At 38.7% G+C, this 57,671-nt stretch carries 40 protein-coding genes and 1 pseudogene (2 of these 41 cut by a window edge); 20 read left to right on the top strand and 21 right to left on the bottom strand.

Annotated elements, in window-relative coordinates; all coding sequences use genetic code 11:
• The 6 genes from HRT55_RS18515 to HRT55_RS18490 form a co-directional block, all read right to left on the bottom strand.
• Positions 1 to 669, bottom strand: partial view of an amidohydrolase gene (locus HRT55_RS18515; protein ID WP_291623597.1) — the beginning only. 1,041 nt of this gene lie to the left of the window's left edge; 669 of the gene's 1,710 nt are visible here — the first part of the coding sequence; it begins with the start codon at positions 667 to 669; the stop codon falls past the left edge of the window.
• A gap of 106 nt (positions 670 to 775) precedes the next feature.
• Positions 776 to 1,612, bottom strand: coding sequence for an AraC family transcriptional regulator (locus HRT55_RS18510; protein WP_291623596.1), 837 nt, complete (start codon positions 1,610 to 1,612; stop codon positions 776 to 778).
• 62 nt (positions 1,613 to 1,674) lie between these two features.
• The gene (locus HRT55_RS18505; protein WP_291623595.1) at positions 1,675 to 2,496 is read right to left on the bottom strand and encodes a GNAT family N-acetyltransferase; all 822 of its coding nucleotides are present in this window, start codon (positions 2,494 to 2,496) and stop codon (positions 1,675 to 1,677) included.
• A gap of 401 nt (positions 2,497 to 2,897) precedes the next feature.
• Positions 2,898 to 3,842, bottom strand: coding sequence for a transcription termination factor Rho (gene rho, locus HRT55_RS18500; protein WP_291623594.1), 945 nt, complete (start codon positions 3,840 to 3,842; stop codon positions 2,898 to 2,900).
• 318 nt (positions 3,843 to 4,160) lie between these two features.
• Positions 4,161 to 5,063 (bottom strand): SAM-dependent methyltransferase, encoded by a 903-nt coding sequence (locus HRT55_RS18495; RefSeq protein ID WP_291623593.1) that lies wholly within the window; start codon positions 5,061 to 5,063, stop codon positions 4,161 to 4,163.
• 132 nt (positions 5,064 to 5,195) lie between these two features.
• A complete protein-coding gene (locus tag HRT55_RS18490; RefSeq protein WP_291623592.1) occupies positions 5,196 to 5,729 on the bottom strand; it encodes a DUF1569 domain-containing protein in 534 nt (177 codons plus the stop codon).
• Between the two features lie 305 nt (positions 5,730 to 6,034).
• Here HRT55_RS18490 and HRT55_RS18485 point away from each other — a divergent pair, with 305 nt between their 5' ends.
• The 3 genes from HRT55_RS18485 (at position 6,035) to HRT55_RS18475 (ending at position 8,577) form a co-directional block, all read left to right on the top strand.
• On the top strand, positions 6,035 to 6,310 hold the full coding sequence (locus tag HRT55_RS18485; RefSeq protein ID WP_291623591.1) for an HU family DNA-binding protein: 276 nt from the start codon (positions 6,035 to 6,037) through the stop codon (positions 6,308 to 6,310).
• 344 nt (positions 6,311 to 6,654) lie between these two features.
• Complete coding sequence (locus tag HRT55_RS18480; RefSeq protein WP_291623590.1) at positions 6,655 to 7,701, top strand: PLP-dependent cysteine synthase family protein; 1,047 nt, start codon at positions 6,655 to 6,657, stop codon at positions 7,699 to 7,701.
• Positions 7,702 to 7,935: 234 nt separating this feature from the next.
• Positions 7,936 to 8,577, top strand: coding sequence for a pseudouridine synthase (locus HRT55_RS18475; protein ID WP_291623589.1), 642 nt, complete (start codon positions 7,936 to 7,938; stop codon positions 8,575 to 8,577).
• A gap of 381 nt (positions 8,578 to 8,958) precedes the next feature.
• Here HRT55_RS18475 and prsT read toward each other — a convergent pair whose 3' ends face one another.
• Together prsT and HRT55_RS18465 are read right to left on the bottom strand one after the other, a co-directional pair.
• A complete protein-coding gene (prsT, locus tag HRT55_RS18470) occupies positions 8,959 to 11,787 on the bottom strand; it encodes an XrtA/PEP-CTERM system TPR-repeat protein PrsT (RefSeq protein ID WP_291623588.1) in 2,829 nt (942 codons plus the stop codon).
• Between the two features lie 122 nt (positions 11,788 to 11,909).
• Positions 11,910 to 13,343: a PEP-CTERM sorting domain-containing protein gene (locus HRT55_RS18465; protein WP_291623587.1), complete on the bottom strand. Its 1,434-nt coding sequence runs from the start codon at positions 13,341 to 13,343 to the stop codon at positions 11,910 to 11,912.
• A 1,032-nt stretch (positions 13,344 to 14,375) separates the two neighbouring features.
• Here HRT55_RS18465 and HRT55_RS18460 point away from each other — a divergent pair.
• The gene (locus HRT55_RS18460) at positions 14,376 to 16,502 is read left to right on the top strand and encodes a TonB-dependent siderophore receptor (RefSeq protein ID WP_291623586.1); all 2,127 of its coding nucleotides are present in this window, start codon (positions 14,376 to 14,378) and stop codon (positions 16,500 to 16,502) included.
• Positions 16,503 to 16,911: 409 nt separating this feature from the next.
• Here HRT55_RS18460 and HRT55_RS18455 read toward each other — a convergent pair whose 3' ends face one another.
• The 5 genes from HRT55_RS18455 to HRT55_RS18435 all read right to left on the bottom strand — a co-directional run bounded on the left by HRT55_RS18455 (position 16,912) and on the right by HRT55_RS18435 (position 28,457).
• Positions 16,912 to 24,312 (bottom strand): non-ribosomal peptide synthetase, encoded by a 7,401-nt coding sequence (locus HRT55_RS18455; RefSeq protein ID WP_291623585.1) that lies wholly within the window; start codon positions 24,310 to 24,312, stop codon positions 16,912 to 16,914.
• Between the two features lie 85 nt (positions 24,313 to 24,397).
• On the bottom strand, positions 24,398 to 24,574 hold the full coding sequence (locus tag HRT55_RS18450) for an MbtH family protein (protein ID WP_291623584.1): 177 nt from the start codon (positions 24,572 to 24,574) through the stop codon (positions 24,398 to 24,400).
• A 39-nt stretch (positions 24,575 to 24,613) separates the two neighbouring features.
• Positions 24,614 to 25,981 (bottom strand): enterochelin esterase, encoded by a 1,368-nt coding sequence (fes, locus tag HRT55_RS18445; protein ID WP_291623583.1) that lies wholly within the window; start codon positions 25,979 to 25,981, stop codon positions 24,614 to 24,616.
• A 572-nt stretch (positions 25,982 to 26,553) separates the two neighbouring features.
• On the bottom strand, positions 26,554 to 28,161 hold the full coding sequence (locus HRT55_RS18440; RefSeq protein ID WP_291623582.1) for a PepSY domain-containing protein: 1,608 nt from the start codon (positions 28,159 to 28,161) through the stop codon (positions 26,554 to 26,556).
• Positions 28,161 to 28,457 (bottom strand): hypothetical protein, encoded by a 297-nt coding sequence (locus HRT55_RS18435; RefSeq protein WP_291623581.1) that lies wholly within the window; start codon positions 28,455 to 28,457, stop codon positions 28,161 to 28,163. The genes HRT55_RS18440 and HRT55_RS18435 overlap by 1 nt, the downstream gene beginning before the upstream one ends.
• Before the next feature lie 496 nt (positions 28,458 to 28,953).
• On the opposite strand from HRT55_RS18435, the gene HRT55_RS18430 reads away from it, so the two are divergent.
• The gene (locus HRT55_RS18430; RefSeq protein WP_291623580.1) at positions 28,954 to 31,023 is read left to right on the top strand and encodes a TonB-dependent receptor; all 2,070 of its coding nucleotides are present in this window, start codon (positions 28,954 to 28,956) and stop codon (positions 31,021 to 31,023) included.
• Between the two features lie 491 nt (positions 31,024 to 31,514).
• Here HRT55_RS18430 and HRT55_RS18425 read toward each other — a convergent pair whose 3' ends face one another.
• Entirely contained in the window at positions 31,515 to 32,588 is a 1,074-nt protein-coding gene (locus tag HRT55_RS18425) for a 3-deoxy-7-phosphoheptulonate synthase (protein ID WP_291623578.1), read from the bottom strand.
• A gap of 230 nt (positions 32,589 to 32,818) precedes the next feature.
• On the bottom strand, positions 32,819 to 34,066 hold the full coding sequence (locus HRT55_RS18420) for an MFS transporter (protein WP_291623576.1): 1,248 nt from the start codon (positions 34,064 to 34,066) through the stop codon (positions 32,819 to 32,821).
• Positions 34,067 to 34,448: 382 nt separating this feature from the next.
• On the opposite strand from HRT55_RS18420, the gene HRT55_RS18415 reads away from it, so the two are divergent.
• The 11 genes from HRT55_RS18415 (at position 34,449) to HRT55_RS18365 (ending at position 48,723) form a co-directional block, all read left to right on the top strand.
• A complete protein-coding gene (locus HRT55_RS18415; RefSeq protein WP_291623575.1) occupies positions 34,449 to 35,687 on the top strand; it encodes an isochorismate synthase MenF in 1,239 nt (412 codons plus the stop codon).
• Positions 35,684 to 37,387 carry an AMP-binding protein gene (locus HRT55_RS18410; protein WP_291623573.1) on the top strand — a complete coding sequence of 568 codons (1,704 nt, stop codon included), beginning with the start codon at positions 35,684 to 35,686 and terminating at the stop codon, positions 37,385 to 37,387. The genes HRT55_RS18415 and HRT55_RS18410 overlap by 4 nt, the downstream gene beginning before the upstream one ends.
• A gap of 10 nt (positions 37,388 to 37,397) precedes the next feature.
• Complete coding sequence (locus HRT55_RS18405) at positions 37,398 to 38,288, top strand: isochorismatase family protein (RefSeq protein WP_291623571.1); 891 nt, start codon at positions 37,398 to 37,400, stop codon at positions 38,286 to 38,288.
• Between the two features lie 5 nt (positions 38,289 to 38,293).
• Positions 38,294 to 39,064 (top strand): 2,3-dihydro-2,3-dihydroxybenzoate dehydrogenase, encoded by a 771-nt coding sequence (gene dhbA, locus HRT55_RS18400; RefSeq protein WP_291623569.1) that lies wholly within the window; start codon positions 38,294 to 38,296, stop codon positions 39,062 to 39,064.
• Positions 39,065 to 39,084: 20 nt separating this feature from the next.
• Positions 39,085 to 39,798, top strand: a complete 714-nt coding sequence (locus HRT55_RS18395; RefSeq protein WP_291623568.1) for a 4'-phosphopantetheinyl transferase — start codon at positions 39,085 to 39,087, stop codon at positions 39,796 to 39,798.
• A 360-nt stretch (positions 39,799 to 40,158) separates the two neighbouring features.
• On the top strand, positions 40,159 to 41,517 hold the full coding sequence (locus HRT55_RS18390; RefSeq protein WP_291623635.1) for a sigma-54 dependent transcriptional regulator: 1,359 nt from the start codon (positions 40,159 to 40,161) through the stop codon (positions 41,515 to 41,517).
• A gap of 57 nt (positions 41,518 to 41,574) precedes the next feature.
• Positions 41,575 to 42,870 carry an ATP-binding protein gene (locus tag HRT55_RS18385; RefSeq protein ID WP_291623566.1) on the top strand — a complete coding sequence of 432 codons (1,296 nt, stop codon included), beginning with the start codon at positions 41,575 to 41,577 and terminating at the stop codon, positions 42,868 to 42,870.
• A 307-nt stretch (positions 42,871 to 43,177) separates the two neighbouring features.
• A complete protein-coding gene (locus tag HRT55_RS18380) occupies positions 43,178 to 44,431 on the top strand; it encodes an HlyD family efflux transporter periplasmic adaptor subunit (protein WP_291623564.1) in 1,254 nt (417 codons plus the stop codon).
• A gap of 97 nt (positions 44,432 to 44,528) precedes the next feature.
• Complete coding sequence (locus tag HRT55_RS18375; RefSeq protein ID WP_291623562.1) at positions 44,529 to 45,233, top strand: ABC transporter ATP-binding protein; 705 nt, start codon at positions 44,529 to 44,531, stop codon at positions 45,231 to 45,233.
• Positions 45,230 to 47,689, top strand: coding sequence for an ABC transporter permease (locus HRT55_RS18370; RefSeq protein WP_291623559.1), 2,460 nt, complete (start codon positions 45,230 to 45,232; stop codon positions 47,687 to 47,689). The genes HRT55_RS18375 and HRT55_RS18370 overlap by 4 nt, the downstream gene beginning before the upstream one ends.
• Before the next feature lie 323 nt (positions 47,690 to 48,012).
• Positions 48,013 to 48,723 carry an ABC transporter ATP-binding protein gene (locus HRT55_RS18365; RefSeq protein WP_291623557.1) on the top strand — a complete coding sequence of 237 codons (711 nt, stop codon included), beginning with the start codon at positions 48,013 to 48,015 and terminating at the stop codon, positions 48,721 to 48,723.
• A gap of 305 nt (positions 48,724 to 49,028) precedes the next feature.
• Here HRT55_RS18365 and HRT55_RS18360 read toward each other — a convergent pair whose 3' ends face one another.
• Both HRT55_RS18360 and HRT55_RS18355 read right to left on the bottom strand, forming a co-directional pair.
• Complete coding sequence (locus HRT55_RS18360; RefSeq protein WP_291623555.1) at positions 49,029 to 49,331, bottom strand: diguanylate cyclase; 303 nt, start codon at positions 49,329 to 49,331, stop codon at positions 49,029 to 49,031.
• A gap of 5 nt (positions 49,332 to 49,336) precedes the next feature.
• Positions 49,337 to 49,723 (bottom strand): hypothetical protein, encoded by a 387-nt coding sequence (locus tag HRT55_RS18355; RefSeq protein WP_291623553.1) that lies wholly within the window; start codon positions 49,721 to 49,723, stop codon positions 49,337 to 49,339.
• Between the two features lie 803 nt (positions 49,724 to 50,526).
• On the opposite strand from HRT55_RS18355, the gene HRT55_RS18350 reads away from it, so the two are divergent.
• Positions 50,527 to 50,889: a response regulator gene (locus HRT55_RS18350; RefSeq protein WP_291623551.1), complete on the top strand. Its 363-nt coding sequence runs from the start codon at positions 50,527 to 50,529 to the stop codon at positions 50,887 to 50,889.
• 175 nt (positions 50,890 to 51,064) lie between these two features.
• On the opposite strand, the gene HRT55_RS18345 is transcribed toward HRT55_RS18350, so the two are convergent.
• Both HRT55_RS18345 and HRT55_RS18340 read right to left on the bottom strand, forming a co-directional pair.
• Entirely contained in the window at positions 51,065 to 51,475 is a 411-nt protein-coding gene (locus HRT55_RS18345; RefSeq protein ID WP_291623549.1) for a CBS domain-containing protein, read from the bottom strand.
• A 345-nt stretch (positions 51,476 to 51,820) separates the two neighbouring features.
• Positions 51,821 to 52,150 carry a VF530 family protein gene (locus HRT55_RS18340; RefSeq protein ID WP_291623547.1) on the bottom strand — a complete coding sequence of 110 codons (330 nt, stop codon included), beginning with the start codon at positions 52,148 to 52,150 and terminating at the stop codon, positions 51,821 to 51,823.
• Positions 52,151 to 52,429: 279 nt separating this feature from the next.
• On the opposite strand from HRT55_RS18340, the pseudogene HRT55_RS18335 reads away from it, so the two are divergent.
• Positions 52,430 to 52,597 (top strand): annotated as a pseudogene (locus HRT55_RS18335) (integrase); the annotation flags it as partial.
• 109 nt (positions 52,598 to 52,706) lie between these two features.
• Here the strand turns inward: HRT55_RS18335 and HRT55_RS18330 are convergent.
• The gene (locus HRT55_RS18330; protein ID WP_291623545.1) at positions 52,707 to 53,879 is read right to left on the bottom strand and encodes an NAD/NADP-dependent octopine/nopaline dehydrogenase family protein; all 1,173 of its coding nucleotides are present in this window, start codon (positions 53,877 to 53,879) and stop codon (positions 52,707 to 52,709) included.
• Between the two features lie 308 nt (positions 53,880 to 54,187).
• Complete coding sequence (locus HRT55_RS18325) at positions 54,188 to 55,261, bottom strand: NAD/NADP-dependent octopine/nopaline dehydrogenase family protein (RefSeq protein WP_291623544.1); 1,074 nt, start codon at positions 55,259 to 55,261, stop codon at positions 54,188 to 54,190.
• 937 nt (positions 55,262 to 56,198) lie between these two features.
• Between HRT55_RS18325 and HRT55_RS18320 the strand changes: the two genes are divergently transcribed.
• A complete protein-coding gene (locus HRT55_RS18320; protein WP_291623542.1) occupies positions 56,199 to 57,176 on the top strand; it encodes a DUF1852 domain-containing protein in 978 nt (325 codons plus the stop codon).
• Between the two features lie 67 nt (positions 57,177 to 57,243).
• Positions 57,244 to 57,671 carry the start of a methionine synthase gene (locus HRT55_RS18315; RefSeq protein ID WP_291623540.1) on the top strand. Its footprint extends 622 nt past the window's final position, so 428 of the gene's 1,050 nt are visible here — the first part of the coding sequence; the start codon lies at positions 57,244 to 57,246; its stop codon lies beyond the right edge, outside the window.

Here is a 57,671-nt window from a genome sequence, read left to right as displayed (position 1 = left end):
CAATGCAGGTTGACCACTTAGGTAGCCGGTCAACCGTCCATTATCATCTTTTTGATAAAAGCCCCCCCGAGGATTTTCCGTTAACTCGTTTACACCTGCTTGTTTTAACGCTTCGCTATTGGCGAAGCCACCATGACCACTTAAATGAAACACCATAACAGGGGTATTTGGAAACAACTTATCGAGCAGATCACGCGTTGGGCCACGTTGTTCCGCATACAGAGTTTGATCCGCACCAAATGCAATGATCCAGCCCTCTTCATTAATTACGGTATTTTTTATCTTGTTTAAAGCTTCAGCAAGAGTCGGCGTAGAAAAGGGAGAGACATCCGTGATGACACTGGTTGAACTCGACATATAAAGATGATCATGGGTTTCGATAAAACCAGGGACGATTGTTTTCCCGTTAAGGTCATGAAGCCTAGTGTATTTATTGATGGCTCTACGAACCTCAGCTTCTGAGCCAATAGCAATGATGTCATCACCAGAAAACGCCATGGCATTCGCTGAAGGCTGTTGAGCATTCATGGTGACAATATCAGCATTAACTATCAGTGTTACATCTGACAGGTTTGTATCTGTGATTTCATTTGACTGTTTACTGCAAGAAACAACAGTGGCTAGGCAAGTTAAAATTAACGGTAGAAGATAATATTTTTTTATTATCATAATTTATCCTTGTTTCTATTTTTACGTCATATTCAGTGGTTATTACTATGATATTTACATTAATATTGCAGAGTTCAAAGTAATATTAAGTACAAAAACGACAACGTTACTTGGATTCCACCCCGCCATAAACATCGATAGTGAAACCACGTTGTTGACTATAGTTTTTTGGCGTTAATTGAATTTGTTGCTTTAAATAACGAATTAAATGCGGTTGATCGCTAAAACCAAACTGATAGGCGATATCTACCCAATCTATATCACACTCTTTACGTTGATAAAGGTATTCTAAAATAGCCTCAAGTTTATTCATCGATTGGCATTGTTTAAGAGTAAAGCCGGTCACTTTTAAAAAACTACGCTCGACACTACGTTGTGAGCAAAACAACAAGTCAGCTAACTCATTAATAGGTTTATTATTACTTAGCAAAGGAATTATTTTTCTGGTGATTTCGCTATGTGTATCTTCATGGCAATGGGCTAACAAAGGTAAAAACAATTCATCTAATAGTTCAATACAGTTATCAGGATCTTCCTTTGCTTTTACCAGTAATTCATCTGCACTGATGAAAGCAGCACCTTTAAATACGTCAAAATTCATCGCTTTAACTGTGTTTAACAATGCTTGGCTAAAGGCGACACTATTTAATGAATACAACGCCCCCACTTTGAACTTAATTCCTATGCATGCGAGAGACTTAGCATGATCTAATTCAATTGTTTTACTGTAAGGATAAAGCCAATGTGGGCCTTTGCCCTTAAATGTATCGTCTTCTATTTCATATTGATACGTTTGCTTTGCTGAAGACAATATTAGATGTGCTGACGGATCAGGATTTAGTTTAGGACGCTCAAAGCCACCAGCAGATTTCTCAAGAAACCAATAACACTCGATATATTTAGCAACCCCTAGCAATTTAGGTGTTTTTAACCAACGTATCATCAACCCCTCCGATAAATTTTATTTAGGCTACTTTATGCTAACTATCTTGAAAGTATAGTTTTTTAAGCAATATTAAATTCAAACTGCACGATACGGTTAGTTGAGATAAACCCTGCACTGACAATCGCTTTTTGCGCAGCAATATTATCACTTTCAGTGGAGCACATTGATTTCAAACCTTTGCTAGATGCATGTGTTTTTAGCCAATTTAATACTTTTTTGGCAATACCTTGACCACGCATTGATTGAGCAACGATCATACCTAAATCAGCATAATCACTCTGGTGCTCGTCAAACAATCGACACTCCCCTACCGCTAATAATTGCCCTTCTTTGCGGTAACCGAATAGCTCTTTTCGTTTAATTAACTTACCGTAGTAGCCCGTTAGCCATTGCTCAGGGGCACCAATATTGTTTGACGCAAATTTAACGTATTCAGCTAATTGTTGTTCAGTGGCCATTGCCATAACAAAAGAGTGCTTTTGAGTATTACTTACCTTGGGGTCTTGCTTATACATCAATGCATTCACTTTGAATATTGAGGAATTGTCTAGACATAAAGACATATAGTCAGGCTCAGCCGTACTAACAAAGGCACCTTTAACTTGACCTATTACCTTGCTATTTTGTTGTGCAATTAAAGTAAATAATGCTTGAGCAGAAGTGTCACTATTCGTTTCTAAATGAAATTGCAGCAAATAGCCATCGTCATTTATGCAACAAAAACCGACAAGCTCGTTGTTAACATAGAAACCAAAATGTTCCGACATTGGTACAAAACCAAAATGCCACATACCATCCAGTGCTGATGTTGTTTTTTCAAAATATTCTTTTTTTAATTCATTTAATTCGCTGAGTACGGCTATTTTTTTAATTTCTAACATAATTTATTACTCAATATTAACCATTGGAATAGTAACTGCTTATTTACTGATAAGAGTTTTCTCTATTTTTATCATGGTAATTTTAAGTGTTAACTCATACTAATAATTGAATAAATACGACAACATGCCTTATTTCTATCTAGGTAGGGATAAATAACGGAGTGGAATTTAACTATATTAAGTCCGCAGTTTAGCTAGCCAATGAATTTAGCAATTGCATAACCAGCGGTTAATTGCTTTTGACTTAAGGTGAACTGCAAGTCGTTTTGAAACGGCTTGCAGTTCTCTTGAAATCTCGGATTTGTGATAATAGTCAGCCTTTAATAGCGCAACTAGAAAATGTCTGCTTTTAGCGTTCAGTTGAACTAGATAAGGTTTTTTTTAGCTACTAATTTTAGCTACTAACGGTTCAGCAGCTCGGCATTTGTTGGATAATTTTCCAGTAACTCAACCAGTTTTATCGTACCTTCTACCGGCTTAAGACCGGTAAGTGCCCTGCGCAATACTCTTACCTTGTCGAGTTCCTTCGCATTTAGCAGTAATTCTTCACGGCGCGTACTACTTTTAGCAATATCTAACGCGGGAAAAACCCGCTGATTTGCCGCATCACGTGATAAAACCACTTCCATATTACCCGTGCCCTTGAACTCCTCAAATATCACCTGGTCCATCCGGCTGCCAGTATCTACCAGTACGGTCGCTAGAATGGTCAGCGAGCCACCATGTTCAATTTTTCTCGCTGCGCCAAACAGTTTTCGTGGTATTGCCATCGCTCTAGCGTCGAGCCCGCCCGACATGGTACGACCGCTGCCTTTTTGATTGGCGTTATGTACACGAGTGAGCCTGGTCAAAGAGTCAATGACAATCATGACATCGTGCCCTTCGCCAGCTTCCCTGCGAGCAATGTTAAGCAGGTCATTGGCTACACGAACGTGTTGGTCATAGCTTTCATCGGTCGATGAAGCGTATACCTTTGCCGGCACGCTGCGCTTAAAGTCAGTCACTTCTTCTGGACGCTCATCAATGAGTAATGCATAAAGCTTTATCTCTGGATAGGCAGTGCCCACCGACTGACAAATATGTTTTAACAGTGTCGTTTTTCCAGAGCCAGGAGGAGCAACAATCAAACCTCGCTGCCCCAAACCAATGGGTGTGAATAAATCCATCGCTCGGGTGGAGAGCTGCTGTGAACCTAACTCTAAGCGAATACACTGATGCGGATTGATAGCTACGCCATTTAAAAAACGCTTTTGTGGGTCTTCGTGAGGGACAACCTTGACCACTTCATCTACTGGTTTAGCGACTTTTTTTCTTTTCACGTTCAAAGTTAATATTTTTCTTGTCATGATATTGCTTTATAGCTCTAGAGAATTAAGTGTTTTTTTATAATTTTTTTAGTCGTCGAAGGCAGTTAACAACTGAGAATGTTGACCATGTAAGCTTACATGTGACTAAAAGAATGATGATAACGTATTAGAAAATGTATTGATGAGTTTTTTTACGCTAAATCGGCACAAAGTGTACTTAAAAAGTTTGGTACAGACATAGATTAGTGCCAAAAACCAAACCGCTTGGGGGGCATCGACATATATCACTTGGAACGTGATAGCCCAGACGCTCATTTTACCATGGAGCTCTCTTACTACCTAAGAGTTCTCTACAGTCTAAGATTTCGCTATCACAAAATGTTCGAGTTTAAAGATTTGATCTTCAGCAAGGGTTCTACCGACAGGGGTAAAGTACACCGAGTTTAGATCTGCCAACGTTTTATTTTCCTTTATCGAAAAACCATTTTGAGAAAGTCGGCTTTCTATTTCTTCCGCCGTGTAGAATGATATCCAAGGTTCCCCCACTTTAGCAGATAACTGTTTTATTGTTTCTGCTCGCTTCGCCGCTTTTGGGTAACCCTTACCAAAGCAGGCCACAGGATCTTTATCTAGCAGTTTATCGACGTAAGATATAAAAAAAGTTGAACTTGTTTTTTGAGTAAGCGCTGCAATTTCTTTGATTGTTGCAGTGACTGCCTCTTTAGTGATGTACTGCGAGACGCCTTCAAGGGTAAAAACGGTGGACTTGCTTTGATCGAAACCCTCAGCCAAAAGTTGTTCTGCTAGCGACTGATGATTGAAATCAACGCTCACATAAGTGACATTTTCTGAATTAGCTAATTCTTTGGGAAGTTTAGAACGCTTTCTCGCCTGAACTTCTGGCTGATCAACTTCAAATATTTTTAATGAAGACGGAAGTTCAAGGCGATGAGCCCGTGTGTCATATCCCGCCCCCAGAATAACGTATTGCTCTGAGCCACTAGCAGCACTTTCTTTGATCAGATCATCGATGAAACGCGTACGGGAAATTAAGTGTTCGTGAAAACCAGGCGCGAATTTTTGAGTTATCCAGACGCTTAGTTTATGCCCCATCAGCTTGATCAACCCAGCACCTAATACAAACCTATCGGCATAAGGATCATTTATGATGCGTTTATCAGGTTTAGCGAGTGTTTCAATCAAACGTTGTTTGGCCACCCCTTGGGCTGTGCCGTCTTTTCTAAAAATTGAATTACTCATAGGTAGCCTTTTATCGAAAACTAAATTGCCCCGTCCCAATTAACCTCTTTAGTGACAATTATATAAATAACTGTCCACCAAAGTGGTACAAGATCACAGCCAACAGTTATGTGTAAGTTCTTAATGCGCTAGTTAGCTCTGTATTTCTTCAAGATGATTATATAAGTGCATCACATGTGCTATTTCATATTCACTCTTTGTTAATTCACCATATGCAAAATGTGGTGCGAGTTCGCCTTTATAATTCTCAAACTCAATGAGTGATTTTTTTAAATGATCTAATGCCGCATTAGTATCTGAACTTGATTTGATCAAAGCAGAGCCAGGGATAGGTTCACTTAACCCATGAATCATTTTTCCTTTATATTCAAAAATTGAAAACGCTAATGTTCCAATTGTATTCTTGAAAAAGTTAGATTTATGCTGTGGAAATTTGGACATTGAATACTCAACACTTTGTGCGCAATGCATAAATATTTTATATATATCCCATTCTCCAGTTTGTACAAGATTCTTGTTAGATAATAATTCCAACCTTTTTAATGCAGTTGCGATTTTAAGATCTAATCTATTAGCGCCTTCAATTAACAAAGCTGCTCCAGCTCCAACACCAACTAAAGAGCCACCGATAACTAGAGAACGTTTAAAAAATTGTCTCCGATTCATATTCCCTCCATGCAGAGCTAAAGCTTATTATGGAGGCTTCTCAGTAATGCCCGTCCCATAGCTTTTATGTAATTAACATTAATATCCCATATTTTCAAAGCTTTAGAAACTACAAATACTGTGTTTTTTGTTATGACTTGAATATTACTAAGACTTCTCAGCAAGATAAATGGCACTAAACATTAGAAAATAATGGCCATTTTTTATATTTTAACGTCAACAATGCCTACGAAGTAAAATTTCCTATTGCTCAATTCACTATTATTTCTTAGTATGTTCATGACAATAATAATTAAGGAAGAATAATGAACAAAAGTGAATTAGTAGCGAAAATCGCTGAAGGTGCAGATATTACTAAAGCTGCGGCTGGTCGTGCGTTAGATAGTTTAATTGAATCTGTAACCACTGAACTAGCTAGTGGTGGTGATGTCGCATTAGTTGGTTTTGGTACCTACAAAGTAAATGACCGTGCCGCTCGTACTGGTCGTAACCCTCAAACAGGTGCAGAGATCCAAATTTCCGCAGCAAAAGTACCTGCATTTAAAGCGGGTAAAGCATTAAAAGAAGCCGTTAACGGTTAGCCATATCTGGTCACAAATGTGCTTTCATATAAAGTGTTCTATTTGTGACCTACTCTCTTTTACTTTATACAATTAAAAACTGATGCAGAGTCACTAAAACACTTTGTGCCCCATTGCCCCATAAAATTAATTTCAGTCGTACACTCTAAGGCTAAAACGCCCAAAGCCATGTGGAAGTAATAGAATATCTCAGCTTTATGATCGAAAAATGGCCCTTCCTATACGCGAGTATTTATCGTATAAATAAATACCAAGAAAAATTAGTTTAAGAAGCATGTTAATGCTGAATTCAACAAATACCGAAAAGTAATTAATTTTACCTTTAATAGCCAAGAGAATATCTTATGAAGAACTGGGTCAAGCAGAGTGTGCAAAAAATTGAAGCTGACTATAATCGTTCCGCTGATACTCATCTATTAAAAATAGATATTCCTAAAATCCCCTGTATTCATCTATATCTTAAGGATGAAAGTACCCATCCTACTGGCAGCCTTAAACATCGATTGGCCCGTTCACTTTTTTTATATGCCCTTTGTAACGGCAGGATTAAAGAAGATACCACTATTGTAGAGGCATCATCTGGCAGTACAGCGGTATCTGAAGCATATTTTGCACAAATGATCGGCGTACCCTTTATCGCTGTTGTGCCTAAATCGACAGCGAAGAGTAAAATAAATAAAATAGAGTTTTATGGCGGAAAATGTCACTTTGTTGATTCTGCGCCAAAAATGCATGACGAAGCCACTAAGCTTGCAGCAGAAATTAACGGCTATTTTATGGATCAATTTACCTATGCCGAACGAGCGACAGACTGGCGTGGTAATAACAATATTGCCGAGAGTATTTATGCTCAAATGGAAAAGGAGCCTTACCCTATACCCAGCGCTATTGTGATGAGTGCTGGTACTGGAGGCACTTCAGCTACCTTAGGTAGATATATCCTTTATAAAGGCTTTGATACAAAACTTCTGGTAGTTGACCCTGAAAATTCAGTTTTCTACGACAGTTTTATATCAGGTGACCGCACCCTGACAAACAATAAATCAAGCCGTATTGAAGGCATTGGCAGACCTAAAGTTGAACATTCTTTTCAACCTAATGTTATAGATCAAATGATGCAAGTGCCTGACGCCGCAAGTGTTGCAACAATACTATGGCTAGAAAAAATTATTGGTAAAAAAGCAGGCCCCTCAACAGGTACAAATATATGGGGTGCATTGTGTCTTGCCAAAGAGATGGAGGCTAATAATAAACAAGGCTCAATAGTAACCTTGCTGTGTGATAGCGGTGAACGTTATTTAGACTCATATTACGATGAAAATTGGGTTGCTGAGCACATAGGTGACATTCAACCTTACACCGATAAATTGAATGATTGGCTCTCAAAGTAGTAGTGTTTTAATTAATATTTAACGTTACTTACTCTCTCTGTGGGCACGTAGCTATGTACATGAAGGTGCAACCTTATCTTAATGTGTGCCCTTTACGCCAAAAAACGACTCGGCAACCTATAAAAACGTTGATCAGTTTCACTCAACCCTAACACTTATCAGACGCAGTGCATCTAAGCCAGACTAACTGTATAATGCGATACCTCTAAGCCTTTACTATCAAAGCTACATTTAATGCCAAGTACTAACCAAACCAATTTAACAGAGCTCGCTGAGCCAAGCCTCGATCACCAGAGCCCGCACCAGCACTTCAAAATATTTAAGCCCTATGGTTTTTTAAGTCAGTTTGTACCAGAATCACGAAAGAAGAAACATCTACTTGGTGAGCTATTTAACTTCCCCGACAAAACCATGGCGATTGGGCGATTAGATCACGACTCCGAAGGCTTATTGTTACTCACAACCGACGGTATGATGAGCTATAAAGTCAGAGACAAAGGCATAGAAAAAGAGTACTACGTGCAAGTTGATGGAGTAATCACTGCGACCGCAATGTCACAGTTGCAAAATGGTGTTGAGATTGGCATCAATGGCACTAAATATCTAACCCTGCCTTGTAAATCGTTCAAACTAGACGGTGAACCTCAACTGCCCGCTCGTGGTCGTAAAATCCGCGATCCGAAACATGGCCCTACTAGCTGGATCTCTATCACTCTGTGTGAAGGGAAAAATCGTCAGATAAGAAAAATGACCGCTGCTGTGGGCTTTCCCACATTAAGACTGGTAAGAGTTCGCATTGGCGACATCAATATCGATAGCTTGATTGCCGGTGACGTTGTTACGCTAGCTAATTTTGACGCCGCACTTAATCGCTAAGCCCTCCAGCATTAAACCCTTTGTGTTTGAGCACACCAAGCCGCCTAAGTGAGTTAGAAACCTATAACTAAGTAGTCAAATTAACTATGCCACTTCAACACAATGTTTATTTCTTCTTTGTAGGGTTCCGATAACTATACCGAATTCAGATTCGAAGGTGATGACTCTGTACTATTGCACGAGTTCGCGGCCTCGTATCAGCTCAATCCGCCGCTAACATTCGCTATGTTGCCAATTGAACTGAAAATACGACTTTAGTGACGATGAACATCGTTTGGAATATAACTAACAGCTCTAATGGTAATCACTTAATTTTGTTATCAAATAACCCCCAATAAGCTTTAAGGTGCAATGAGGTTGTTAACCAATATGTTTAGTGAGTTACGTCTTCTTAATTTTTTCTAACAACGCTTGTGCGGCTTTTTTTTCAGTAAAATTATTTTTGTAATTCGTTGATATTTGTAACTCGTTAACCGCCTCATCACTGCGCCCTAGGTGATGCAAAGTGTAGCCCAAGTGATACCTAATTGACGGATCGCGACCATTCATCGATTGTGCTTCTCTCAATATTTTCAACGCTTGCTTATATGATTTTTGTTTGGCCAGCACCCAACCATAAGTATCTAAAATAGCGGCAGAACGTGGCTTTAGCTCACTGGCTTGTTGCGCAAATTTTTGCGCCGCATCTAAATCATCTTGCATACTTACATGGGCTAGGTTGTTGAGTACATCGGCTCTATTAGGCAATTTCGCGGTCTTAATTAAAGTAGTATAGTGCTGCTTTGCTTCACTATAACGCTGCTCCAATAATAAAAAATCAGCAAGTATATTTCGATAGTAAAAATTTCTCGGCTGTTTGTTGAGGGCTTCGACGAGTTGCTGCTCAAAAATATCTTTTTTCACACCCTTGATTGCCAAGTTATATGCTTTCGCGAGTGCCATGCCATTATTATTGTTTAGTTTAAAGGCATACAAGTAACTAGCTTGTGCTTTTCCTATTTGCTTATTGACTAGTTGTAAGTCACCTTCGAGCATCAATATTCTTGAATTGGCTTTGTTATCACCTTTGAGAGACGCTATTTTTTTGCTTGCTTGTGCTAAGTCTTGCTCGTAAATACTTAACTTGGCATCGGCATATTTTACCGCGTTTTTATTCGGAGCGATGTTTAACGCTCTGTTAATACTTGCACGCGCCCCAGCTAAGTCATTCGACCGCCTTTGTAAATTAGTGAGGATAATCAGATGTTTGGCATCGTCATACCATAAACCATATAAAATGTTGAATTGTTTCTTTGCTAGCGCTTTATCACCTAACAGTAAATAAATTTCTGCGCGCTTTTTGATGTAATCTGGCGCCAGGTATTCATGGCGAAGTAACCTGTTTAATATTACTAACGCTTGCTCGTATTTACCGGTACTTTTTAGTAGTACCATTAACATTTCTTGCGCGGCTATATTATTAGCATCAATTCTTAGTAATTCATGCAATTGGTAAATTGCGGAGTCAGCGCTACCTAAAATCACCTCTGTTTTGGCCAGCAAATATTTAGCACTGGTGTGATCGGTTTTTTTCTTTATCAAGGTCAACAAAATACTTTTCGCTAATTGTGGTTTACGCATTTCCAGCAAAGCAGATGCCTGATTATACCGAGCGGCAAGGTGGTCTGGTTGCTGTTGTAACAGTTGTGCCAACACTTGTAATGCCTGTTGTGGCTGATCAATCTTGATTAAGGCAGCAGCCATGGCATTTAACAGTTCAACATTATTGGGGTATTCCGTTAACAGTTGGTGGATCAGTAAGCCCGCGGCTCGAGGTTGATTATTTTTAATATAGAGATTGATTAAGTCACTTTCAAAGGCATTGTTACGGTTTTTTTTGTTGGCCTGGGTGAGTAGCGCAATGGCTTGTTCGAAATGATTGCGACTAAACAACATACGTGCTTCAACTAACAATAGTGTTGCTTCATTAGGGTATTGTTCCTTGAGTATCGGCAGCAGTTCTTCACATTTCATTTGCGTGCGGTTTTCTATATACAGATCACAAAGCAAAATAGATAAATTTAAGTCAGTGTGAATGTTTTTTTTGTGCTTATCGAGTATCTCTCGAGCGTAGCCGAGCTGATTTAGTTTTATATAGGCATGGGCTGCAACGGCAACCGCTTGAAAGTTTTCGGGGTTGTAAGAGAGATATTGCACCATTTCCCTGACCGCACTTTCATAGTTTTTCAATAGGTAAGAGGTCAAACCGTTAATAAAGATAATCTCGTTGTTTTCTACCAATGTCAGCTCTGAGACTAAACTTATTTGATTATTAAGATCGTAGAGGATTTGCTTAGCAAACTCTTCCTGATTTGCCGATATTAATAGGTTTGCTTTCAGTAACTTTGCTCTCGGGTCGTGCGGTGATTGGATTAAGACTTGCTCAATTAACGTCAAGGCTTGCTCATTTTCCTTTAGGAGAATAAAAATGGAAGCCAAACTGCGTTTAGCATCTACATAGTCAGGCTGTAAGCTGAGCACTTTTTGAAATGCATCTCGTGCTTTTTCTATGTTATTTTGCTGTTTATATATTTGCCCTTGTAAATGCCAGACGATGTAATTATCACTATCCATTTCAAATGAAATAGCGATTAAATCAATGGCTTTCTGCAACTGTTCAACTTTTATATAATAGCCAACTAAACTATTAACGACATTGGGATTGTTCGGAGATTGCTTTAGGGAAGTCTTAAGCTCTATTAGCTCCTGAACCGGCTGCTTTAACATGCCGTAAGCACGCGCTTTAAGCATGTGCCACTGGGTATTAGTTGCTTGACTCAAGGTGTAGTTATCGCCTAAGTTAAGCACCTGATGAGGTTTTTTTTGGTGCAATAATGCTTCAGCCAAAGGAGACAATATATTCTCGATATCAGCGCCTAAATCTAATGCCTCTTGCAATTCCAGCATTGCCCTTAGGGAGTGACCATCTCGTAAAAGTACTTTACCCATTAAAATTTTACCGGGGATATGATCGGGGTTATCCCCTAGGGTATTTTTTAAGTGGATAAAGCTGGTTGGAAAATCCTTTTCATTATAGCTTTTCAACGCTTTTTCATAATGATCTACACTTTCATTTTGATTTTGATTTTGATTTTGTGCATTGGCGGGGATGTTCGCTAAGCCAATAACCATAGCGAAAAAAATTAAAAATAATAAATCTTTGTTAAACATTAGCATCCCTTAGTTAGTGGAATGAGCAAATAAAATAGCAAGTCTATGATCAGCTTAGAGTCCATTTCAACTTAAAACGACCACTTTATTGTGGCCGTTTAGAAATTTTATTGCGAGCCTATTTATTTACTCATTCGTCTTATGGCGAATAAACCTAAGGCAAATAGCAAGGTTGTTGATGGCTCTGGTATTGTGCTGCCCTTTGCACAACGATTCCAACGATTGTTCGACATTTCCACCCGATTACTAATAAATTGTGCACAACCTTGTGCGTTTGAAAGATGTATTATCGTGCCGCCATCGATAGCGGGATTAAAGAACGAAGGTGCATTAGTACTCAGCAAAGTGCTTCTATCGGGGGTAAAGTCAGTGAAATCCCATAAGCCGATGCCACCCAAAATTGCGTTGTTAACGTTGAATAGTTGGTTTCCGCCGGCGTCAGAGTCAATAAAAAATATTGCGCCCAGTTCATGAATGCTATCCTGTGAATTTAACGTGCCATCACCCAGTAATATCGATGAGTTAGCAAAGTCAAAATGTGTTCCATCTTTCATTCTAAAAATCACCATGGTGTCCAGCATGGTTTGTAATATCCAATCGGTATTATCGAGCAAAAATGCCGCGCCATCCATATGAATATCAATAACCGCAATACCGTCGTTATTCCCCGCCGCATCAATAGCATCTAAATCGGTAATAACCGCCGCTTGGGCAATGGAGCTAAGATCATTGATATCTGTAACATATCCTGAGCCGCCGCCATCTTTAATATTCCGGTTGTCCTTAAAGGTGTTCTCTACAAAGGTTTTACTGAAGGTGGTGTCTGCGGTTAAACCAACAATCCAATCACGTTGCGCGGCTAATTCCGCTAATAACGTGGTCGGGTCGTTAGAGCTTACCCCATCTAAATTGTTTAAATTACCCTGTACGTCATTATCGGGGTTATAACCAGGGTCGTTGGGATCAGTGGGATCGCCATCATCGGCAAAAAAGCTGTTATTATCTGAAGGGTTTGGAAAACAATCGGCTGCGTCTCGATTACAGTGAATACCAAGGGTGGCATTGACATCAGCATTGGATGAAGTGAATTTTGACAGACTACCGGTTAACGCGACATTACCACTGTAATCAATGCCTTCATAAACCGGACGCGCACCGGGCATTAAATCGGCAGAACCCACAGTATCGTTACCGTGGTCAGGGTCGGTATCGTTAAAGCGGTTACCGGATTTACTTGCATTGACGCTATCGTTAGGCACCCAATAACTGGTAAGGTCTAAACCACCGTTGTAGCCATTGATGCCGCCAACTCGCTGTGAGGGACTGCCGACCGTGCTGTTGGAGACCAATTCTTGATCGGCACCAATTTCGACGTTTGACATGTCAAAGGCGGAAAATTCATTGCCTTCAATACCTTCGCCGGTGGCGATAACTAAGTACTTTTGAGTTTCCGTCGTCGTGACGGTGGCAAATGCATTAACGCTTAAACACGAACTCATCAAACTCGTTGCGATTAAAAAGTAAGTGTAGGTTGGGGTCACTTTTTTCTTAAACATGATCACAGTTAATCCTTAATTGGAAAAGAGTAACCGGCCAATAAAACAGTGTCATTGGCCAAAACTCAGATGCAACAATAGCTAACTTTCTCGATACGTATAATATGCAATTTTCATGCGATATTGATAAGCTTATGTAAAGTCACTCTATTGTCTGTTGTGCTTATGTGAATTTTTAGAAAGTGTAAATATTGCTGACACTCTTTATCGCTGAAAAATTGCCAATAATGTCTGATTAGGCTGAGTTTCGGTTACATTTTTAACTTACTCGTTTGGGCTAAAACGCCACCAATTACAAATTTGTGTACGCTTGCCGTGAGATTTTACTTGTTCATTTATTTCATTAATCCATTCAATAAAAACATCTCCAGTGTGCTAATAATCACTCTATTTCGCAAAATCAACGAGCTCCATACATTCACTTTTCTGGTTGTCATATTGCTATTCTTCACCACCAATAAAGAAGTAAGGTGCATCAAATATAGGAATAAACTCTTCAAGTAATTCATAGACAAATTCACGCATTTCAACTTTGGTCATGTTTAAGATCTAACTGACTTGATTGATTGATGATTCACTTCGTCAGTTAACCATTTCGCTGTCAACATCGAATCACATGAAAAACCGAAGTTTTGATTATATTTAACGATATGGGTTACAAGTCGTTTTTGATAAGGAGTGTTCACTGATTAGGCCACTTTAGCACTAGCTAATACTTTGACTTGGTGTACTTCAGGCATAGTCCGTATTTTAACTTCTGGACGTCAAAGCACGCATCACAAATCCTAGAATAATGATTATCAATAATATTTATATTGTACGTATGGCCACCGTTTTAAGCTTAAAACAAGCCATGAGAAGAATGGTAATACAAATAATAATGGTTTTCATTTGTATACATATGTACGAAAATGTATAGTAGTGCAAAAACTCCATTACACAAAAAACATATTAAACATATTAAACATATTAAACATATTAAACATATTAAACATATTAAACATATTAAACATATAAATATTAAGGGTAAACATGAAAATTAAACACGTTTTTGCACTCTCTTCATTAGTTTTGGCCATGGGCTTCCCTGCTTATGCCGAAGAAGTACAGGCTGAAGAAACTGTTGAAAATACCAACAAAGAAATTGAAAAAATACAAATTGTTGGCGTTCGTTCCGATCGAGTAAGTAAAGGTGCCACTGGTTTAACCATGGAGCTTAATGAAACGCCACAATCAATTAGCGTTATCAGCGCTGAGCAAATTAAGAACTTCGCGGTTAATAACATTGATGATGTACTGCAAATGGCGACTGGTATTACCGTAGAGCGCGGTGAAACTAACCGTACCAGATATACCTCTCGTGGTTTTGATATTAAAAGTACGCAAATTGATGGCATTGGCCTACCTAACGGCTGGGGTCTCGTTACTGGCGCCATGGAAAGTTACGGCTATGAAGAGATAGAAGTCATTCGTGGTGCTAATGGTCAATTAACGGGTGTGGGTAATGCTGCAGGTACTATTAACTATGTGCGAAAACGTCCAACAAATGAAAACGAAGCGCAAGTATCTTTAATACTAGGCTCGGATGATCTTCAACGTCTACAAGCAGATGCTTCATTTTTATTAACCGAAAGTGGCAGTTGGGCGGCACGTATTGTTGCTGTTGCACAAGACTCAGGCTCATATCTTGATGGCTTAGAAGATGACCGTACCTATTTCTCGGCTGTAGTTGATGGACAAGTAACAGACAACTCAACACTAACCTTTGGCGCTTCATATCAAGATGCCAATAGTGATGGCGTTATGTGGGGCGGCTTACCACTAGCCTATGCTGACGGCACGCAGGCAGACTTTGATGTTAGCACCAGTCCAACTCAAGACTGGACTATGTGGGACACTCTCAATATCAACGCTTTTATTGAGTATGCTTATACATTCGATAATGATTGGGAAATAAAAACAACTTATAATCGACAAGATTCTGAAGACCAAAGTAAATTATTTTATGTTTATGATCCTCTTGGTGCTTTCGACAGTGAAACTAATCTCGGCTTAATAGGTTTACCAGGACGTTATGACTCTGAATTTAGCGCTGACTTATTTGACTTAACCGCAAAAGGTCAATTCAGCTTATTTGGCCAAGACCATGAATTAATGTTTGGTGCCAGTACCTCTAAAAGCAATGCGATTTCCTTTACCAATGCTTCCATTGCAGCATCACCTTATTTTCCAAATCAGGGTTCTACCGTAACATTCACTCCCGCTTTTCCATATCCGACAAACTCTATTCCTGAGCCTGAATGGCTTGATAAAGCTAAATATTCTGATCTGGATGTAACGCTGACACGCCTATTTGGCTCAACAAAGTTAAATATAAGCGATGATTTATTTATCATAGCCGGATTTAATGCCATTGATTACAGCCGAAAAGGTTATAACTCTGGTGGTGCTGTAGATAATGATGAAAATGAAATTAGCCCTTACCTAGCGGCAACCTATTCGATTACTGATGATATTAATGCTTATGCAAGTTACTCAGATGTGTATCAACCACAAGAACAGTATGATTACGATGGCCATTTCTTAGACCCAAGTAAAGGTGTTAACTACGAGATAGGCGTAAAAACACAATGGTTTGATGATAACTTACTCGCGACCTTTGCTATATTCAGTGCTGAACAAGACAATATAGCCGTTTTTGCCGGTATCAATGACCTAGGAGACTATTATTATGAAGGCACAACAATGGACTCAAAAGGTTTTGAGTTGGAAGTTGTTGGCCACTTAACTGATAACCTCAATGTTACTTTTGCTTACACAAACTTAGATATAGAAGATGAATTAGGTAAAAGTACCAGTGTATGGGAACCAGAAAATCTGGTTAAGTTCTCAATAGATTATACCTTACCGCAATTACCTGAATTAATGATGGGCTTAGGTGGTAAATGGCAATCCAAAACCGAGAATGCTGCTGCAACAGTTAAACAAGACTCATACTTACTTGTTAATGCTTTTGCTCGTTGGAATGTATCAGAGAGTCTCTCAATACAAGCAAATATTAATAATATTACCGATGAAAAATATATCACTAGTTTAAAGAATATTGGCTTTTACGGCGCACCTACTCAAGGAAGTGTTAACGTAACGTATAGCTTCTAAATATAAAAATTAGTCGTTAGCGCACTAAATTAATAGTTTAGTGCGCATTTAAGTCCTTTCACTCTGAACAAGACCATAATTAGGATGTTCAGATAGCTAAAAGAAGTCATTAGGTTTAATGCCTACAATGGCATTTTTGAGGCCTAAATCTGCCCTTCTAATTTAAATACTTTTCTTTATTTGTACCCAAAACTTTACCCAACATTTAGTGTACGATTAAGTGAAAAATCTAAAAAGCAGACAGTAGAATCATCTAATATCCACATAAAATAGAGTATTAAATCTAAGACGCTATCGCCACCAAAGCGAGATATAAACTATAAATAGTCGCCAAAACTACTACAATCCAACCTCCTTTTATATTAATAAAACTAAGCTATTTAATTCGTTATGAGATAAATAATTTCAATCATTTATCTTTTACTTTTACTTTTACTTTTACTAAATTATTTATCAACAGTTTCGATAGCATAGGGCCTATAGACATTAATGAATCAGGGGATAAAATATTGTCATGGGAAAATGGCAATCTAAACTGAACTAAATCACGCACAAATGGTGCCCATGACTTTTCGACATCCCAGCCTTCAGGTAATGTCTTTTCGGCAACAAATAAGTGAACCTTTCCTTGGTATGGTTGTGTGGTTGCATCCGATAATAAACGGACTGTATCATCATAATTTGCGACAATATCAGTAAACATTTTATTTTGTTCAGCTAATGAAACTTCGTCTGATATATCATTTTCCGCGGCAGCTAAAAATTGACGCTTTTCGCGTTCAACTTCTTCTTTTGCTTCGGCTTCAGTCGGTCGCTTCCATTCTTGTCCTTCAGGTGGGTATGTATCAAGTAAGCCAACAAAAGCTACTTGTTCACCTTGGCTTTCTAATTTTGCTGCTAACGCCATAGCAACGGTGCCACCAAACGAATAACCAAGAAAATGATAAGGTCCTTCTGGTTGTACCCGCTTGAGCGCATCATAATAATGTGCAATAGCAGCATCCATATTAGCACTTACTGCAACGGCTCCATTTGGCCGAGGTGATTGCAAACCGATTATTGGATAATCACCTTTAAGGTGCTTAGGGAAACCGGTGTATTGCCATGAAAACCCAGAACCAGGATTGATACATATTAATGGCACACCTTGACCTTGCCTTATCGGCAAAATATGTCCAAAGCCTGCTTTTTCTGGATCGTGCCTTAATGTTTCATCAACCAGCACTTCAGCTAACCCTTCAACCGTTGGTGATACCATTATTTGTCCGACAGATACTGGCAGCCCTAATGTTGACCTTAACTTTGCAGCGAGTTTCATGGCTATCAAAGAGTGTCCACCTAAATTAAAAAAGTTATCTTGTGCAGACAAATTTTCAACATTTAAAAGATTTTCAAATGCGTGTGCAATAATGGTTTCAGCTCCAGCAGAAGGCTTTCTACCCGATAAGTTAGCACTTTGCTCCGGATCCGGTAATGACTTTCTATCGAGTTTACCGTTGGCGCTTAATGGAAAATCACTTATCTCTACCAATACAGCAGGTACCATATGTGGAGGTAATAATAGCGATAGTTCGGCGAGCATATTTTCATGGTTAATTACTGCATTCACATCTTTAATGTAATAACCCACTAGCTGACGGTTATCCCCCAATAGATTACTTGATAGTGTATTGGTCAATATTCTTGCATCAACCGCTACCTGTTTTATCTGTTTAAGTTGCAGTAACGTTTGTTCAATTTCACCAATTTCAACTCTTAATCCACGGATTTTAAGTTGGTCATCGGTTCGTCCTAAATATTCAACGTTCCCACCGGGTAGCCATTTTGCCATATCACCAGTACGATACATTCTTTGTCCATGTTGAAATGGATCAGCAATAAATCGGTCTGCCGTAAGCTCTGCTCTGTTCAAGTAACCATTAGCTAATTGACGGCCAGTTAAATAAAGTTCTCCTACAACACCAACACCAACAGCGCGAAGCTGATGATCCAATATCCGTAATTCTGTATTCCATACAGGTGATCCGATGGGCACTCCTTGTAATTTCGAACCAATGGCTTTTTCTGCAGCATAATAAGTCACATCAACAGCAGCCTCCGTTGGCCCATATAAGTTATGCAACGGTGCGCTGCATAATGATTGGAATTTCTCAGCCAATGCTACAGACAAGGCTTCACCACTACAAAATACTCGCTGAAGTATAGAGTTCATTTGGGGTAAATTCGGCGAGTCCTCTACACAGTCAATAAACACTGCCAACATAGAAGGTACAAAGTGCAATGTTGTTATATTTTCTGAAACAATAAGATCTAATAATTCCTCGGGATCACGGTGCGCCTCAGGTGGTGCCATATATAAAGATGCACCTTGAATTAATGGCCAGAAAAACTCCCATACTGAAACATCGAAACTTGAAGGGGTTTTTTGTAATACAACATCCCTACTCGTTAAGCCATACTCATTTTGCATCCACAATAAACGATTAATGATAGCTTCATGCGATACAACAACGCCTTTGGGCCGCCCAGTAGAGCCTGAAGTATAAATGACATAAGCCGCATCACTTGGCGAGATTTCCTTTTCTATTACTGGGTTATGATTAAAAGCTACGCTTATCTCGTTGTCACCATCATCACTGGTCTTTTCGATTAACGACTCTATCAATATAACGTTAATCGATAACTGGCTAAACTCCCCTTCTGTAAACCGTGAAAAATGCTCTTGAGTGGTTAGCAAAGTATCTACATTCGCGTCAGACAACATCATCGCTAACCTTTCATTTGGGTAGGTACTATCAAGCGGCAAATAAGCTGCGCCTATTTCAATAATAGATTGCAATGCAATACTCAGCTCACAACTTCGAGGAATAGCAACACCTACGATATTGCCTGACGTGCTCACTTTTGACGAGACAATGTGTGGCAGTAAACCCTGTGATACACGCTCAACAATGTTACGCATTTGATGGTATGTGTAGGTCTGTTTTCCATCCTTTAACGCAACGTCTGATGGGGATTTAGTCGCCTGTGTACGTAATAGCTCACGCAAAGAGTAATTTGGTAAGTCGATGTGTGTATCGTTTGCAGTATTGATGACATCAATATCATTTTCAGTTTGCATGATTAACTGGACTAATGTTAGCGATGGATCGTTAACCACTTGTGCAATAAGTTGAATAAAACGTTCAGCTAAACGTTGAGGCTCGGAGACTACGTCTCTATATTCAAATAACACTCGAATTTTTTTTCCAGGTAATACGAGAATTGTTAGCGGATAATGGGTATAGCCCCTATTTTCGACATGCTCAATAGTCACACCTCTAAATGATTGAGTTAACAATGACTCCTGCACAGGGTAATTTTCAACGACAAGTAAGGTATCAAAGAGATTATCAACATTCACAAGACGTTGAATTTCTCCTAATCCCAAACAGTCATGCGACATCAAACTAATTTGTTGCCTTTGCAATTTAATTAACTGTGACAATAAGGTTTCATTGGCATTAAAATTAACACTTACCGGCAGCGTATTACTAAAAAGCCCTACTTGTTCATCAACACCGTTAATGTCAGAAAAACGCCCGGAGACAGGACTACCAAAAACAATATTATCTCGACCCGTCATTGAGCCTAATTGTGCTGCCCACACGCCTTGAATAAGTGTGTTTAAAGTAATTCCATGTTGCTGGCAAAACTGATTTACCTTCCCCGTTAACTCACTATCTAACGACATATGCAGTTCAGCAACGCGTGATGATTTATGCGTTGTCTCTGGGTAAACAATAGTCGGTGTTACGTTTGCTAACGCAGACTTCCATTGTGACTCAGCCTCTTGAGTTGTGCGATTGGCCATTTGATACACAACATCTTGATATGTACTTTCTGAGCCAATATTTAGGCTTTCAATATTATGATAACTATTAAATAGATCACGCAATAGGATAGGAGTCGACCAGCCATCAATAATAAGATGATGAGCAGTGATCACAAGTTCGTATTTAACATCATCCATTCTAATTAAAGTAACAAAAAATAATCGGCCTTCATCGGCGGTATGAATTGCACCTTGTTGACTCACACTAAAGTTTCGATAGGCTTCTGCCATTTCAAAAGAGCGTAATGCTTTTTCTTTTGATGCATTATTCATATGACGAAAATCGCGTTCAATAACAGGGCAATTACAACGAGCGTCTGCCACTGTCATTGACGGTATGAGCTGTAGCGGTTTTCCAGTAAGTTCTACATCAAATTTAGCGGCTAATTGAGGATATTTAAAAATTATTCGGGCGACTGCTTCTTGAAGTTGTGCGGTGTTAACTTCACCATTAAGCGTTAATTTAGTAGTAAAACTATACTGGCTGTCGTCATCTGATACTTGTGTATGGAACAATAAACCCGCTTGTAATGGCAATGTTGGCAAAATAACTGATTGTTCGCCGTAATGTTCAACAAGTAACTTAACTTCATCAGGTGTTGGCATTACTGATTGAGCTTGATATGTACCGTGAGGTGAATAAACATCGAGACTATCGTCTGTACCTAGCTGTTTCATTTGTTTTTCATTAATAGTGCTTGTTGACAATTCTGTCATAGAAATCGCCATCTTACCTGGCGTTCTATCGGTGAAAATATCTTGAGGTTTAAGATCAAATCCTTTTTTCCGCACCGCTATACTAAGCCTCATAGCACTAATGCTATCGCCAGCCATCTTGAAAAAATCATCATCGAGACCAACATTATCTAGTCCTAGTATGGTAGCTATTTCATCACACAGAACAACCTCTTCCCTCGTAGTAGGTACAGTAAAATGTTGACTCACTACTGATGGTTTAGGTAATGATTTTTTATTTATTTTACCGCTCACCGTTAACGGCATTTCGGGCAAAATGGTAATAATAGCGGGTAGCATATAAGCTGGCAACGTTGTTGAAAGCTTATCGTAAATAGACTCAATTACTTGCTCATTGGACAGTGTGGTATTGATCGCTGTGCAATATGCCAATAACCGATTTCCATTTTCTGTTTTATCAAGAATAACCGTGACTTCTTTAGTTACTTCGAGGCATGATAATGCCGACTCAATATCCCCCAACTCAATACGAAAGCCTCTCACTTTAACTTGATTATCGCATCGACCAACAAAAATCAGTTCTCCATCCGTTGACCATCGCACAATGTCGCCAGTAAGATACATCACGTCGCCAACAACAAAAGGGTTAGCGACAAACTTTGTTGCGGTTATTTCAGGTCTATTTAAATATCCTGTCGACATATTATCGCCTGCTAAGTACAACTCGCCATTAACTCCCAAAGGCACTGGTTTTAGGATTTCATCTAGTACATAAACGCTTGTATTTGCAAACGGCTGCCCTATAAAAACATCGGCTGATTGTGCTGTAATTTCCTTACTTGTTGCGTAAACAGTAAATTCTGTTGGCCCATATATATTATGTGCTGATATTGATGAATGCTGTAACGCCTGCCATAAAGAGGGAGGGATAGCTTCTCCACAGATGGTCATTAATGCCGGTTGATGCCGACCAGCCTCACATAATCCAGCTTGCATAAGTTGGGTTGCTAACGACGGCGCTACTGCCAAAGTATTTATTTTGTCTCTGTCGATTAGATCGAGTAGCGCATATACATCCTGTTTTACTACGTCAGTATATAAGTGTAATTTATGTCCTAGCGACATCAATATTATTGGATCCCATGACGTATCAAATGATAATGATCCCGTTAAAGCGACATGGAGTTGTTCATTGACTTCACGACTATTTTTTTCGATGAAATCGTCATTAATACATGAATAAACTTTGTCAGCCAACGCTGCCACTAAATTAATTAATGCGCCATGAGAAACCATAACGCCTTTAGGGCGGCCTGTAGAGCCTGAAGTATAAAACACATAAGCAATATCATGCTTTTCAAAAATATATATATCTTTTGCTAAAGGTGAATCATAACAAGCATTGAGTAATGCTAAGGTTGATTTATCATCCAAAGATAACGTTTCAATGGTGTCAGGTAGGAGGTGCTTTTGCTCTTCCATTATTAATGCTATGCAAGGTATTTTATCTTCACACATCATGGCTAAACGCTCAGGTGGATGATTTAAATCTAAAGGTAAATACACAGCACCAATACTCATAATAGCAAATATTGAAATGATTGATTCCAGGCCTCGAGGTAACGCTACCGCAACTAAATCACCTGGTTTAACATGATGTGATAAAAGCAATCGACTTAATTGATTAACACGACCAGAGAACTGATTAAAACTTAACTGTTGCTCTTCAAATATAATGGCAGTATTACCGCTATGTTCTGCAGCTTGTTTCGCTAAAAGTGTGACAATTGAACTGCCATATTGATGAGTACTGAGCTCACTTCCCATTGACCATTGTGCGAGTTTGCTTGCTTCATTTGGGGTGATGAATGACAACAATGCAATTTTTCTATCTGTTTTACTTTCAGCATCAAGACCATATTGAGTTAACAGGTAAACCAAACGCTGACCATGCAATCGTAACTCAGCTTCAGTATATCGCGATGAGTTAGCTGACAACTCAATAGAAAGTTCACCTTGATGAACGTAAACAGCAAATTCAATATCTTCGATTGGGCCTGTTGCAAGTTGATGAGTATTAGCACTTACTCCTGCAAAATCTAGTGCATAATCAAATAATTTACAGTTTAGCGTTGCACTATATAAACGATGTTGTCCGCCAGCTAACCCTATATCACGTTGAATTTGCTCAGCTTCATATTGTTGATGACGACGTACTTTTTTAATCTCTTTAGCCAATAAACCAACAATATTGTTAAGCGTATGCTCAGGCAATAATGTCACTACCAGCGGCAATACATTAACGGCTGTACCTAAGGTAGTTAATGCTTGAAAGCCCATTCGTCTCATCAACGGGTACCCAATACATATCGTTTCTTGACGAGTTATTTTGGACAAATAAACAAGTATTGCTGCACTCGTAATATCGGCTATAGCAAAGTCAGCGTGTTGTTCTATTTGTTGTAGAACACGATTAGGCAATGAAATTTTATACCGGATGACAGCAGTATTTAAACCATCAGAACTCGTTGATGACCGATATGACATAGATGCTTGAGCAGGTACTTTCTCGCAGTAACTTAACCAAAACTCTTTATCCTTTTCTTTTTTATTCGACATGTCATAAGTTACATATTCAGCAATAACCTGACTGTAAGCAGTAAAAGGACTGTCACCAATCGCTCTCTTTGCTACTAATGCCGAATAAATAACGGCAATACGTTGTGTTAACGCAGTAAAACTAAAGCCATCTAACATCAAGTGATGGTAACGTTGATACCAAAACCATCTTTGCTTGCCATTTTTTGAACTGAGTTTAATAATTTTATGATGATATGAGTGTTCTGTGTCACTCGCTCTTGGTGCTTGCTGAATATCACTGTGCATTAATGATATTGCTTGATCTTCATCAGTAACTGCCATTGAACTGTCAACAAATGAGAGGTCAACAAAAATCGCATCATATGGTTGCTTAAGTAATGGTAACAAAGGGATTGTTTGAATTGCCCCATTGAATTTATTTTCATAAGTACTGTGTACAGTATCCGCTTCGGACAAACCTAACTTAATTGCTTTTTTCAGTGCCGCAACATCTATGTCACCACAAAGCTCGACGTATTGAGCAACGGTAAAGACATTATTTTCTGTTGCTAATTGATCGGCTAACCAAATGCCTAGCTGTGGTCCAACAATGGGAAAACTTTCTACTGTAGAAGGTGAGGTCAAAATAGTATTTGGCACTATAAAATCCTTTAATTAAGTGACGTTAAATTAAGTTATTGCTAGCGTGAAAATGACATATATCCAGCGTTTAAACAGATCTCGATTAAAGATCAGATAAAAACGTAATACAGTTTTCACGTTCATCAGGACCAAAGACAACATGCCAGCCAGCCGGTATATTGGTAAAATGTGGCCATAAACTTTGCTGATCTTTATCGTTCATTAGTACGAAGAATCTATGTTGGTTGTTGTCAAATGGATTTAGGTATTCGCTTTGCATTATTTATCCTTAATGACCGCAATTAGCGGTTCCATGGTTTTAGAAATTATTTATTAATGAAACAGGTATACCTCTTGTTTCTTGAGATAATTTGGCCTTTGGCTTTAGCCATTCTTGAAGGCCTTTTATTAGCCCTTCTCGCCAACAAACCTGATCGTGACCTCCACGATACTCAGTCAATGTAACTTGATGTCCTGAACTAACAAGTGACTGATAAAAATGGTGATTAAGTGCATTTAAGCGCGTTTCTTCACTGCCTATTTGCATCACTATATTGGCGCTCTTGTTAGCAACTTTATGCGTTAATACTTGAGTCGTTAACCAACCATTTTCTCGTTCTTTAGCCACATGTTCATCATTCATCCATTGGCTCATTAGTAATGGCACAGGCCACCAAAATGAACCAGACTGACATATCACATGATTAAACATGTCAGGACGACTTAATCCTGCAAACATTGCAGCTAACCCCCCTAAACTTTGACCAACAACACAATGTTGATGCGGAGAGACTCGTCCATCAAACCAATTATCAATTTTACTAAATAGTTCGTTATTAATTGCTTGCCAGAATAACGGATTACAACCCAAATCAGCTGGTCGTTGTTGTTTTGAAACGTTACCAATAAATACGTAGATGGCGGGTATTAAGCAATGCTCATCGGTTAACATTTGCAATACAGAAAAAAGAGGCATTATCTCTGCCCAGTTTTCGCCGTCTAAAAATAAAACCAATGGTTTGTCAGCAGATGATTCAACATTGCTGCTTTTAGTTTCAAACAACCAAATCGGACGAGAATTTTGTAATAAGGTGCTTGTCCAATTCAAAGTTCGTAACGATTGACATGCCTTATTTGTTGGCGGGGATTGCAATATTTCTGAAGCATCCCATGCTTGCCATGCCTTACTTCGCTTAGCATATGGCAAATATAGCAGTGAACGATTCCCCCCCCAAAAACAATGCTTAGGGCTAAAATTGTTGAAAGAGTCGGCAACAGCTAAAGCTAAAATGTCACGCCACCATCGTCGATGGTTTTCTTTACGATGACGGGTTTCATTATCGGTATTCATTCCCGAATGTTTAAGTAAATGTGACGCAGCTAAGTTATCCACTGTTATCGGAATAAAAAAGTAAGTACCGTGCCAATCAGAAGATATTAATGTCTGCCAATGCCAGACATCTGTGCCAGAAATTCTTGTCATTTCTTGGGGCTTAAGGTGATGATCGGTAAGACAGTTAAGCTCGACATATACCATATGAGTTGAAGAAACGTTCTCATTACCCTCTAGGTCACGCCATAAAAAAGTAACTTGGCACTTTTCCCCAAATTGCTGAACCAATGGGGTGCCTAACGCGCTTATTTTAGACCACCAATCGGCATGCCCAACATTCACTTGTAATAACAAATTATATCCAGTTAAGTTTTTGTTGAAAATATTATATAGGAACAAATATTACATGTAAACAGGAATGATTCTCACTTGCATTGATGGAGTTGATGAATTGTTTATATAGAAAATAGGAAAATTTATTTAGCGTTCATGAATCCACAATAACAAGCCTATATTGACTACATTTGTGTTACTGCTATAGAAAATAAACACTCTGCAGCAACTGCATAAACATCTATACCCATTATTATTCAAAGAGTTATATTTTAGAGGGGGTTAAAACTATTTAGGTAAGGCCTAATTTTAGATATGCTTGTGCCAGTGTTTGGTATTGAAATTTATATCGTTGTATAAATCATTTTTAAGCCTATCAAGAAGGTTGTGATTCATCTCGTTTTTTTGTTGTCTTTACCGATGGTGGTATCCAATTTTTTCGGGATAAAAAACTGGATACCAATGAAGTAGGCTTTAACTATTACTTAATCGCTGCCATGGACGGAGCTACAAAGCGGTCACTGCAAACTGAAATGGCAAGTCACTATCATATAGGTTTTAGTCTATAGAAAATTTAAAAACAAATCGCAAAGTTATAGATTCGGTTCGGCTGTCACTTCAATACGTTCAAATGGCAGTGTCCAAATACTATTGCTCTCCCCTTCATAGGCGCGTTGTCTCGTTTTTTGTGCGCTGTAAAAAAACACGCCTGAAAAAATAAAAGCTGTCATATCAATGATCAGATCAGAAGAACTGCTCGAGTTCCATAAAGCTAAATTAGGTATCAATTTCGCGAGTAAGCTGGTCATAGGTATTGCCAGACAAGCTAATGCTACTAACTGTTGGAGGTGGATTGCCGCCCGCGCCGCACCACGAGTAAAACTATAAAGTAAGGCGGTAAAAAAAACAGTGTAGTAACAAATAATAAAGCTCTTATTAAAAGGCATGTTCGCTAAATATAGCCACTTGCTTGAAAGCATAGTGCTAACTACACCTAGAATTGAGCCTAAGCAAATGCCAATAGTGAGTGATGCCATAAAACGGTTTGACTTACTTTGCTCTGGTTGTTTTTTTCGTCGTTTTTCGAGCCAGAGTAAATTACCGCTGTAGAATATAAACGCCCCCAATAATCCCATAACAAAATACAACCAACGCCCTAAATTACCACCATAACTACCAAAGTGTAGTGAGAAAAAACTAACCACAATAGGTGTGTAATTGTCATTCTTATCGGCTGAAGCGCTGTTGTATTGCACAGAAAAAGTGTAGGGGTTCATGTAAATAATATCACCGGTATTGCTACGCATCATTTCTTTTGGATTAATAATGCTAATAGCAACCATAGGTCTTACAGATGATAAACCTGAAAACTTTAGTGCATCAATTTTATAACCATCAGTCAGTTCATTTACCTGTTTTATATAACTTGATATGGGGGGGAGCTGTTTAACATGGTATTCAATGGCTGATTTTTTACTGGGTTCAAACAGAGGTTTATCGCCATAAATAATACTTAATCCTCCATAAAAAATATCGTGAAAAGCAAACACCACAACGGTCCAAGCGATAATTAAATGAAAAGGTAAACTGATAATACCGACAAGGTTATGGCTGTCTAACCAAAAACGATTTACACCTTTATTTGTTCTTAAAGCAAAGAAGCTTTTTACCAAGGTAGGCAGTAAAAAAATAACACCCGATACGAGCGCTAAAAAATATAAAACAGCGGCAATACCTAAAATCAAGACCCCTATATCTTCATGACCAACTTTGCCTGCAATTCCTGCGGTGCGATGAAGCATATCAATTAATTCTCCCAATTCATTTGTTGGGCTTAATTGAGTCATTAACTCACCATCAGCAGATAAGGTTGCATGATTGATGGTGCTATCTAAATGAATACTACGCCCACCACCTTGTTGATACCACGTCATTGGTGATAATTTTTGATTAAAGTTAAGTGTGAAACCATGTTGGGCTTTATCAAATGTAGATGTCGCTTGTACAATGAGGCGATCAAATTTTTCTATAGGAATAGATGATAAGTGCATACTGGGTGGTGTTGCCCAATATTCAATTTCAGTTTTAAACATGGTTAATGAACCAGCATAAAAACCAATAAAAAGCACCAGACCGCTAATGATGCCAGTCCAAGTATGAATGGATTGATATGTGCGTAGAATATCGCCTCGAATTCTCATTAATACCACCGTAAAAAAAAGAATATAGCGTAGGCAATAATGTTTGCTGAGCCTAAATAAATAATGGCTTTTAGCCCCGTTTTGAATAAATAGCTGAATGTTAAAATCGTTAGCCAAATTGGACTGATCATCCACATATTAAACTGCACCTTTACTGCAGCATCAATACCTCCTGGGCCATACCAAGCAAAGGTGCCTATCAGTGCGTAACTCAATGTTAAACCCAATATTAGCCCCGCTGATGTTTTTAACCACCAATGTGGTTGAATTTTTTCGAGCGCACTTAATCGAGTCAATATTTTTCTCCTTGACGTTTTATTAAAGAAATTAATGGAATAGCAATAAGTACTGACATGGTAGTAAAAATCCAAATAAAAACCGCAGCACTTATCGCTAGCAACTGTAGCCAAATACTTAGTGCTAATAAAAAACACAGATAGGAAGGTATGCGCCAAAGCTTAGCTAAAGGCTTGTGAATAAAGCTCTGATGTTTATTGGTGAGATAAAGAATAAATACGCCTATTAGTGTTATTCCTAATGCGAATAGTTGTAACAGCACAGCTTTCCTGTCTATTAAGGTTAAAAATTTCGTATATATTAGTTTAAATAAAACACACATGCAAATAGAAACAATTATCATTTGTAATCGCATCCTTATTCTAGTAAATTAACGCGCATTCACATTTTCACCAATACCTTGTTCTTGATAGTTATTCAAAAATACCGATCAAAATATTGATTAAACGGGTATCAATTTTTAAATTATTTTACGAAGAAAAAGTAAGGAAACACATGGAAAACACAATACTTAAAGTTAACGCTATTACTGCCGCTTTGCTTAGTACATTAATGGTACCGCAGGTCTTTGCTGCTGAGGCTAACGACGTAAGAGAGCAATTAGAATCAATTGAAGTAATCATGGTATATGGTGAAAAAAGAGAACGCTCTTTGAAAGATACAACTTCGTCGGTCTCGGTTATTACGGAAGAAGCGCTAAAATCACTACAAAATTTAACCGTTTCTGAAGCAATATCTGATATTGCTAACGTGGTGGTTCTTTCTGGCTCTGCTCCAGATATACGTGGGGTCTCAGGAAATGGAGCAGCAGGAGGCTTTAACTCCATAAGTGGTGGCGCTAAGGCGCGTGTATCAACATTAATTGACGGTGTAGTAGAGCCTTTTGTTGCGGATTTGACGGGAGACTCCGGTATTTGGGATATCGAACAAATTGAAGTTTTTCGTGGACCTCAGTCAACCAATAATGGCAGAAATAGCATAGGTGGTGCGTTATATATAAAAACAAAAGATCCAACTTTTTATTGGGAAGGCGCTGCTCGCGTTGGTTATCGCAATAAAAATAATTTTGTCGATACATCAATAATGGCTTCTGGTCCTATCATTGACGATGAATTAGCCTTTAGAGTAGCCGCTCAACGATTAGACGGTGAATCGGTAAATAACGGTTTGGTCTATGAAAACAACCCAATAAACTTTGATCAAAATGAAGTAAAAACTAACCGTTTAAAAACAAAATTATTGTGGAAGCCAGCAAATATCGAAGATTTTTCAGCACTTCTGGCTTATTCAAACAGTAGTGAAAAAGGTGACACCGGACGAAGTTTCTATACAGGCGATAACCCATGGGAATTTGTTCCAATTACACAGCGCTATATGAATACTGAATCAGACAGCATCAGCTTAAAGCTCGATTATAAAATTAATGATTCAATGTCAATCGACCTATTAATGTATCATTTGGATTATAAATTTGGCTTCGATACTTATGAAAAATCTGCCACACGTCAATCACAAGTACGGGTGAATGAAACAGATAAAATGCTTGATGCCAAAATTAATTTTGGTTTGAATAATGACCAATTCAATGGTTTTGTTGGCTTAGCACACTTTGACCGAAAGCAAGACTTGAACAGTCGCGGAGCAACGATATATGACGGCATTGACAGCAGCGATTCGACGGCAATTTATGGTGAATTATATTACGCTTTGACCGATGCTTGGAAGATAATTGTTGGTGGTCGTATTGAAGATGAAACTCAAAAACGTAACTTTAATATGCAATTTAAAGGCACATTACTCGAAGCCCAACTCGATAATAATAAAAGAATAAAGCTACCAAAGTTAGCCTTACAATATGAATTGTCTGACAACACTATGTTATCAGTCAGTGGTCGTCGTGGTTATAATGCAGGTGGCGGTGCTATAACCTTCGTCACTAGTGAGTATTATTATTACGAGCCTGAAACGGTCAATACTTATGAGCTGAGTTCAAGAAGCAGTTTCAATGATGGCAATATTAATGTTAGCGCGAATATTTTTTACAATGACTATAATAACTATCAAGCAACAAGCTCGACCCGAAAAATCATCAATATGGATGATGCTATAACTTATGGTTTAGAGCTTGAAACTTCAGCTATGCTAACTGATAATTTTCAGTTAAATGCTGCTTTAGGTTTACTTAGTACGGAAATTACCGACGCTGGAGAGGAGTTTGCCGACTCAACCGGTAATGAGCTTAACTCTGCACCAAGTTTTACTGCTAAAGTTGGCGGTAGATATTGGCTGACTGAAATGCTTAATGTGGGCGTTTCAGCAAATTACATAGATGAATATTATGGTGATTTTGCTAATACCCAGGAACGTGTTGCTGGCGGCTATTTACTTACACGCATTAATGTTAATTATGAAACTGATAACTGGTTAGTTACTGCTTTTGTTAATAACATTCAAGACCAAGAGGAAGTCACTAGTATTGAACCTGCTAATCGTAGATACCCTACAGGTTATGCTGCTATTGTCGATCCAAGAAATGTTGGCTTATCGGCAACCTATAGCTTTTAATTACTTAACCGTTCGGCTAGCAGCGAGTTTTAGTGCTGGTAGCCGATATTGAAATACAAAGTTTATTCTTCCGTGCATAATGCTTCTTTCACCTTTAGATAGGCAGATTTAGTTATCCGTTTTCTTTATAGGGAGTTTATGGAGTATCATCATTGTTCACATACTCAATACAATACTGAATATCACCTTTTTGTTGCGAAAGATCCGATACCCACAGTAAACCTACCCCATTCGACCTTGGCGTGCCATTGGTAGTTTTGACCGCGAAATCCACGTTATTCAAACGACAAAGTTGTAGTTATTATCAGAGATTCACTATCAATTAGCTGATGATCCTATTTACAACACTCGACTTATATAACGAGAGACAGCTGATAACGAAAAAACCAATAGGACATAACTTGATTCGAGATGCAAAATTTGTCGGGAGTATACCAGGCTAAATATTAACTATATTATTCAATAGTAGTTGGCATGTTACGGTCTTCTTATTAAACTAAAAACTGTTCTAATTGACGCATTTTACGACGTGACTCTACGCCTTCGGCCAACATATCTAGCAAGCGTTCGGTATCACTCCACCCTATACAGGCATCAGTAATCGATTGTCCATAATTTAATGGCGTAGAGCGTAACGAGTGATTTGTGTTTAGTGATTGATTACCACTTCGTAAAAAGCTTTCTGCCATTATTGCCGCAACAGCGCTCGATCCATGGGCGAGTTGTCGACAAAGGTCTTCAACAACACGCAATTGATTTAAATGTAATTTACGACTATTACCATGACTGCAATCAACCATGATTTTTGTACATAAATCACGAGATTTTAACAAGGCTTCTGCGGCAGTTATATCTTGATGATAATAATTTGGCTGTTTTCCACCGCGCATAATTGCGTGACAAGTGGTATTGCCCTTACTCTTAACCGCACACATTCCACCATTGAAATCAGGCATTGGATACAAGTGTGGGTGGGCAGCCGATGTCATCGCATCAGCTGCGATAGTGATGTTTCCATCAGTACCATTTTTAAAACCAATCGGACAGTTCAAACCTGACGCCATCTGCCTATGCACTTGTGATTCAGTTGTTCTAGCACCTATAGCCCCCCAACTCATTAAATCAGATAGATAAAAAAAACTGGTCACATCAAGAAATTCAGTCGCTGTTGATAGCCCTAAATCATTAATATCCACTAGCAGTTTTCTGGCAGTAAATAACCCCGTAATAAGGTCATCGCTCCCATCTAAATAAGGATCGAAAATCAATCCTTTCCAACCAACGGTAGTACGAGGTTTTTCAAAGTAAGTACGCATCACGATATGTAGTTGTTGATTATAATTAGCAGCAATGTTTACTAACTTGTGAGCATATTCTAATGATGCTTCTATATCGTGAATAGAACATGGACCAATAACCACCAGGAGCCTATCATCCTGCCCTTTAAAAATTTGACTTATCGTGTGACGACTTTGAGCAATATGTTGTGCTGTATTTTGAGAACACGGATATTGTCGAATAACTTCTGACAACGAGGGGATATCGATTTTTGCAGATGCGTTCACAACTGATGCGAGTTTTTCCATGTTATTTAACCTCTATTAATAAAAATTGTCTCTCAAATTAAATTTAAGATAGGCAGATTTTGTTATGTAAACTCTTATCACTAATGTTAATTTTATAAGTTCATTTTTAACACTAACCGGTAAAATTAACGTTAGGACGTCCTTGTATCAACAGGCCTTAGACCGTAAAAACACATCAGGCTCTCCGCCTTTAACTAATATGTCTTTACTTATTTTGAAGGTGTTGCTGACTTTATATCGGTGTTGGGTATAAATACCCTATGATTTACCCATCGCCACAATATTATTGGCGAAATAACAGTCAATACAATAGTTAACATTGCAACCCAATCCATACCTACTATTTTGTGGTCCGCTGTTGTTGTTAATACCGCCGCAGATAATAAGCCCGCAGCACCCGATGCAACATTACTCACCGTATTATTAATTGACATAAAAGCAGCACGTTCCGGCGGAGCAGGTAAATGGCTAACGATACTTGCAGTAGCGCTAGTACGAATAGTGCTTACTGTCATCATCAATGCAAAAAGTACAAACAAATGGTGTGTTTGTGGTGTGGATATAAAAATAAGGTAAATGATTAATGCAACAAGCAATGCGCTGACAATATGTAATTGATGACGGATGCCTTTATCAAATAATCTGCCTGAAAATTGCAACATAATGAAACTTGCTAATCCTCCACCAAAATACAGCGCAGACATATGCTCTCGGGGAAATGATAAATTAAACTGAAAATATGCAGAAAAATTACTAATAATAAGAAAGTGTGCAAAAATTTGAATACCAACAACGAGCAGTGCCACTTTTATTTTAAATTGTGACAGCAATTGACGAACTGCAGACGTTTTTTGAGGTGCTTGAGACTGAATATGTTGCGTCATCGATGGAAATATTGCTAGACAAACTACGGCGAGAATAATACCGAGTAAACCAAAAATCCAAAAATTGATTTGCCATGAAAAGTACAATGATACCCATAAGGATAATGGCACCATAATGATAGCAGCGATAGAAAAAGCACTGCCAATAAAAGCCATCACTCTGCCGCGATGAGATGGTGAAGTAACATCAATAACTGCAGCCATCAACACTGATGATGCAGGTCCGGTAAAGCAACCAGATAAAGTAAACAGCACCATTAAGGCAAGTGGTGAGGTAGCGAAACCACAAGCAACCAAGAAAACACCACGCAAAAATAAAAATATAACAAGTACCGATTTACGGTCATATTTATCAAGGTGCCCGGCCAATAACCACGTCATTGCAGCAGAGCCAAACATGGTTCCGCCAATTAAATAGCCGATATGTGCCGGATTAAAGTTAATACTATCAACTAAGTCGGGGCCTAATGGTACCACCATCATGAAGCCACCCAGAGATATTATATTAATTAAAAACGCTAACCTGATCACGAGCTTATTAGGTGTCGATTGTTCTATATTTGGCAAGTTCATATTCTCGTCCTGAGATCATAATGAAATAAATAAACAAGAGATCTTAAGTCATCTCTTGAAAAAACTAGAAAGCAATTGTACACATCAACCAGCCCCTAACACAAATGATAATTATTTTTATTTAGATTGACGTTAGTGTAATTAGCATGCGAACATCTAACCACTTACTTTTACTTGCCAAAATTGATAATTCTATTGTTATACCAATTTCATTCATTAGCTGAGCTATTTTAACCAGTAGAAATGATCACAACATTAGTGAGATTGATATTAATAGTGCTTAGTTACCCAATAGTCACCTACTGGCTAGGCACGAGTTACGGTTGTTTCAAAGTGAGGAGCAATCAATAAATGGAATTTCAGTTTAAAAAGGAACTTCACCATGAAACATTTTTCGGATGCCAGCAATGGGCAATATGGTTCAAATACAGAACAAGAATCAGAGCCTCAATTTATATTCACATCAAATGGTCGTTCATTAAAAGCATCAGGTATTCTCTGTACAATCTCAAGTAAAGGTCTTAACCCAGATAGCTTTATAGAGACTATCAAATCTCGGTTAAATGAACTCAAAATAAACGGCAAAAAAAATCCAATGGTAATTGGCTCTATTCCGTTTGATACCAACGAGGAAACTGAATTCTTTGTACCAAAATTCAGTGAGTTTTCCTCCACGCTAACAACGAATGCTGTGACCAGTGATAATACAACTCAATTAACATCACTTGCTCAAGTGACGGATGAAAGTCATTTTAAAGACGCGGTAAATAAAGCACTTTTATTTTCTGAACATACTCACTTAGATAAAGTTGTTTTATCGAGAGCTATAGACGTGAAAACAACGGTAGCCATTAATGCTACTAACATGGCAACTATTTTATATCAGCAGAACCCCAATGCCTTTGTATTCTCCATTCCACAATCTGACGGCACAACCTTAATTGGCGCAAGTCCCGAATTATTGGTTAAAAAACATAATAACCAGGTAACAAGTAATCCACTGGCAGGTTCAAGAAAACGAACAAACTCATTGGCAGAAAATAATAAAAATCATCATGAATTATGGCAGTGTGAAAAAGACAGATATGAGCATAAACTTGTAGCGGATGCGGTATTTAAACACCTAGATCCCTTTTGCCAAACACTTTATACACCAGAGGCTCCATCAATTATTGAAACACCAACAATGTTGCATCTTTCAACAAAAATTGACGGAACACTAACATCAGATAAGACTTCAGTATTGGAGCTCGTATACGCTTTACATCCTACGCCAGCGGTATGTGGTACACCGCCTGCGTTGGCTAAAGCAACCATACAATACCTTGAAGGATATGATAGAGCTAAATTTGGCGGTGCTGTTGGTTGGATGGATGCAGAGGGCAATGGCGAATGGGTAGTTACTATTCGGTGTGGAGTCATTAAACAAAACAGTATTCGTCTTTATGCTGGGGCGGGCATCGTTAGTGGCTCAGATCCTATTGCTGAATTTGCTGAAACAGAAGCGAAATTTAATACCATGCTTAAGGCGTTAGGGTTAACTTCAATGCAAAAACCGCAGCATCCCACATCACTTAATACGTTACCTAATAAAACCAAGAAAACGGACGTTATGATATGAGCATTCCATTTACGCAATGGCCTGAAGATATCGCCAAGTGTTATGTTGATAAGGGTTATTGGATAAACGAGCCCTTAACAAATATAGTAACCAACCAACTAAAAGTGCATGCTAATAAAGCCGCATTAATTTGCCATGGTAGAACATTTACTTACCGCGATATTGATACATTAAGCAACCAATTGGCCTCTCAGATATTAGCACGAGATTTTCCTAACGACACAACCGCACTAGTACAACTGCCCAACAGTGCTGAGTTTTACATCGTATTTTTTGCGCTATTAAAGTGTGGTATAACGCCCGTTAATGCATTGTTTAACCATGGTTTTCACGAGTTGGTCGCATTCAGTAAACAAATAAAACCTGCACTGGTGATACTATCAACTCAGCATTCACTACTAGATGACTGCAACAAAACTTCGGCGTTATTAGAAAAACTTAGACCGTATTGCATCAATCTGGAAAACACCCTCATTATTGGTAGTACTTCACATGACCTTTCCTCAAAGAGTAATGACGTACTGGCTCCTATGTATTGGCAAAAAAATGGTGCTAAAGTAATATTTGATCGTAACAATAATCTAACCTTAGTTAAGCAAGAATCAGCGGCAGATCACGTTGCTTTTTTTCAGTTATCTGGCGGCAGTACAGGCACACCTAAACTCATACCGAGAACTCACAACGACTATTATTACAGCATCAGGCAAAGTGCACTAGTCTGTGAAATTTCAGCCAACACAGTTTATTTATGTGCACTGCCGGCACCACACAATTTTACTTTGAGCTCGCCCGGATCTTTGGGGGTATTCTATGTCGGAGGAACCGTGATCACTGCCTCGGATCCAAGCCCTACTACCTGCTTCCCTTTGATTTATCGGCATAAGATCACGTTAACATCGTTAGTACCACCTGCGCTGCACCTGTGGTTAGTTGAAATTGGCAACATTAACGATGCGACTAAAACTCACCAAAAGAATATCCAGCTTGACTCTCTTAATACTATCCAAGTGGGCGGTGCAAAGCTTAGTGCCGCCGTTGCTGAAAAAGTTAACAAGATATTAGGTTGCCAGTTACAGCAAGTATTTGGTATGGCCGAAGGTCTGATAAATTACACTCTACATGCTGACGATTCATGGCATATTAACAACACCCAAGGCAAACCAATGTCACCTTGTGATGAAATACAAGTATTGGATGAATCGGGTGTGCCGGTAAATGATGGCGAGGTTGGTGCATTGTGGACAAGAGGTCCTTATACATTTAGAGGATACTACAATTCTCCTATTGCCAACGAACGAGCTTTTGATAGTAATGGATTTTACTGCACCGGTGATCTAGTCAAGCAAACTGCTTCAGGTCACCTCATTGTTATGGGGCGGAATAAAGACCAAATAAACCGAGGCGGAGAAAAGATTGATGCGCAAGAAATTGAAGAGTTATTACTGCACATACCATCAATAGTCGATGTAGCATTGGTCGCAATGCCTGATGACATACTTGGTGAGTGTAGTTGTGCATTTGTCGTGAAGAAGTCTGAAATTAAAGCCAGAGATATTCGCCGTTACCTTAGAGAGCAAGGGGTTGCCAGCTATAAAATGCCCGATCGAATCGCCTTTGTCCATGACTTACCTAAAACAGCCGTTGGCAAAATCGACAAACGTTGCCTACGCCAATCATTTATCACAGAAACTACTTGTTAACAGGATTATTATGTCTATCAAATCTATAGCAGCCTACACATTACCGTCGTCAATTGACCTGCCAATAAACAAAGTCTCTTGGCCGTTTGAAGCAAGTCAGTCGGCATTACTTATTCATGACATGCAGCAATATTTTGTTGAGTTTTATGGCGAAAACAATCATTTAATTAATCAAGTAATAAGCCATATTTCGGCACTTAAAGCTTTTTGTAAATCTCAAGGCATCCCGGTTTTCTATACCGCTCAGCCGAAAGAACAATCTGATGAAGATCGTGCATTATTAAATGATATGTGGGGTAGAGGCTTGCCTCAATACCCTGATAAAAAAGATATTATTGGCGAACTGAAACCTGATACCGATGATATTGTATTAACCAAATGGCGCTACAGTGCATTTCATCGTTCACCACTAGCAGAAATGTTGAAATCACAAGGTCGAGATCAACTTATTATTTGCGGAATTTATGGCCATATTGGCGTAATGCAAACGGCGGTTGATGCTTTTAGCAATAACATCAAGCCCTTCTTGATTGCCGATGCAATTGCTGATTTTAGTTTAGAAGAGCACTTAATGGCACTAAATTATATTGCTAAAAATGCCGGTAGAGTCGTATGCAAAGACGATATTGTTAATGCTGATATGAACGATAAAACTGATACTACAGAATTTTCAAAAAGCTGGTTAAGATCTCAAATTATTCCTTTAATTGAAGATGCTGATGCGATGGAGGACGACGATAACTTAATGGATTTTGGTTTAGATTCCGTTGCTGTCATGACCTTAATGTCTGCATGGCAAAAACAAGGTATTAATGTCACTTTTGTTGAATTAGCTAAATCACCTAGTGTTAATGGCTTTTGGGATATTGTATCAAAAGCAAATTCTTTTGCGTTGGCGTAACGCGCATGAAACCTCAATTACCTTGTCATGATGACTGGCAAAATAAAACGGTATGGGTGACGGGCGCTAACCAAGGCATTGGCGCTGAAACGGCTAATCAATTTCAGCAGCTAGGTGCCCAAGTTATTGGTTTTGATCTACATTTTGACTCACCCAACGATAATATTACTCAAGTCGTGTTAGATATAAGTAATGAAAGTGCCATCAGAAGTATCTGTGAATTATTAATTAAAAAACATGGTGCAGTTGATATATTAGTTAACGTTGCTGGCATATTACACATGGGTAGTATTATGGAGTTAACTGTAGAGCAGTGGACATCGTCATTTAATGTCAATGTATCCGGTGCATTTCACCTTATGCGCCAAGTTATTCCTTTAATGAAGGTCAATAAAAGCGGCGCGATAGTCAGCGTATCTTCAAATGCTAATCACATGCCCCGAATGTCTATGGCCGCGTATAGCGCATCCAAATCTGCACTTACCAATCTCACGTTAGTTGCAGGGATAGAGTTAGCTAAATATGGTATTCGTTGCAATGTTGTTTCTCCTGGTTCAACACAAACCCCAATGCAATGGTCACTTTGGCAGGATGAACACGGCGAAGAAGAGACTATTGAAGGTTTTCCTAAGCAATTCAAACCGGGTATTCCTTTGGGTAAATTAGCCACACCAGCAGACATTGCCAACTCGGTTGTTTTTCTAAGCTCGTCACAAGCCAGTCATATTACCTTGCAAGATATTGTCATTGATGGTGGAGCTACTTTAGGAAAATGATACAAACTCTCATAAATAACATGGACGTAGAAAGATCACCAAGAACAACTTGCATAGACTTAAATTTTCTATCCGTGCGGCGTAATCGTCACTTGATTACCGCAAAATGTCATTTTGACTCAACGCTATTTAATGACACCGACTTTGATTTTCTGGCGATTAGTTTACCTGATTCACTAAAGCAAGCGGTGCCGAAAAGAAAATCAGAGTTTTTAGCAGGTCGTTATTTAGCGAAAATAGCATTACAACACCTTGGCAGGTCATGCCATTATATTGCTATTGGTGAAAACCGAGCCCCAGTATGGCCACAAGGTATTTTAGGTTCAATTTCTCATTCATCCAATATTGCACAATGTGTTATTGCCGAACAACAATATCATCAATATATTGGACTGGATATTGAGCATTGGATAACACAAAACGATGCCAAAGATATAGCGAGTAACATTGTTACAAGCGTTGCCGAATATGCTCCATTAATGCCCTTTCTACCTTTTAATAAAGCACTTACACTCATATTTTCAGCAAAAGAAAGTTTATTTAAAGCTATATATAAAAATGTTGGAAAATATTTCGATTTTTCTGCTGCTCAAGTAACTTCATTTGAGCTAACAGAAAATGAATTAACACTTACTCTTATTCAGGATCTTTCATTTACAATGCAGCGCGGTAAAAAATTTAAATGTAAGTATGAAATAAAGGATGATTCAGTAACAACCCTTATTACTCATTAGTTTCATATGATGATAAGCATTAACGAATAAAGCGGATTTAAAATATGGACTTCAGCTCAGTTATCATTAGAGAGCAATAGGAAACGTCTAATCTATCGCAACAAGTTGCCAATAACCTTATGGCACTAAAGCTCTAATAACGAGATAGTGATAACCGTCACTATTACCTCTTTATTGATCTTTTCAGTAGGAAATTTCAGCTAATTCGTTGAGGTTTGACCATTTATTACCTTTGAATTTTCTCTCCCATAAACAAAGAAAACCCCAATTAACGTAAAGTAATAAGATTTTTCTTGTTCAATTCTGGTTAGCAATTTATTATCTTTGTTACTAATAGTCAGTGAGTTGTGATGAGTTGTGATATCTAAACCGCAAATACTGGTTGTCGATGACAGCCCAGAAATTCGTTTAAGTGCCGCCTTTATTCTAGAAGATCAGGGTTTTGTGGTACTTGAAGCAGAAAATCACCATTATGCCCAAACGATGTTGGCCGACAACAGCGTCGATTTGATTTTGCTGGATATGAACTTTTCCTTAGATACCACTTCAGGCGAAGAAGGCCTGCGCTTTTTAACTTGGCTTAGTAAATCTGATTTTGTTATCCCGGTAATCGCCATGACTGGTTGGTCTAATGTTGATCTAGCGGTCAATGCCATGCGTTTGGGTGCTTGTGATTTTGTCGAAAAACCTTGGAATAACCAAAGATTAATCCAAATTATCCACCAACAACTGAAGTTGGCCGGTCTGCAAGTGCAAAACCAAAAACTTAAACAACAGTTGGAACCGGTTGCCGAGCTAGATTTTACCTGGCGCTCAGCAGCAATGGAAAAGTTATTAGCTCAAATCGACTCAGTGGCAGCAACTGACGCCAGTATTTTATTAACGGGTGACAATGGCACCGGAAAAAGTCATTTAGCTAAACGAATCCATCAACAATCTGATCGTGCCTCCAGCACTTTTATTTCAGTCAATATGGGCGCGATTTCAGAAGCATTATTTGAAAGCGAAATGTTTGGCCATAAAAAAGGCGCATTTACCGACGCAAAAGAAAATCGTATCGGTCGTTTTGAACTTGCCAAAGATGGCACGCTGTTTTTAGATGAAATTGCCAATATTCCCCAGTCACAACAAGCTAAATTACTACGTGTACTGGAATCTGGCGAATATGAAGTATTAGGCTCTAGTCAAACTCAACACGCTAATAGCCGTATTATTAGCGCAACAAATGGCAATATAGCCCAATTGATAGGTGATGGTGCCTTCCGGGAAGATCTTTATTTTCGTCTTAATACCATAGAGCTTAGAGTGCCATCATTGAAAGAAAGGCTTCACGATATAGTTCCCCTGGCAAAACACTTTATTGCCCTGCATGGCAAAAAATACAAACGCGAGGAATTAAGCCTTACACCAGGTGCAATACAAGCGTTGGAAACATATCACTGGCCGGGTAATGTTCGTGAAATGAGCCATTTAATGGAACGCGCTGTTTTGTTGGCCCAGAACAGTAGACTAGGACAAGAAGATTTGCATCTGTCTAATCTTAAACCCAGCAATTATCTGCCTATGATGACGGTAGACCAAGCCGAGCATAAATTGATCGAGCAAGCACTGGTACTAACGAATAATAATGTGCCTAAAGCTGGAATAATGCTGGGGCTGACTAAATCATCGATATACCGCCGATTAGAGAAATATGGTATCAGAACACCGGATCTATGAGTAACATTAAAACCAAAGTCGAAAGACCAGAAATCATAAAAAAAAGATCCGGGAATTATGAAGCTATTTGTCTATAAATCTTTAGAGCAGCTGTTAAAAACTTGTTTTATTGCCACCAGTTTATTGGTAGTCAGTTTGTGGCTGGTTATAGGGCTAGTACAGCAATGGACAGTCGCTAATATTGCCTTAACAAGCGCTGGTTTGCTATTGATCTTGTGGTTATGCTTTTCTTATATTTATAAAAGAACAATTATTGCATTTAAACGCGCCAGTATGCACCTTGAAGCGGTGCACAATGATGACTATTGCCAGTATGCCAAACCTGCTTTTAGCACCGGTAAAGTTAGAGAGTTTCATCGGGATCTCGAAAACTTGAGTTCTCATTTGCAATTACTCAAGTCACGCTACGATCAACATATCTTTTTGGTTTATCGACTCATCGACCAACTGGATAGCCCAATAATGGTATTTGACCAACAACCACAACTTACTTATGCCAATGGTGCTTTTAATGAATTGTTCCCCCAGCCATGGCAGATTTTCAGGCATTCCTCTCCTGAGTTATTAGGGCTTGAATTTGTCGATAATAATTGGCATTTTAAAGAAAATCTGCGTGACAATAAATGGCAAATTAGACACAGCGAATTTATTGATCAGGGAAAAACTCACCAATTAATGGTTTTTGTTAATATTGAGTCGGCATTGAGACAAAGCCAGCTTAATGCTTGGCAGCAGCTTATTCGAGTGCTCGGGCATGAGATTAATAATTCATTAACGCCGGTATCTGCATTAGCTCAGGGACTCAGTTTAAAAGCTCAGGGGAAAAGAGAAAAGCAAGCGTTAACCGTGATTACCGAACGATGTCAACACTTGCAGGACTTTGTCAGCCGATATGCGTCAATTAGCAAGCCATTTCACTTAAATTGCCAGATGCTTTCAGTCATTAATATCGCCAAGCGGATTCAAGGCCTACTCAAAGATATTCCATTGCAGGTAGAATTAAAAACGGAACGTTTTTGGGCAGACCCTGCTTTTATTGAACAAGTTTTGTTAAACATTATTAAAAATGCCGTTGAAGCCTCACAGCCTGGTGGAAAAATAAAACTGACCTTCAGTGAAACTGTTAATTCATCACTGATTGAAGTGGTTGATAGCGGCCATGGTTTTGCTAATTTGGATAACCTCTTTGTGCCTTTGTATTCAACCAAACAAAATGGTCAGGGTATTGGTCTTAGTTTCTGTCGTAATATTATCGAACATCACAAAGGCACCATTAAGCTGGTCAATAATGATAACTCGCCGGGTGTCACTGTATCTATCACCCTGCCTTTAGTTAGCCAAGAAAAACAGTAGTAGCCCGTAGCTAATAAACTGAGCTTTTGCCGTACTCTCATCAAAAAACTTATTATAGAACATCACCAAGGCACTATTAATCTGGTTAATAATACAGATGTACCTGATGTTACGCTTTCAATCTCCCTTCCTTTCTTTAGCCTTAGTTTCATTCTGGGGCGCAGTAGTTCACCAGCGGACTAAACCGACGGTTACAATCATCTTAAAACAACTAACACATTGAATTTACTAGCAAATAAACTTTGGCACGAAATTAGCTACAAGTACTGTTACGATCAGTAAAGTATTTAATCAAGGTGTCTCCTAAATGGATGTAAAAAAAATTAAACCTAAGCAAAACAAATTCAAATCAATGCCGGTTATCGGTGGTTTGGCGATTTGTTTGCTCGCAGCCCTCACCTGGTATGTCAGCGCTAACGCTGGTGGAACATCTGTTAAACGTAACGACTTGCTTTTTGGTACGGTAAAACAAGGTGACTTGCAGGTAGAAATAGAAGGTTATGGTGCTTTACGTTCCGATAAACAATTGCTGATCACTTCATTAACTAGTGCTACGGTTCAGGAAATTGTCCTGAAACCAGGTGCATTGGTAACTCCAAACAGTATTATTGTGCAACTTGCTAACCCTGAGTTGCAACAACTGTTAGATAGTGCAGTTCAGGAACTTTCACAACGTAAAGCCAATTTACGCCAATTAAAATTAAGCCATCAACGTGAGATTCTTAATGAAAGTGGCAGCTTTGCAGAAATGGAAGCAAGCTACGAAACGGCTAAGGTAAGGTTAGAGGCACAGAGCGGCTTGGTTAAATCAGGCATAGTCTCGGTACTTGCCTATAAAGAAAGCCTAGTTCATGAAGCACAGCTTAAAAAGCGCATAAAAATTCACCATCAACGAACAGCTGCACTTAAATTAGTCAATCAAGAAGTCATTAATATTCAGCTTGAACAAATCAAGCAGCAACAGGGACAACTAGATATCGCTCAAAACCGTTTAGATCGTCTTACCGTTAGAGCCGGATTTAGTGGTGTTTTACAACGTTTATCGGTTGAGCTAGGGCAAAGCCTGGCAGCCGGACAGGAAATTGCACTCATCGGCAGTGTCCAAGATCTGATTGCTTTGGTGAGAGTGCCACAGAGCAAGGCGCAACAAATTTTTATCGGCCAAAAGGCTATTGTTGATACCCGCCGTGACAAAATTGTCGGTACTGTTTCACGCATTGACCCTGTGGTAGTAGAAAATACTGTTGAAATTGAAATCGCTTTACCAGATCAATTGCCAGCCAGTGCGCGTCCGCAACTCAGTGTTGACGCCGTGATTATTACTGACATCTTAACCAACATTACCTATATGGAACGTCCGGTTAATGGTAAGGCTAATTCAAACAGCAATTTATTTCGACTCGATGAGTCACATAATACTGCCATGATAATCGCAGTTAAATTTGGTAAAGAGGCGGGTCGCTATATCGAAATCATTGAAGGTGGCAAGGTCAATGACACATTTATTGTCTCGGACTTATCACTGCTGAAAAATTCAGAGCTGACCATAGAAAATTTTTAGGCGCTATCTAGTAGCTAACAATACTTACAAAAAAAATAACTACAAAAACAATAACTAATTACCCCCTTATTTAAGTTAAAGGAATAGGAAAATAAATATGACTGATATAAAAATTGAAATGAAGAATATTGGTAAAGTCTTTGAGACTGATGATGTTGAAACCCATGCACTAAAAAATGTTGATATTGTTATTCGTGCTGGTGAATATGTTTCTATAGCAGGTCCATCTGGCTGTGGTAAATCTACCTTATTGTCTTTATTGGGCTTATTAGATATGCCAAGTTCTGGCTCGTATATCATTGAAGGCCATGATGTTAGCTCACTTTCTCTTGATGAAGCAGCTCGTATTCGTAATGAAAAAATCGGCTTTGTCTTTCAATCATTTAACTTAATTGATGAACTCTCAGTATTTGATAACATCGCCCTACCCTTGCAATATAAAAAGGAATTACCGACAGATGAATTTATCAAAGCAAGAGTCGAAGCCTGTTTGAAAATGGTAGAAATGAGCCATAGAGCCGATCATAAACCTAATCAATTGTCGGGTGGACAGCAACAGCGTATTGCTATTGCCCGTGCCTTAGTTGCCGATCCAGCGATATTATTAGTGGATGAGCCAACCGGTAACCTAGATTCAAAAAGTGGTGACACGGTAATGGCGGTATTAGCTGAGCTCAATAAAAATGGTACCACCATCTGTATGGTTACCCATGATGCACGTTATGCCAATATGGCGAATATCCAACTTAAATTACTCGATGGTCAGATCGTTAAAGACGAACCATTAAAGGTGGCAGTATGAGGACATTCATTCGTCAACATAAACAGGCCTGGGCCAGCTTAAAAAAGAAACCTGGCTTTGTATTAACCGTGTTAATGACCATGGGTATTACCCTAGGGGCCTTATTATGTGCAGTAACGCTCAACTACTTGTTGCTAGTTGAGCCGCTACCTTACCCAGAGCAAGAGCGTCTTTTTGTTGCTGAACATAAACTTATCGGCGCAAAAAATGAAACCAAAGCAGTTGCTTTTACTTATCCGGGATTAGTACATTTATACAAGAGTAAAGAAGCATTCGAGCAAGCTGCAATGCTTAGTTATGGTGGCGATGTCATCATTTCTCACAGCAGTCAGCCGTTGATTAATGCCGCTTATGTTACACCTGAGTTTCATCAAATTTTAGCATCTCCTTTGGCGTTAGGTAGGTTGTTTGAAGCCAGTGAAGCGATTGATACGTATAACCCTGTTGCTATGCTCAGCTATAACACTTGGCAAAATGAGTTTGATGGCAGTGCTGATATCCTTGAACAAAAAATTACCTTAAGCGGAATTAGTTACCGAATTATTGGTGTATTATCTAAGGATTTTATAGAGCCAGAACTCGGTGAAATTGGCCAAAAAACTAACGTATGGATGCCATGGGATTACAACCAAGCAGGAGAAAGGCAAAGAGAAAGTTTCGGTAACATCAGTGGAAACCTTAAATTTGTCGGTTTATTGAAAAAAGGTGTTAGCCCAAGCCAAGCAAAACAACTGTTAACGCCGTTAGTGAGTAATCGTTGGGTAGAAGGTGTTGCTGATACCGATTTTTTCAAAGGCTGGTCAATTGAAATGCGCGTGCGTTCGGTTAAAGAAGCGATTCTCGGACAGAGTGAGTCGATTGCGGTAATGTTGCTAGCAGGTGTTATCGGCTTGGTATTAATCGCTTGTGCTAATATTTCTAATTTGTTTATGGCACGAACCGCAGAAAAACAACGTCAAATGGCGATTCAGGCTGCAATTGGGGCAACTAAAACACACTTATTTAAAGCAATGCTTGCCGAAACTACGTTGTTGATGTTTATGTCGATAGTCCTTGCATTAGTGATTGCCCAGACTGGGTTTTATATTATGCAGCAATATTTAGGCGCAGTATTACCTCGAATTAATGAATTATCACTTAACCCAATTACCTTTGGCTGTGCTGTATTAGTGACTATTGCTTTTGCCTTGTTTTTCGCTAAATTAAGTATCCGCATGATCAATTACCGTGCACTAAATACTACTTTGCAAAGCAGTGGTAAGGGCAGTGGATTACAAGTATCTAAAAAAACTCGCCAAGTATTAATCGCTAGCCAAGTCGCATTAGCTACTGTTTTAGTATTTGCTAATTTTAGTTTGCTAAAAGACGCCATGAAAACCATCAATGCACCAATAGGTTTTGCCACCGAGAATATCTCAACCTTGGTTTTAAATTTTTCATCGACAGACTTTCCAACTCAAGAAGAGTCGATACCTATTATGGCTGAGGTAATGGAAAAACTTGAGGCGTTACCTCAAGTAGAGTCTATTTCTCAAGGACGTTCACCAATAGACGGCTTTAGTATTAGAGCATTAACGAATGTTGCTGATAATGAGAGATATACACCTTACCTTAAAGGTGCGGATCATAGATATTTCAATATGATCGAGCAACCATTAATACAAGGAGATAACTTTACTCTTGTCGATCGCAAAGATGAAAACAATGTGATGATTGTCAACCAAGCATTTGCCAAACAACTAAAAGCTGATGGTGATGTCTTAGGTTTGCAAATATCAATGGGTGGACCTGATCCGTTTAAAATTGTCGGTATTGTTAAAGATATTGCGATACCCGGTGATACTCCTCAGGATCAAAACAGTGACGCTGTAGGCACTGGTGTAGCAAGGGTTTATGTACCTAATGGTCTTGGCGGCCAGTCGTTTATGCTCAAACTTAAACCTGGACAGACTGTTAGTCGTGAGCAACTGGGTAAATTATTAGCCGAAGTTGATTCTAGATACTCTGTCTTTAGTTTTAACGCTTCCTCTGACATTCTTACGCAAAGCTTATTTTCTGAAATAACGACAGCAGTGACTACCGCGATATTGGCTAGTTTGGTATTTTTGTTAGCAGGTATAGGTTTATACGGGATTTTAAGTTACGGCACCCAGCTGAGACGTTTTGAACTAGGTGCCCGTATGGCAATAGGTGCGACCCGCAAACATTTGGTATTTATGATAATTGCTGATAATACCAAGGCGATATTGGCAGGATTTATTGGAAGTATCGTATTGTTTTCCCTTGCTTATATAGGTTTGAGTGAATACATTCAGCCATTCCTTTCTTGGCAAATGGTGCCGATGATAGTGGTGACTTTAGTATTGATCATTCTAGTGACCTTATTTGCCTGTTACTGGCCATTAAGACAATACATTAATCAGCCGGCAATATTTAGCCTGCGAGGTAGCGATTAAGCGTCCTTGTTTTAAGGTAATAACTAAAGTATGAAAAGAAAAGATGGGCATGGCCCATCTTTTTTATATTCAGATGAATGGTATGTCACGATTACATGACGTCATAGGGATGTGACTTATTAGACAATGCAGACGGTACAGGAAGTACCTTATTAGATAATGCAGGAGCAATTATCCTGAGCATATTGTCCTGATGTTAGAGTGTCACCTCATATACTTAATGACTAAGGATATAAATGCATTTCCAATCAATTTAGGTATAATTCCTAACTAAGTAATTTTTATATTTTTTATCCAAAACAATCGCATAACCGAGCGTATCAATGACAACTCCCATCATTAAAATACAGCAACTAAACAAGGTATTTAGCACAGATGACATGCTCACCCATGCTCTGCTAGACATAGACATTGAAATTCAGCAAGGTGAGTATATTTCCATTTCTGGCCCCTCGGGTTGTGGAAAATCCACCTTGTTATCTATTATGGGGCTATTAGATTTCCCCACCACAGGTAGGTATTTTTTCGAAGGTGTAGATGTCACTAAACTCAGCTTGGAACAGGCTGCCGCTATCAGAAATACAAAAATCGGCTTTATCTTTCAGCAATTTAACCTGATAGATGAATTAAGTGTCTATGCCAATATTGCTCTGCCATTACGCTACGCTAAGCATCCAGCTAGTGATAAAAAAATAAAGGAAAAAGTTGACCATTGTTTGGATATTGTTGGTATGACAGCCAAAGCTGGACATAGGCCAACACAACTCTCTGGTGGTCAACAACAATGTATTGCGATTGCTCGCGCCCTCGTCGCTGAACCCTCTATTTTGTTAGTTGATGAACCAACGGGTAATCTGGATTCAAAAAGTAGTGACCAGATCATGGCGACTCTTGAGACGTTAAATAACCAAGGAACCACCCTCTGCGTAGTCACTCACGACATACGCTATGCTGAAATGGCAAAACGTAAAGTCTATCTGCTTGATGGTCAGATATTAGGTCAAACTCGCTTAGATCAACAAGGTCTGTTTTAAGTGTCTGGGCTAACTAAATAACGGGTCACCGTGGAGTTATAAATCCTGAATGGATAATTTGACTTATGCAGGAACAGAATCATCATACAAAATATATCTCTGTTTGTGCCTCATTCCGAGATAGCACTAACCGTCACTATTTAACACAAAGAAGACCCTTTCCTTAATGTAAAAATACTACCTAATAGACTTCTTAATTAACGGAAGTGGACAATCTTTTATTTTTGAACTGAAGCTATCGACCGTTCAGTACCTAAGCTTAAAACATTTGCTAGAACTAGATAAATCATGAAGTTTATAAGGCATTAGCAACAAACTTTATTTTTTCCACTTTCCTTCGCTTGATATAACTTCTCATCAGCGCCCTTTATGAGAACAGAAATATCGAGTTCATTTCGTCTCTGAGTCAAACCTGAGCTTATCGTTATGTTTGAATCCAATTCAGAAAACTCAAGTGCAGCAACCGCTTTACGAACCCTTTCTGCTATATTAAGCGCTACTTGGCCCTGTCGTAAATTTACCATACCTCGGAGTTCGTATGTTGAACCAACGTCCTTTGCTGGTAGTTCATTGGTTGGTTGTAAGGTTAACTTGTCGAGCAAAGTCATTGCTTCTATATAATTACCTGCAAATAAGTGAATGGCTGCACTGCATTGTTCAAAGTCATATAAACAGCAATATTATTATGCTTTTTAGCTAAGGATATGTGATTTTTAAGGTATTGATGTACTGACTTAAACTCTGCTTCAGTATTGGGATCAAAAAAAAGGCATTTAAGTCGATGGTATTTTTGCTGTATTTGATAGGGTTGATTGTCAGCTAGTTTTTCAACTTCTAAAAGAAGTCTGCCCTTTTCTAATCTAGAAAATTTACCACTGAGTATTTCAGTAGTTAAAACATCAATTTGTCCACTAATATTAGCTTGAGCGAAAGCATGTCCGGGTAGGATAAAGAGTAAAGCAGTATAAAAAACGATTAAAATTTTATGTGGTATGTTCAAATTAGCACTGAGGAGGTGTTGTTTAGCTATAACTTAATCATATCAAATGACTAATCGCAAATGATACATTCAATTAGTGTAAATAATAGTTCATAAAAACAGTTTTAAGCTCTTGCTCTGCAAGCTTAAATTTCGGTTCATAACCTAGTAACTCTGTCTTATTTAATATCCTCTTTTAGCGACCAATTGACCTAAGTAGCAACAGATAGCTAACCTCTCCTTTGCGCACCAAGAAACCATTAGTGGTGAACTATTTTTCACTATTCATTGGTTAAAATCTAAGGTTCACTTTTACCATAAAAGAAACGAAATTTATTTGCTTAAATCATTCAAACATAGGTTCACTATCGAAGCAGGTATCAACATTTTAAAAACTGTTCACATTCTGTTTGTCGAACAGTGATAAATAAGTTTTTTCAATAGAAATCTTTATTTTTATCACAACAAAAAGATCAACTTATGAATGTTATTTATAATTATACATTTCACCTAAAACTAAACTATTGTTAGGAATAGTAATTATTTGTGAACTATTTTATCGTTGCGCTCACTTTAAATATTGTCAAAATTTGGACTATTCGAGAACAAGGGTGTGGTTATAATAATGTTGGTTGGTTGGTTGGTTGCTATCAACTACTATTAGAAATTATACCGGAAATCATTTAAGCAAGTGTAATTTATGATACGGCGGTAATACCTTTTTCAGATGCTAAATTGACAGAAGAGGAAGCTCTTTATATTTTTTAATATAGACTGCTTTAGTTCACATTACATTTATCAAAAACAACAAAGGACTTAGTATCATGGGTAAACGGATTCTGGTGGTCGACGATTCTAAAGCAATGCACTACATACTAACAGTCAATTTAGAGTCCTTTGGATACAATGTTGTAGAAGCTGAAGATGGCTTAGATGGGTTATCTAAAGCAAGAAATAATAAATTTGACTTAATTCTTACTGATATAAACATGCCAAATATGAATGGCTACGAACTGATTAAATGTCTTAGAGTTGAAAAAAAATATCAATATATTCCAATATTAGCGATCTCAACAGAGAGTTGCGCTACAGCGAAGAAGCAAGGGAAAGAAGCCGGAGCAACAGGTTGGATAGTTAAACCTTTTGATCCTGACAAGCTTGAAATCACGTTAAAAAGGGTGCTTTAACCTAAGCTTGTTTTTATTTGCAGATTTTCCATTACTGAATGTTAGCTATCAACCATAAAGCTGCTCTAATCCTACAACACTATTTTTTGTCCCCTTTGAGCACAGACTTGCCGTAAAAAACATCTCACTTTGTGCCCCATGCGAGTTAGAAACTATAAATTTAAGGCCCGAATACTTAACCGCTACACTTGTTGTCGATTTGCTCAAGTAGTTTCTCGAGTACGCAGCGGCGCTGCACCAGCCCGACCACTTTGCCTTCCTCAACCACCGGCAGTACCCTGCGATTGTTGTGCAGGAATTTCTCCGCTACATCGACCAGGTTGGTATTGGCACCGATCGATTCGACTTCAGTTGTCATCCGGTCGCGAACTAACTCGCCGATAGTCGAGAAGTAGCCACCCATCAGCGCACCGCGCATACAGTCAGCTTCAGACAGAAAGCCGATTAGAATGTTATCTGCATCAACCACCGGTGCACCGGACATACTGGCGGTTAGCAGCTGGCGCAGGGCGACGATCACCCCGCTATCGGGACGAAATGATAACGGTGAACTGTCCATGATGGTTTCAGCGATGATGGTCTGCATGTTAGGCTCCTGAAGCGGTGGGTCGCTCGTTTGGGTATTGTTGATTGTTATTTGTTGTCGAATGATAGAAAGCAACAGCCGTGCCATCTATTGCATATAAAAATTAACTCTTTTATTACAAAGAGTTAGTTTTTTATACAACAAAAAAAATAACCACTGTCTGGTAATATATAGCGGTTACCGGGTTGAAGGGGTCTTCTTTGCACCGAAATGGTGCTGTCCGCCAAGGCGTGCATGCGGGGGATAAGACAAAACTGCTAGAGGAATGTGATTGTTAAGCAATGTCAGCTGTAGATCAAAACATACTAAAATTTTCAAATACTAATGTCTTCAGTGTGGCATAGTCTATTTGTTTTTGGATGTTGGCCAAACAAAGGGAGCGGGCTTGGTGGAAGTCGTTTCTGCTACTGCTGTTTTCTGGGCGAGTATCCCCCTGATTAATTTCCCCGTTTCTTTATGCTTACTACAAAATGTTTTTAGGTATAAAATTTCAACTCTACTGCGTGCCCAAGGGGTTGTACGCAGAAATTTCAAACTTGATTTAAGACGCGGTTTATTGGTAAAACAACGAATATTAAGCATCTCACCCATCTTATCCCAACCAATTTTCTTCTCCAGTTCGGTGAGAATCTGTTCAAGTTTCACGCCGTGTAGCGGGTCATTACTTTTATTCATAGTCTACCTAAAATCAAAAATAGCATTGTAACAAGTTTCCTAAATATTGACAGGCTTATGCGTTTAACTGACGTAAAAGTGCACCAAAAACTTTATGGAAAAGCTAATATCCTCAGTGAGCTTGAAGCGGACGTTAGGATTAACAAGTTGCTAACTTCCGCTTTGGCACAATTCTGAACATTAGCCACAGCCATACTTATAGTCCTTTAAACCATAGGAGCACTATTATGTATGACATGATTCCATACCCCCAAAAAATCTAGCTGGAATAAAGGAAAACTGGTTGGTCAAAAACGTCCCCTAAAACTTGAGGAAATTTGGTCTATTAGAACAAGGCTTGATTTAGCAAATAATTTACGTGAATTAACAATGTTTAATTTGGCTCTAGACTGTAAATTAAGAGCATGTGATTTAATTAAGCTTAAAGTGATGGATATTGCTCATGGCAAAAAGACTTCACTTTTATGATCACTATCTTAGGGATAGCTGACCTTAAAATAAATTGGTTTGTGTAGTGAGGAGGTAAGGATAAAATTTATACTTACCTCCTCCTTCATTATGCAATCAATTTTTTGATTGGTACTATACCGTCATTGACAAAAGATAATAGGTCCTCTGTTGATAATGCACCTAAACCTAATGAAGTTAAGGTTCTTCCTTCTTTATAAAAATCTCTTTTTAAAATGCCACCACACATCTCTATTAAGCGATGACACTCAGGCACAGCAATATTCAATTTATCACCTAATGATGCTAATAAAACCAATCCCATAGGAACATCTTCTGTAATGTAACGATTATCAAAACTATAGGGACCTGGTGGTGATGATAATTTATAACTTTCAAATACATCTCTTGGGTTTTGCGTGAGATCTTCCTCGTTTCTAAATAAACAGGCCTCTAGATAAGGTATTGCTTCACATCCTAGTGCATTTAATACAGCCATTTTTTCCGCGTCTAATTTCTCTATCATCAACCATGCCATGTCTGTCGAAAGTGCGTCTCTGTACATATATGGAACTTCATCAGGATGGTGTTTTGCACAATACTCGAGCATCGGGTACATAACATACATGCCCACTGTGTGAACAATGATATTGGGATTATGTAGTGCTGATTCGAATATATGTTTTCGAACGTTGTTCATTTCAATGTTATAGGCAGGAAATAAACGGGAGGCAATGGCCATGCCTTCAGTAGTTCTTGAAGCTGGAAAAAATGATAGAGAGTTTCTGACATTTTTAAATAAGACTTTTACTGTACCAGGTGAGACTATTCTTGCATCATTAGGGGTTGATTCACCCTCAGCAAAGATTGGATTATTATCGCAAAATTGATGATAAAACAAACTTCCTGCGTATCCTGGGACTAACATGACCAATTGATCATCCTGAAAATACTTTGCAATCCGTTCAGCTAAAGCTTGATGGTATGTAGTTTGAATGAAAATCATCACAACATCTGCTCCCTCAATCGCTTCTTTGGGATCTCTAGTGATCATTTCCAAGGGTTGGAAAGTTTTTTCGGCATCATCGGCACTGTCGGTAAAATGGCCATTGTTGGTGTTATTGACGCAATATATTCCTTTATTGCTGACCATTGCTTCAAAGTGTTCATCATGTGTAATACGATTTGATGTCTTCAATAGTCTTACTTTATGTCCAGCCTCGGCAGCCATAAACGCACAAGCAGAACCTGCGTTACCAGCTCCAATTATGGTAATTTTCATTATTCTTCCTTTTAATGATTGATCTTATTTCAAAGGATTAAATACTCATCCTTTGAAAGCATAAAACAATAGAAATGTAGAATGTAGAATGTAGAATGTAGAATGTAGAATGTAGAATGTAGAATGTAGAATGTAGAATGTAGAATGTAGAATGCAGATGTGTGTTTAGAGTTAATTATCTAAAACGCTAGTTCAAACAGTACCTAATTCCAATAACTTAACCGATTACTACAGGTAGTAAAATGATCAGTGTGAATTTTGTGGTTGCATTATAGCGTATATTCTTGAAAGATGTCGGAATAGTTGAATTAAAGGCTGTAGAGTTCTGTTACTGACAGGCCCGCAATACCGAGTGATTCTGGTGTGCGTAGCGCCTCTGCTGCATAGTCACGATTCATCAGTACCGACGTGATCTGGATGATGGCATCAATGCTTGGAGTCTCTACGCCGATCTGCTTCGCCAACCCAGACATGAATACAAGACCGTAACCGACATCCTCATTAATATAACGATGATCAAGTTGTGGTTGGGCAGGAATACCCTGAAAACTAGGCGCATTTCGATAAGCTGAACCGTAGTTGTTTTCCCGCATATAGCCCTGATGTATGCCTATTTCCGGATCAGAGAGGATGGTAATACCCAGACGCTCGCCGATGGCAATTCTCTCCCGATCGACAGCCTCAATGAGCCGTCCCACAGAATCGCTCACACCTTCTTCGTAAAACAGAAAATCGCCAGCCCCTTCAATGCGTGCCGCGTTAGTCAATGATACGGCAGGGTGAATAACGGGGTTGGCATTTTGCAAACTGGTCTGGATCACGTTGTGTGCTGGTTCCATTCCCGGATATACATCCACAATCAATTGTAAAATCTCAGCGGTATGTCGGCTAGGCAGGGCCGCCAGAAGATTGCCAGCTTTCAATTTGAGAAATACATGCACTCTACCCGCTTCAAGTAGACGAACGGCATACTGAAGAGTATGGGTTTCCGCAATCAGTACAGAATAATCCTCAAGCTTCAGTCCAGCAGCTTGCTTGAATACTAGAGCACCTGCACAGGAGCCGGGGCTAATAATAACGGTTTGTCCAGGCTTTAGTTTGCCCGCACAGGCTTCACCGAAGGCTAATGTACTAAATGCAGGCCCTATGACATAAATAAGCTCGGCATCTTCCAACGCTTTATCGATGTCATGCCCTGCGTAGGCTACGGGGCTAAACCCAGAAAGTTCTCCTTCTGCATAGATACCGCCTTGCTTGGCTATCGCCTCGATATTACTGGGAAACTCTGGAAAATCAAAAAGCCTGACAGAATGCCCGTGATTGGCGTAATCGAAGGCTGTAACCGAACCACCTGCACCAGCTCCCAATATCGTTATATTCATTAGTTTTCTCCATATGAAATCGATTGAGTACGGGAATATATACGCCAAATTTATCAAGTTCAACAGGCATCAAAGACCTGTTTTAGGCTTGTATGCATTATTTTCAGATTTTACCTTGTATGTTTTATTGTATAACAAGGTCAGTTTAATGCACTCTTAAATGACGAACGCCAAATAAGTCTTTGATTATAGGAATAATAAAGCCCTTATCCTCAAAACCTCATACAAGTATGAGATTTAGGTCAGCTATATGATCGGAAATTTGACCTTTCATACCTGTTACTAACTATGCCCTCTTTGCGCACCAAGAAGTCATTAGCGGTGAACTAATTTTAACTATCTATTGGTTAAAAGTTAAGGCTCACTGTTACCAAAAAGCTTACCTAATTTAGGTGTAAATTTATCATAATAAATAATCCACTTTGCTATCAAGTCGGTGTTCTCGCTATTTATCGGCATGAATTAAACGTGCCATTTTGAGTCGTCTAACTTTATCTAGCAACTCAACTTAAATCGAAGAAGGTAGACGTTCAGTCATACTCTCATTTGAATAACTCCAAGTGAACGTAATTATTCTAAAGGGGGATTTGATCGATAATCAGTTTAAGACTAAAGGTGTGACCGTATAACACCGAAATGACTGGTAGCAATGCTCCAAAACTTACGAACAGAATAATCCATGAGCAAAGCTCATGTATCCATGAAATATAATCAATTTTATTCATGTAACGAACCACGTATAAAATACACTCTGCTTTTAACTTTAGACAATATTTCAGTTGCTTCTCAATTAAGCCTTTAGGCATAAACCCAAAACGGCTGTAAAGACTACTGACTGAGAAAATCAGTAACGAAGATTAGAAAGTATGGAAGGAGCAAGCAATACATTTAGGTTTTATCTCAAGCTTTTACCTCAGAACATAGGATACAGATCACAATGAATAAAGACTTTAAATTTACTATTAAGAGCATTGGTCTCGATGAAAATTATCACCCTTCAGACAATACGCGAATCACTACAAATTTTGCTAATTTGGCCAGAGGAAGCTACCGCCAAGCGAACTTACGCAATGCATTAAAGATGATCGACAATAGTTTTAATGCCCTAGCGCATTGGGATAACCCCAAAGGAGAACGATATTCTGTCGAACTTGAAATAGTTTCCGTTGATATAGATATTGAAGGGGGTGGTAAAGCATTTCCATCGATTGAAGTATTGAAAACAAATATTGTTGATCATAAAACGAACAAACGCATTGAAGGCATTGTTGGCAATAATTTTTCCTCGTATGTGCGAGATTATGATTTTAGCGTATTACTGCAAGCTCATAATAAGGGGCAGGCTCAGTTTAGCATTCCAGATAACTTTGGCGAACTGCATGGAAAAATCTTTCAGTCTTTTGTCAATTCAGATGTTTATAAACAACATTTTAATAAAACACCGGTTATATGTCTCAGTGTTTCGGATACCAAAACCTATCATCGAACTGAAAATCAGCATCCTGTATTGGGCGTTGAATACCAGCCAAATGAATCTTCTTTGACTGAGCAATATTTTAAAAAAATGGGCTTACAGGTTCGTTATTTTATGCCACCAAATAGTGTTGCGCCTTTGGCTTTTTATTTCTTTGGTGATTTACTGAATGATTACACTAGCCTTGAGCTTATAAGTACCATTAGCACAATGGGAACCTTTCAAAAAATTTACCGACCTGAGATTTATAATGCCAATGCTGTTGCAGGAAAATCCTATCAACCAAACTTGAAGAACCTGGATCATTCATTAACTCAAATTGTTTATGATCGAGCAGAGCGTAGCCAGTTGGCTAATCAGCAAGGGAAATTTGCTGAAGAGCACTTCATCAAACCCTATCAAGCTGTTCTTGAACAATGGTCTGCTAGTTACGTTCAATAGCTAGGTTCAAAAACTAGCTTCAATACTTACCTTAAATAAATTATCCAAATTTACGGCATCATCTATTATGAAAACTAATATTCTTAAAACACTATTACCTACTTCAACTGCAGGCAGTTTACCTAAGCCCTCTTGGCTTGCACAACCTGAGACACTTTGGTCACCCTGGAAATTACAAGGTGAGGAATTAATTGCAGGCAAACACGATGCGTTACGTTTGTCATTGCAGGATCAACAACAAGCAGGTATTGATATTGTCAGTGATGGCGAACAAACCCGCCAACACTTTGTCACTACATTTCTTGAGCACCTCAACGGCGTTGATTTTGATAAACGTAAAACCGTTAAAATTCGTGATCGTTATGAGGCAAGTGTACCAACAGTTGTTGGCCCTGTTAGTCGCCAAAAATCAGTGTTTGTTGAAGATGCCAAGTTTTTACGTCAGCAAACCAAGCAACCTATTAAATGGGCTCTGCCTGGTCCCATGACGATGAT

The organism is Colwellia sp. (genome assembly GCF_013214175.1).
Taxonomy (GTDB): domain Bacteria; phylum Pseudomonadota; class Gammaproteobacteria; order Enterobacterales; family Alteromonadaceae; genus Colwellia.
The sequence above is the reverse complement of the archived record's forward strand: the minus strand, read 5'-3'. Positions and strand labels throughout refer to the sequence as shown.

Bases quoted from the DNA above. Each gene is read 5' to 3' on its own strand.
- HRT55_RS18420 (WP_291623576.1), bottom strand. From the start codon at position 34,066: ATGAACTTGCCAAATATAGAACAATCGACACCTAATAAGCTCGTGATC.
- HRT55_RS18395 (WP_291623568.1), top strand. From the start codon at position 39,085: ATGGACGTAGAAAGATCACCAAGAACAACTTGCATAGACTTAAATTTT.
- HRT55_RS18380 (WP_291623564.1), top strand. From the start codon at position 43,178: ATGGATGTAAAAAAAATTAAACCTAAGCAAAACAAATTCAAATCAATG.
- HRT55_RS18385 (WP_291623566.1), top strand. From the start codon at position 41,575: ATGAAGCTATTTGTCTATAAATCTTTAGAGCAGCTGTTAAAAACTTGT.
- HRT55_RS18320 (WP_291623542.1), top strand. From the start codon at position 56,199: ATGAATAAAGACTTTAAATTTACTATTAAGAGCATTGGTCTCGATGAA.
- HRT55_RS18375 (WP_291623562.1), top strand. From the start codon at position 44,529: ATGACTGATATAAAAATTGAAATGAAGAATATTGGTAAAGTCTTTGAG.
- HRT55_RS18440 (WP_291623582.1), bottom strand. From the start codon at position 28,161: ATGAGAATTCGAGGCGATATTCTACGCACATATCAATCCATTCATACT.
- HRT55_RS18430 (WP_291623580.1), top strand. From the start codon at position 28,954: ATGGAAAACACAATACTTAAAGTTAACGCTATTACTGCCGCTTTGCTT.
- HRT55_RS18480 (WP_291623590.1), top strand. From the start codon at position 6,655: ATGAAGAACTGGGTCAAGCAGAGTGTGCAAAAAATTGAAGCTGACTAT.
- HRT55_RS18365 (WP_291623557.1), top strand. From the start codon at position 48,013: ATGACAACTCCCATCATTAAAATACAGCAACTAAACAAGGTATTTAGC.
- HRT55_RS18450 (WP_291623584.1), bottom strand. From the start codon at position 24,574: ATGCAAAGCGAATACCTAAATCCATTTGACAACAACCAACATAGATTC.
- prsT (WP_291623588.1), bottom strand. From the start codon at position 11,787: ATGTTTAACAAAGATTTATTATTTTTAATTTTTTTCGCTATGGTTATT.
- HRT55_RS18505 (WP_291623595.1), bottom strand. From the start codon at position 2,496: ATGTTAGAAATTAAAAAAATAGCCGTACTCAGCGAATTAAATGAATTA.
- HRT55_RS18510 (WP_291623596.1), bottom strand. From the start codon at position 1,612: ATGATACGTTGGTTAAAAACACCTAAATTGCTAGGGGTTGCTAAATAT.
- HRT55_RS18370 (WP_291623559.1), top strand. From the start codon at position 45,230: ATGAGGACATTCATTCGTCAACATAAACAGGCCTGGGCCAGCTTAAAA.
- HRT55_RS18460 (WP_291623586.1), top strand. From the start codon at position 14,376: ATGAAAATTAAACACGTTTTTGCACTCTCTTCATTAGTTTTGGCCATG.
- HRT55_RS18330 (WP_291623545.1), bottom strand. From the start codon at position 53,879: ATGAAAATTACCATAATTGGAGCTGGTAACGCAGGTTCTGCTTGTGCG.
- HRT55_RS18340 (WP_291623547.1), bottom strand. From the start codon at position 52,150: ATGAATAAAAGTAATGACCCGCTACACGGCGTGAAACTTGAACAGATT.
- HRT55_RS18475 (WP_291623589.1), top strand. From the start codon at position 7,936: ATGCCAAGTACTAACCAAACCAATTTAACAGAGCTCGCTGAGCCAAGC.
- HRT55_RS18415 (WP_291623575.1), top strand. From the start codon at position 34,449: ATGAAACATTTTTCGGATGCCAGCAATGGGCAATATGGTTCAAATACA.
- HRT55_RS18410 (WP_291623573.1), top strand. From the start codon at position 35,684: ATGAGCATTCCATTTACGCAATGGCCTGAAGATATCGCCAAGTGTTAT.
- rho (WP_291623594.1), bottom strand. From the start codon at position 3,842: ATGACAAGAAAAATATTAACTTTGAACGTGAAAAGAAAAAAAGTCGCT.
- dhbA (WP_291623569.1), top strand. From the start codon at position 38,294: ATGAAACCTCAATTACCTTGTCATGATGACTGGCAAAATAAAACGGTA.
- HRT55_RS18495 (WP_291623593.1), bottom strand. From the start codon at position 5,063: ATGAGTAATTCAATTTTTAGAAAAGACGGCACAGCCCAAGGGGTGGCC.
- HRT55_RS18350 (WP_291623551.1), top strand. From the start codon at position 50,527: ATGGGTAAACGGATTCTGGTGGTCGACGATTCTAAAGCAATGCACTAC.
- HRT55_RS18490 (WP_291623592.1), bottom strand. From the start codon at position 5,729: ATGAATCGGAGACAATTTTTTAAACGTTCTCTAGTTATCGGTGGCTCT.
- HRT55_RS18485 (WP_291623591.1), top strand. From the start codon at position 6,035: ATGAACAAAAGTGAATTAGTAGCGAAAATCGCTGAAGGTGCAGATATT.
- HRT55_RS18325 (WP_291623544.1), bottom strand. From the start codon at position 55,261: ATGAATATAACGATATTGGGAGCTGGTGCAGGTGGTTCGGTTACAGCC.
- HRT55_RS18345 (WP_291623549.1), bottom strand. From the start codon at position 51,475: ATGCAGACCATCATCGCTGAAACCATCATGGACAGTTCACCGTTATCA.
- HRT55_RS18465 (WP_291623587.1), bottom strand. From the start codon at position 13,343: ATGTTTAAGAAAAAAGTGACCCCAACCTACACTTACTTTTTAATCGCA.
- HRT55_RS18360 (WP_291623555.1), bottom strand. From the start codon at position 49,331: ATGACTTTGCTCGACAAGTTAACCTTACAACCAACCAATGAACTACCA.
- HRT55_RS18405 (WP_291623571.1), top strand. From the start codon at position 37,398: ATGTCTATCAAATCTATAGCAGCCTACACATTACCGTCGTCAATTGAC.